Below are 53496 nucleotides of genomic sequence, written 5' to 3'. Positions count from 1 at the left end.
TTCTGCCCGCGGGCCGAGTCCTTTAACCGCGCCGCGGCCCCCTGTTCGGATAGATGACGCGGACCCAGGGCGACCTGGCGGCGCTGTCGCGGTTCGTCTTCCGCGCGCCGGACTGGTCGGCCAGCCTCTTCGTCTCGCTGCTCGTCGCCGCCGTCGCCGGCGTGGCCGCGTTCGACTCCCGGTTCGTCCTCGACGACGCCTACCAGGGGATGGTCTACGTCGGCCTGCCGACCGTGGTCGCCGCCTTCGCGACGCCGTGGCTCGACCGCGCCTTCGGCGGCCGGCTGACGTACAACCGCTCGGCGCTGCTCGCGCTGCTCTGTGAGGTCCTGCTCGTGGTCTTCCTCGTCGCGGCGGCCGCCGCCGCCGTCGTCGCGCCGCTCGGCCAGGACTTCGTCTTCGACGTCCTGATCGTCGGCCTCGCACTCGTCTTCGCGGTCCGGCTGCTCGTCCTCGTGGCCATCTCCGGGCAGTCGCTGCTCGTGGCCAGCGTCCCGGCGAGCCTCCAGACCGCCGTCGCCGCCGCGCTCGTGTTCGTCTACAGCGGCGCCGTCCTCCACCTCGGCGTCGGCGGCCCGCTGGTCGACGCCCTCCTGGCGCGCACCGACCCGGCTCCCGCGGCGCTGCAGGTCGTCCAGGCGACGGACTTCGCGCTCCTCGGCGGCCTCTGCGTCGTCTGGGCGCTCGCGGTCTGGCTCTTCCTCGCGACCATCGACCGCCCGTGGCGCAACAGCCTCGGCGTCTCCGTCCTCGACTTCGTCCGTGGCTTCGTCGGCCACATCGCCGAGGGTTCGAGCGAACTCGAGGAGTTCTTCGAGCAGCTCGGCGAGGAGGCGGTCGTCCCCGTCACGGTCCTCGCGGTCCGCCGGCCCGACGGCGCGGCGAAGGCCCGGTTCGTCCTGCCGATGGTCCACCCGGGGCCGATGGGCGAGATCGGCGGCGGCAACCTCCCCGAACGGATCGCCGCCGCCACCGAGGGGCTGGCGTTCCCGCCGCACGCCACCGCCGGCCACGACTTCAACCTCGTCACCGAGCGCGAGGTCGACGCGCTCGTCGACGCTGCCGACCGCGCCCACGAGCGCGTCGAGTACCGCGACGTCGCGAGCCGGAGCGCCCGCGAGCGGGAGGGCGACTCGAAGCTGCTCGGGCAGGCGTTCGGCGACGACGCGCTGGTGGTCACTACCCACGCCCCCGGGTTCGCCGACGACGTCGACTTCGCGGTCGGGCTCTCCACGATGGCCGAGGCGAGGGGCGGCGGCCTCGACGAGGTCATGCTCGTCGACGCGCACAACTCCAACGACGGCCTCGAGGGCGCCGGCGACGGCCTCGGCCACGTCGTCCCGGGCTCCCGGCGCTCGTTCGACATGATGACCGCCGCCGGCCGCCTCGGCGAGCGCCTGGCAGCCGCCGACCGCCACCCCCTCCGCGTCGGCGTCGCCTGGGACCCCACCGACTGGGAGCCCGAGGAGGGCATCGGCCCGCTGGGAGTGCGAGTGGCCGTGATGGAGGCGGGGGACCACCGCACGGCGTACGTCCTCGTCGACGGCAACAACATGGAGCCCGGCCTGCGCGAGACGCTGCTCGAGGCCGTCGACGCCGACGAGGCAGAGGTGATGACCACCGACACCCACGTCGTCAACACGCTGGAGGCCGACAACCAGGTCGGCGCCGCCATCGACGACGCCGAACTCGTCGCGGTGGTCGAGGAACTCGTCAGGGAGGCCACCGCGGACCTCGAACCCGTCGAGGCCGGCGTCGCCGTCGAGGAGGTCGAGGTCACCGTCTTCGGCAACGACCGCACCGAGACGCTCGCGTCGACGGCCAACGCGATGGTCCAGATGGGCGGGGCGCTGCTGCTGTTCGTCGTCGGCGCCGCGATGGCCGTCAGCCTGCTCGTGTTCCTGGCGGCCGGCTGACGGCGGAGAAAGGTACGGTCGAGAAGGGGTCGGCCGCTATCCGTCCGCGTCCTCGAACAGTTCGTCGACGGCCTCTTCGGCGGCCTCGATGGCCTCCTGGGCCACGACGGCCGGGTCGGGGTCGTCCGGCGCGTCGAGGTAGACGTCGACCTCGAGGGTGCCGTCCTCGAACGTCACCGTGACGTCGAGGTCGTCGACCTCGGACTGCTTGTAGCGGTCGAGGATCAGCCCCTCGGCGGCTTCCGAGGCGGCCTCGACGACCGCCTCGTCGGTCGGTTCCTGCGCCGCCCGGTCGCTCGGTTCGCCCGTCACGTCGGCTCTACGCGCCGCCCGCGCCCGGGCCGCCCGGTCCCATCGGGCCGCCGCCACCGGCGCCGCCCTGCAGCATCTGCTGGAGCTCCTCCTGGAGCTCCTCGAACTGCTCCTGGACGCGGTTCTCCTGCTTCTCGAGGGTCTGGGTGCGGACCTCGAGACTGTCGATCTTCTCCTCGAGGTCGTCGTAGGCCTCGTCGTACTCCGTCTCGATGAGGAGTTCGCCGACCTCGCGGTACATCTGGGTGTCGCCCTCGACATCGTCGAGGGTCTGCAGCGCCGTCTTCGACTCCTGGAGCTGGGTCTCGGCCTGCTGTTTCTGCTGTGCGACCTGCTGTGCGGTCTCCTGGAGGTCCTGGAGTTCCTCGATCTTCTCCTGGGCCTCCGGCGGAAGGTTACCCTGCATATCCTACGCGTCGTGTTGGCCACTGAAAAAGCCACGCTTTCGACGGTGGACGCCTCGGCCGACCGTCCGGAACAGAGCTACGCGCCGGCCTCGACCATCCGCTCTGCGACCTGGACCAGCGTACTCCAGGTGTTCAGGCCGGCCCGCAGGGCGACGAGGTCGTCGGCGTCTATGTCGACGCGGACCTCGCGGCCGTCCCGCTCGACGGTCGCGGTCGTCCGGTCGCCCTCGATCTCGTCGACCTCCTGGGAGATGGCGTCGACGATCAGCGCGGCTGCCCGGGCATCGTCGTAGGTGAAAACCAGGTCGGCAGCGTGCACACTATCCGACGGCTAGTCGACGTTGATCTCCTTGACGTCGCGGCTCCGCTCCTTCAGCAGGACGCGGTGGCCGCAGTACGGACAGCGGACGCCGCCGTACTCGTCCAGTTCGACGTCGCGCTTGCAGCGGGAGCACTTGTAGCTCATGAGCTATCGGTGGGGTTACTCCGCTTCCTCGGCTTCGTCGCCGAAGGCGCCCTCGTCGTCGCCATCGCTGAGCGCCGCGCGGATGGAGCGAGTGACGGTCTTGCCCGCGGGCGTCTGCGGACGGTAGGCGCCGCCGGTGAACTTCTCGCCGGTCTCCTCGTTGACCCAGATGCCCGTGCCGACGCGCTTGACGGCGTCGCCGTCGACGGTCGCGTCCTCGGTGTCGGCCTCGATCTCCGCGACGCGGCGGCGGGCGACGCGCCCGTACCGCGCGCCGAAGCGGCCGGCGCTCCCGGTCTTGCCCTTGTTGGCCATAGTATCCTATCTTCGACGCAGGGAACGGATAAACCCCACGTTTTGGCCCGGAACCACCCGCTCGGCGACAGCGCTTTGCCCCCGAAGCCACGACGTCGACGTATGGCATCGACCGACGCGGCGACCCGACTGGTGCTGTCCTACCCGGCGGACCTCAGCGAGTGGGGCCGCTCGCAGGTGGAGACCCCGTGGTTCCGGGCGTACCTCCGGAAGACCCGCGACCGCGCCGCCGAGGGCGACGTCTTCGAGGAGTTCGTCGGCGTCGGCTGCTGCGGCGACTCACTGGACGTCCCGCTCCGGGTCGAATCAGTCGACGGCGAGCGGATCGACCCGGACACCGAGATCGGCTACGAGGTCCGCGAGGCCTGCGGCGTCGAGGGCGGCTGGCGCGTCCAGAGCGCCGCCGGCCCGACAAGCTAGTCCAGCCGGGTCCTCCCGTCAGACCCGCCGGAGGCCGTCCTCGTCCTCGAGGAACAGCGGGTTCTGGGGGCCGAACGCCGTGCCGACGAGCGCGACCGTCCGGTCGCCGCCGTCGAGTCGGACCTCCCACCGGGGGACGAACCCGCCGTCCGCCAGCCGGACGTCCTCGACCGACTCGCCCCAGGTCAGCAACTGCCGCGCGACGGCCCGGCGGAGGTGGAACTGCCCCCAGAGCAGCCCGCCGCCGAGACCGACCCCCACGCCTCCGGCGGCCACGGGCGCCAGTGCGGGCGCCCCGACGAGCACCGCGCCGACGGCGGTCGCCATCGAGGAGGCGAAGAGGATCGCCAGCGCGTGGCCGTCGAGGCCCAGCGGGATCTCGCGGTCGTCCATCGCTCCCGGGGTACGCCGCTCCGCGCCTAAAAGCCGGGTTCGGTGTCAGTCCCTGAGTTCCGCCTCGGCGAGCGCGTCGTTGAGGTCGTCGCGGACGTGCTCGCCGAGTTCGCGGTCGCCGGCGGTGGTGACGACGCGGTTCTCCTGGACGCTGGAGCCGTCCCGGAGGAGGAGCCGGACGTTGCCGTGCTCGTCGGCGCGGGTCGCCTTCGCCCGGACGCCGGTCGGGGAGCTGGCGCCGCCGGCGTCGATGGGGCCGGGGATGATCTTCTTGACGTGGGGGTGGCCGGCGACGGTCTGCAGGGCCCGCCGCCCCGCCCGGTCGCCGATCACCGTCGAGTGGCTGCCGCCGAGCTTCTCCTCGACGGGCGCCTCGACGACCTCCAGGGCTGGGTCGCCGCGCTTGCGGACGACCGCCTCGACGGGGTCGTCGTCGGCCACGCGGTAGAAGGGGTAGTGGAGATCCGCCCGGATCGCCTGCAGGACGTCGCGGTGACCGGTGGCGTAGACCTCCTCGGGGCGCTTCCGGCGGACCTCGTCGGCGATGCGGCCCGCGAAGTTCCGGAGTTCGGCCGGCGCCCACCGCTCGTCGGTCTCCCGCTTCGTCGTGACCGTCCGCTCGGCGACGACCGTCTCCTCGAGCAGGCAGGTGACGGTCGCGCGCTCGCGCTCGCAGTCGATGACCGCGGTGTCGGTGTTGGCGCTGCGACAGACCAGGCAGTAGTCACCCGGCCGCTCCAGCGTCGTCGCACAGCACCGACACTCCATGTCCGGGGGCAGGCGACGCGGGCCGATAAGCGGGGCGGTTCGGGAGCGAGGCGCGACCCGCGGGAGCGCCTCGGAAGTCGAGCGGTGAACGAAGTGAGCCGCGAGACGAGCGCGGTTCGGAGCGACCCCAGGGAGCGAGAACCGCGACGAGCGAACGGGGAGCGGAGCGACCCGTGAGCTGCGCGCGTCGGAGCAAAGGTGAGACGCGAGTACAGCGAGCGTCTCGAGAACTCGAACGGTGAACGCAGTGAACCGTGAGCGACCCTCGGGAGCGAGAACCGCGACGAGCGAAGGCCGCCGCTAGGAGAGGGCGTCCGGGTCGGCCTTCAGGAACTCCCGGGCGACGACCGTCGCGTAGCTCCCCTTCGGCAGCGAGAAGCGCAGCGTCAGTGGCTCTTCCTCCAACTCCAGGTCGGTCGTAACCCTGATCGCCCGTCGCGTCCCCGTAGAATCGAACTCGCCAGGCAGCGAGAAGTCTGAGGGTTCGATGTCCAGGTCGTCGAGGACCTCCCTGGCGATTTCGGCGGGTTCGCCGTCGCCGAACTCGGTGTCAGTCCCGACCAGCGGCGCGGTGACGAACGCCCGCCCGCGCTCGCAGTGTCTCGCCACCGTCTCGACCCGGCCCGCATCGACCACCTGGGTTCTGTCGGGGTCCGGCAGGCCGTCGTCGTCAGCGAAGCAGACCACGTCGCCCTCGACCGGCCGACCGAACGGCAGCCCCCGTTCGAGCCGCTCGGAGAGCATCAGGTTGAACGCGTAGGACTGCGCGGCGTTGACGAACATGCGCTGGAGGTTCGTGGGCAGCCGCTCGAGGGCCTCGCGGTAGTCCGCCGGCTCCGCGGCGCCCTCCGCCAGCCGCGAGGCGATGGCGCGCTCGTAGCGCAGCCGGCCCGGCAGCAGGTCCAGCGCCGCCTGCCAGTCGCGCGTCTCCCCGACCTCCTCGCGGGCCTCCCGGGTCGCGTCGGGCTCGCGATCGCTGGACTCGCAGACGTACCGGACCGCGGCCGACTCCCAGTCGCCGCGGACGACGTCCAGCCCCACGCGGTGGGTGATCGGTCGCATCGACCCGAAGCGCTGCTGGCCGAAGAAGTTCGGGACGGCGACCCGACCCTCCGCGTCTTCGGAGTCGGCCCCGTCGGCGGCGAACGTCCGGAGTTCCGCGGCGATCCCGTCGGCGTTCGCCGGTCGCTCCGCGTCCCGGACGACGACCTCGAACTCGTTGCCAGCCAGGTCGCCGAACAGCACGGGGCGGCCGGCCCGCCCCAGCACCTCGACGTCGGCGTGGTCCAGCTCGGGCAGGTCGTTCGTCTCCAGCTTCACCGAGAACAGCTGCGTCGTGACGGCGTGCTTGTCCTTCGTGCCGGCCCACGAGACCCGCTCGCGGCTCACGCCCAGCGCGTCGGAGAGCGCCGACGCGAAGTCGTTCGTGTCCCACCCCCGGAGCGTCGCCCGGAAGACGAGGTGGGGGTACGACCCGGTGTCGGCGTCCTCCGGGTGGAGGTCAACGTCGAAGGACTCCCGTTCGCGGACCCGGAAGTCGGCCGGTCGGTCGCGCAGGCGGCCGCCGACGCCGTCGGTCCCGGAGACGTAGTAGTCGATCCCGACGGCCCGCTCGACCGGATGTGCCTCTCGCATCGGCCGGGGGTTGGTGGGCCCCGCTCAAGCGTCTTGCCTCTCCGGGCTGGGACGCCCCGCGATCTGGATTCCGCCGGGATGGCCCTATGAGACGGACGGCGAACCGAAATCCCTTAGCCGGGACCCACCCACGAACCGAGTCCATGTCCCTCCCAGAGAACGCCGAATCCGTCGCTGTCGCTGCCTGCCTGGCCGGCGGCCGCTACCTGGAGACGGTCTTCGAGGACGGCAGTTCCGAGGCCACCTTCCTCGCGACGGACGCGAAGTCCAGCGCGGACGTCGAGTCGGAGGCGCGGATGCTGGACGTCGTCCGGGCGGCGTTCCCCGACCACACGGTCGACGCCGAGGAGTCGGGCGTCCACGCCGGCGTCGACCGCTACCGCTGGGTCGTCGACCCGCTCGACGGGACGAACAACTTCGAGGCCGGGCTGCCGTCGTTCGCGACCGCGGTCACGCTCCTCGTCGACGGCCGGACCGAACTGGCGGTCGTCCACGCGCCCGTGCCGGACGACCTGTACGTCTGCCGGCGCGGCGAAGGACTCCGCTACGGCGGCGACCGGGTCGACGGAACGGAGTCGCCGGCGGTCGACCCGGAGGCCGCGACGGTGATGTCGGTCATCGGCCACGACGTGAAGCGGGACGCCGAGGCCAGCGCCGTCTCCGAGCGGATCGATCGCGGCGTCGAGTCGGCCTGCAAGCGGCGGCTGGAGAGCTGGAGTCCGTCGGTCCACTGGGGCCTGCTGGCGCGCGGCCGGCTCGACGGCGCGGTCGCCTACCGCCCCGACGACGAGGAGCAACTGCTCGGCGAACTGTTCGTCGAGGCGGTGGGCCACGAGACCGCGAGCGGCGAGGACTGGTTCGTCGCGGCGCGGACCGGCGCCCTCCGGGACGAACTCGTCGGCGTCGTCGAGGACGCCGTCTGAGCCGACCCCGCGAGTTTCAAGGTGTCCGCGGGGGTACACCGCGACAGTGGCAGTCTCGTTCGACCTCTTCGACACGCTCGTCGACGCCGACGTCCCCGACGACCCCGCGGCGGCCGTCGCCCGCGAACTCCGGGCGCGGGACGTCTCCGTCCCCGAGGACTTCGGCGCCGCCTACCGCGAGGTGCATATCGACGCCCCCGACGGCGCAGAGGTTCCCCTCCCCGCGCACGTCTCGGCGGCGCTGGCCTCCCGCGACGTCGACGCGCCGAACAACGCCGCCCGGCGGGCCGTCGTCGCCGCCTTCGACCCCGACGTCGAGCGGCGCGAGGGCGCGCTGGCGGCCGTCGAGGCGGCGCGGGAGCGCGGTCCCGTCGGCGTCTGCTCGAACTGCAGCGTCCCCGAACTCGCCCGGCGGACGCTCATCCGCGCGGACCTCCGGGACGCCTTCGACGCGGTCGTCACGAGCGTCGGCTGCGGCTGGCGGAAACCCGACCGGCGCGCCTTCGAGGCCGTCGCGCGGCAGCTGGACGCCGACGTCGCCGACCTGGTCCACGTCGGCGACGACCCCGAGACGGACGGCGGCGTCGAGGCCGCGGGCGGCCGGTTCGTCGACGTGGGAGAGACCCCGCTCGCGGAGCTCCCGGAGACCCTGGAGGTGATCGCGTGACCGCGACGCCGCTCGGCGTCACCGTCGCCGTCGCGGTCGCCGCCGTCCTCGATTGGGCGTTCCAGGAGCCGCCGGCCGAGCTCCACCCGGTGGCGTGGTTCGGCCGCCTCGTCGACGGGATCGCCCACCGCGAGTACCCCGCCCCGCGGCTCGTCGGCGCCCTCGTCGCCCTCGCGCTCCCGCTTGGCGCGGCCGCGCTCGTCTACGGCCTGCTGTGGCTCGCGACGCCGCTGCACGCCGTCGTCGTCTCGGTCCTCGCCGGACTCGCCCTCTGGACCACGACCAGTCTCCGGCTCCTCCTGGACGTCGGGGAGCGGGTCGTCGCCGACAGCGCAGACGACCTCCAGGCCGCCCGCGAGGCACTCCCGGCGCTGGTCGGCCGCGACGTCGCCGGCCTCTCCCCCGAACTCGTCCGGAGCGCCGCCGTCGAGAGCCTCGCCGAGAACCTCTCGGACGGCCTCGTCGCCCCACTGTTCGCCTTCGCCGTCCTGTCGTTCGTCTCGCTGCCGGCGGCCGCCGCGGGCGCGGCGTTCGTCAAGGCCGTCAACACGCTGGACTCGATGCTCGGCTACCCCGGCGCCTTCGGCTGGGGGAGCGCCCGTCTCGACGACCTCGTGATGTTCGTCCCCGCCCGGCTGACCGCTCTCCTCGTCGGCCTGGCTGCGGGCGACCCGGACGCCCCGTGGCGGGCGCGCCGCTACGCCCGCGCCACGCCGTCGCCGAACGCCGGCTGGCCGATGGGCGCCCTCGCCGCCGCGCTGAACGTCCGTCTCGAGAAGCCCGGCGGCTACGTCCTCAACGAGGTGGCCGACCACCCGACGGTCGCCGACGGCCGGGCCGCCGTCGCGGCCGTCCGGCGGGCGGGCGTCGCCGCCTACGGCACCGTCGCGCTCGCGGGGGTGGTCCGGTGGCTCTGAACGAGATCGCCAGCGGCCTCCGCGGCGGCGTCGCCTTCCTGACCCGCCTGCCGGTCGAGTCCCGCGAGCGCGACTGGCTCCGCTTCCAGGAGTTCCCCGCCGCGTTCCCGCTGGTGGGCTACCTCGTCGGCGCGCTCGCGGCGCTTCCGTTCCTCGTCCTGCCCGGCGCCGCCGCGGCGTTCGCCTACCTCCTGGCGCTCGTCGCGGTCACCGGCATCGCCCACCTCGACGGGGTCGCCGACCTCGGCGACGCCGCGGCGGTCCACGAGGACGACGGCCGCCGGGACGTCCTGAAGGACACCACCGTCGGCGTCGGCGCGGTCAGCGCCGTCGCCGTCGTCGTCGCGGGCCTCGCACTCGCAGGCCTCGCGCTCGCCGGCCTCCCCGAGATCCTCGCGCTCCTGCTCGTCATCGCCGCCGAGGTCGGCGCCAAGCTCGGGATGGCGACGGTCGCCTGCATCGGCACCGCCAGCCACGAGGGGATCGGCTCGCAGTTCACGCGGAACGCCGAGCCGGCGCTGCTGGCTGGGCCGGCGCTCGCGGCCGTCCCGGCGGCCCTGCTGACGTTCCCCTCGCCGGCCGCGCTCGTCGCCGTCCTCACTGGGCCGGTCGTCGCGGTCTCGCTCGTCGGCTGGGGCGAACGCCACGTCGGCGGCGTCAACGGCGACGTCTTCGGCGCCGTCAACGAACTCGGACGCGTCGCGGCGCTCCACGCGGGGGTGGTCACGTGGATGTACTTCTGATGTGCGGCGGCCGCGGAACCCGCCTCGACCGCGGCGAGAAGCCGCTGTTCGAGGTCGCCGGCGAGCCGATGGTCGACCGGGTCCTGGCAGCCCTCGAGACGAGCCGGGTCGAGGCAATCCACGCCGTCACCTCGCCGCTGGCCCCCGAGACGGCCGCCCACCTCGAGGGTCGCGTCCCCACCGTCGAGACCGACGGCGACGGCTACGTCGCGGACCTCGGGACCGCACTCGAGTCCGTAGAGCGGCCCGTCCTCACGGTCGTCTCGGACCTCCCGCTGCTGGCCGGCGACGTCGTGGATAGGGTCCTAGATGTATACGAGACCGAATGCCGGGCGGACGGCAGTTCGCTGACCGTCTGCGTCCCGACGGCGCTGAAGGAGGCGCTGGGCGTCAGCGCCGATTCGACGCGCGCTCACGGTGGTCACGAACTCTCGCCGACCGGGGTGAACATCGTAGGGGTGACCGACGACGAGACGGTCCACGTCAGCTACGACGCCCGGCTCGCGGTGAACGTCAACCGGCCCGACGACGCGGCCGTCGCGGAGGTGCTCGCCGATGGACCCTGACAGCGTCGCCGACGCCGGGCGCGTCCCCCACGGCTCCAGCGACGAGCCGGACGTCCTCGACCTGAGCGCGAACGTCAACCCTCGCGTCCCCGACGGCTCCCGGGCGGTCTACGAGGCGGCCTTCGACGACGCCCGGTCGTACCCCAACGACGGCTACCCCGAGTTCCGCGCGGCGGCCGCCGACTACGTCGGCTGCGACCCGGCGGCGGTCGTGCCCACCGCGGGCGGCCTCGCCGCCATCCGTCTGGCCGTCGGCGTCGCCGTCTCGCCCAGCGACACCGTCCTGGTGCCGTACCCCTCCTTCGGCGAGTACGCCCGCGAGGTCGAACTGGCCGGCGGCGAGGTCGTCCACGTCCCCCACGACGAACTCCTCGACCGCGACCCCGCGGACCACGCGATGGCGGTCGTCTGCACGCCCAACAACCCCACCGGCGACCTTCCCGACGGGTCGGCGCTCGCGGCCTTCGCCGACCGCTGTGCCGAGGCCGGAACGGTCCTGCTGGCCGACGAGGCGTTCCTCGGGTTCACGGAGCGGGACTCGCTCGCGGGGCGTCCGGGCGTCGTCGTCGCGCGCTCGCTGACGAAGCTGTTCGGGCTGCCGGGGCTCCGCGCCGGCTTCGCCGTCGCCGGGGGTGACCTCCTCCAGCGCCTCCGGACCGCCCGCCCCGCCTGGTCGCTCGGTGGCCCCGCCGCCGCGGTCGGCGCCCACGCGATGGGCGACGAGACGTTCGTCGCCGAGACCCGCGAGCGCGTCACCAGGGAGCGCGAGTACCTCCGAGAGGGGCTCGAATCCAGGGGCTTCGACGTCCACTCCTCGGCGGCGCCGTTCCTGCTCTGCGACGTCGGGGCGGACCCCGCGGACCTCCTGACGGCCTGCCGCAACCGCGGCGTCGTCCTCCGCGACGCGACCACGTTCCGCGGCCTGGACGCCCACGTCCGCATCGCCGTCCGGGACCGCGCGGCGACCGACCGCCTGCTGGCGGTCCTCGACGGGGTGCGCTGATGTTCGAGTACGACCGGACCGACGACCGCCTGACGCTCCGCAGCGAGGGGACGCGGTGGCTCTCGAACGGCTTCGACGGCGGGTACCGCGAGGCCGACGCGGCCCACAACCTCACCGTGCCCGAGGGGTTCGACCGCACCAACCTCGCCGCCTACGCCGACGAGCGCCTCGGCGACCGCGCCGCCGGCCCGACACTCCTCACGGGCGTCAGTCAGCGCCACGCGCGGTGCGCTCGGCTCGGTCCCGTCGAGGTCGTCGCCACCGCCGGGCTCTCGAACCCCGCCGCGCTGCCGATGGACGTCGATGCCCGGAGCGCCGAGAGAGGCGGCGCTCCACCCGAAGTGAAGGGCGACGAACAGGTCGAGGGGAAACCGGGGTTCCGCCCCGGGACGGTGAACGTCTTCGTGGGCACCACGCGAGCCCTCGACGACGGCGGCCTGGCCGGGTTGCTCGCGACCGCCGTCGAGGCCAAGGCAGCGACGCTGCTCCACGCCGCCGACGTCCCCGGGACGACCAGCGACGCGGTGGTCGTCGGAGCCGACCCCGGCGGCGGCTTCTCGCGGTTCGCCGGCAGCGCGACCGCGGTGGGCGGCGCCGCCCGCGCCTGCGTCCGGGACGCCGTCCTGGCGAGCCTGGCGTCGCGGTACGAGGGCGAGGCTGGACCGCCGGAGTTCGAGGCGGCCCGGTACGGCGTCGTGACCGACGAGTCCGCCCGCGTCTTCGAGCCGTAGCTTCGGGTCGGTTTCGGGTGGACGACACGACGTGGCGGGCACGTCGAGGCCGGCCGTCGGGTAGCCAGCCTATCTGATCGTGTTCGACTCCAGGTCCCGGGGGAAGTACGTGAGCCACTCGACGCCGTCCTCGGTGACCGCGATGGTATCGGAGTGCCGGTAGCCGGCGTCCTCGGTGTAGATCCCCGGTTCGATGGTGTAGACGTGTCCGGGCTCCATTACGGCGTCCGCGGCACCGTAGTTCGTCGCCTCGCTCTCGCAGTGGTCGCCCCACCCCGCGTCGATGTACGGCGGCTCGTGGGCCCCGAGGCCGATGTTGTGGCCGACGTGGTGCTGAGCGAGGTCGGCGACCCCCTGCTCCTCGAAGAACTCGCGGACCTCGCTGTCGACGTACGACAGTTCGACGCCCGGCCCGAGCGCCTCGATGGCGAGGGTCTGGGCCTCCAGCATCAGCTCGAAGTAGTGGACCTGCTCGTCGGTCGGCTCGCCGACGAACATGGTGCGCTCGAGCTCCGAGAAGTAGCCGTCGACGTTCGCGGTGGCGCCGGTGACGAGGACGTCGCCCTCGCGGAGCCGCTGGTTCGGCGTGTGGCCGTGCGGCAGGGCGGTCTCCTCGGCGCTGATGTAGCCGGCGTGGACGGGCCCGTCGCCGCGGACGCGCTCGACGTACCGGTCGCCGAGCGTGTCGAGCATCGCCCGGGAGGCCTCCAGCGACGCGCGCTGGCTCACCGTCGCCGGGTGGGCGCCGACCTCGGTGTGGTCTGCGAGGTAGCGGTGCCCGAGGTTGGCCCAGCGGGCCGACTCGCGGATCAGGTCGACCTCGGCGTCGCTCTTCGCCCAGCGCATCCGGTCGACCCAGGCCTGCGTCTCGACGTCGACGTGCTCGGAGAGCGGCGGCCCCTGGTAGCCCATCACGCCGGGGGCGCCGTCGGCGTCGGCGGCGACCGACTCGACGCCGAGGTCGGCGAGCAGCTCGGCGACGGTCTCGACGGGGTCGCCGCCCGGGTAGTCGAAGTAGTGGTCGACGCAGTCGACGTGGTCGACGGCCTCGGCGCGCTCGACCTCGAGACGGGGGACGACGAGCGCGACAGTGTCGCCGGTGACCGCCAGCGCGACCGGCCGCTCGGTCTGGATGTGCGCGAAGCCGGAGAGGTACTCGATGGCGGTGGCGCCGAACCAGACGCCCGCGTCGGCGCCCGCCTCGGCGATGCGGTCGCGGACAGCGGCGAGGCGGTCGTCGAACTCCGGGGACGGTAGCTCCGTTGTCATGGCTCGACCAGGGAGAGGCCGAGTAAAAGCCTGACCCCCCTCACGGGGCGCCGACCAGGCCGGCCATCAGCCGGGATTCGGCGCGGCGGAGCAACTCGGAGGCGGTCCCCTCGGCGACGTCAAGGGCGTCGGCCACGTCCGCCAGCGACGCCTCCCTGGGTGCGGCGTAGTAGCCGAGTTCGGTAGCGGTCTCGACGGCCTCGAACTGCCGGTCGGTGAGGTCGCCGGCGACCGTACCGTGCCGGCGGTCGAACGTCCCGACGGTGCGGACGTCGACCGAGACGCCGGCCCACTCGCGGAGCGCCTCGACCAGCGCCGTGAGGCTGCCCTCGCTGCCGACGACCGTCAGTTCCGGGTGGCCGTCGGAACCGTAGCGGATGGGCGGGACGACGACGAGCCGCAGCTCCGCGAACGCGCCGAAGAAGGTCTCGTCCGACCGCGTGTACGCCTGGGTGACGTAGACGTAGAAGCTCTCGTCGTCGACCGGCGTGAGTTCGACGTCCCTGACGGCGTCGACCGCCGCGATTCACTCGCGGTAGGCGTCGACGTCGCCCTCGACGTAGAACAGCAGCACCTGGACGTCGTCCCGGGAGAGGTTCCACCCCAGCAGCTCCTCGCGCCGCATCGACTCGGAGGTCGCCAGGAACTCCTGCATCGGGTGGCGCATCCACGGCGGCTGCTCCAGCCTCGCGGTGAGGTACCGCATCGGGCGGTGTACGGTCACCGGCTGCATAAGTGACCTAGGTATATCGGGACAACGGCCACCGCGTCGGGGCGCCTACGGCCGGATATGTCCGTTCCGAGCGGCGACGCGGCGGGGGAGCGCGACCGGACGAAGGAGGCGGCGGAGCCGGGAGCGGGTGACGACGGAGGGGAACTACCGACGGAGATTCCGCCGGGGCCCAGGGGGCTGCCGCTGGTGGGGAACGCCCACTCGCTGGTCCGCGATCCGGAGGCCTTCTTCGAGGAGATGTCGGGGTACGGCGACGTGGTCAGCTACAGCCTCCCGCGGCTGCAGTTCTGTACGGTGCTGCACCCGGACCTGATCGGGCGGGTGCTGCTGACCGACTTCGAGCAGTTCGGCAAGTACGGCTTCGAGGACCTGGGCGGCGAGTTCGCCAGCGAGGGGCTGCTGCTGACCGAAGGCGAGCAGTGGCGCCGCCAGCGCGAGGCCGTCCAGGGCGCGTTCACGATGGAACAGATCGGCAGCTACGCCGGCGCCATGACCCGGTACGCCGACGAACTGGTCGCCGACTGGGACGACGGCCAGGCGGTCGTCCTGAACGAGGCCTTCTCAGAGCTCACCCTCCAGGTGCTCGCCCACTCGCTGTTCGACATCGAACTGGGCGCGGAGGCCGCGCTGGTCACCGAATTCGCGGAGACGCTGAACGCCCGCGGCTCGCTGGACGGCGTCTCGACGTTCCTCCCGATGTGGCTGCCCACCCCGGAGAATCGCCGCTACAAACGGGTCCTCTCCGAGTTCCGTGAGTTCGTCGAGCGCCTCATCGAGGAACGCCGCGGCCGGGCCGACGAGTACGACGATGTGCTCTCGACGCTGCTGACCGCCGAGGACGAGGCGGGCCGGACGATGTCGGACGTCGAACTCCGCGACCAGATGGCGACGTTCCTCTTCGCCGGCCACGAAACCACCTCGCTCGCGCTGACCTACGCCGTCCTCCAGGTCGCCCAGCACGGGGACGTTCGCGACCGCCTCGACGCGGAGTACGCGGACGTCCTCGGCGGCGACCGGCCGACCGTCGCCGACGTCCGGGCCCTCGACTACACCGAGCGGGTCGTCAAGGAGACCCTCCGGCTGTACCCGCCGGCGTTCATCACCTTCCGAGAGGCCCGCGAGGACGTCGAACTCGGCGGTTACCGAATTCCGGCGGGGACGAAGCTCACGCTGCCGCAGTTCTTCGTCCACACCGACGACCGGTGGTACGACGACCCCGAGGCGTTCGACCCGGACCGCTGGACCGACGGCTTCGAGGAGTCGCTGCCCGACTTCGCGTACTTCCCGTTCGGCGGCGGCCCGCGGCACTGCATCGGGATGCGCTTCGCGATGCTCGAGCTGCAGACCGTCCTCCCGACCGTCCTCCAGCGGGTAGAGTTCGACCTCCTGTCGGACCCCGACCCCGAACTCGACATGGCCATCACCCTCCACACCGAGGAGCCGGTTCGGGCGCGCGTCCGGACGCGCTGACGGCCGCGCTCGACGGGTTCAGTCGCCGTCTAGCGCCGGGTCGTCGCGGAACTCGAAGCGGGCGCCGCCTTCGTCGCTCTCGGTGACGGCGATGCGCCAGCCGTGGGCCTCCGCGATGGTCTCGGCGATGGCGAGGCCGAACCCGGTGCCGTCGGCCCCGGAGTACCCCGACTGCAGGACCGTCTCCCGCTCGGCCTCCGGGATGCCCTCGCCGTCGTCGGCGACGTAGAAGCCGTCGCCGTTCGGGAGCGACCCGACGGTGACCGTCGAGGCGCCGTCGCCGCCGTGCTGGTCGGCGTTCCGGAAGACGTTCTCCAGCAGCTGGCGCAGGCGGTCGGGGTCGGCGTCGACCGTCGGTGGGTCGTCGAGCGAGAGGGCGAGGTCGCCCGTCTCGGCGGTGTCCCAGGCGGTCTCGGCGGCGTTCTCGACGTCGACCGGGATGGGGTCGTTCGCGAGTTCCCCCTGCCGGGCGAGCGCGAGCAGGCCGTTGATGAGCTCGTCCATCCGGTCGTGGGCGCGCTCGACGGCCTCGAAGTGCTCGGCCTCGCCGGTCATCTCCGCGAGGTCGAGGCGCCCCCGGGCGACCGACAGGGGGTTCCGGAGGTCGTGGCTGACGACGCTGGCGAACTGGTCGAGCCGCTCGTTCTGCCGCTCGAGCTTCCGCTCGCGCTGCTTCTGGTCGGTGATGTCGGTGTAGATGGCGTAGCCGCGCGTGGACGCCTCGCCGACGTCGTGGGGGACGACGTGGAGGATGAAGTCCCGGAGGCCGTCGTCGGCGAGGCGGCGGACCTCGTCGTGGAACCCGTCGCCGCCCTCGATGCGCTCGTTGTGCTCGCGGGCGACGTCGCGGTGCTCCTCGGGGACGATGAAGTCGTCGAGGTCCGCCCCGTGGATCTCCTCGTTCGAGTAGCCGAAGACGTCCTCGAAGGCGGGGTTGACCCGCTGGACGATGGGCCGGCCGCCGGCCATGAGCGTCTCGACGGTGGGGTCGGGGATGTTCTCGAAGAGGGCGGCGAGGTCGTCGCGCTCGCGGCGGAGCGCCGCCTCCTTGTGCGCCCGGTCGAGGGCGGCCTCGGCGTTGGCCGCCAGGACGGTCGCCAGCCGGATGTCGCCCTCGTCGAAGGCGTCGCGTTCCGTCGCGGCCGCGATGAAGACGCCGTGCTCGCCGAGCGGGAAGTACGCCGCAGAGCGCGCCGCGCCGGGGTCGATCGGTTTCTCGAGGGCGTGCAGGTCCGGTTCGACCCGGGGCTCGCCCGCCCGGAAGACCTCGCCGGCGACGCTGTCGTCGACGGGGAACGGGGGACGCTCGCCCATCGTGTCGACGGTCGGCTCGGTCACGGCGACCAGCTCCAAGGCGTCCTCCCGTGCGAACCGGACGGAGGCGACCGGGAGCTCGAGGATCTCCCGGGCGGCCTCGACGGTCAGCTCGGCGATCCGCTCCGGGTCGGTCTCGCCCATCAGCTTCCGGGTGGCGTCGTGGAGCCGGCGGAGCCGGTTGTCGGTGCGGTCAGTCCGGCTCCGGAGGACGCCGATGGTCCCGTGGAACTCGCCGTCGTGGGTGAGCAGCGCCACGTGGTTCTCCAGGTCGATCTCGTCGCCGTCGGCCGTCCGGACGGCGAGCTCGTAGGTCGCGGTCCCGTCGTCGCTGCCGAGCAGCTCGCGGATGACCGCCTCCCCGCGCTCGATGTCCTCCCGGGAGAGCAGCGTCGAGACGTGCTCGCCGAGGAGGTCGTCGGCGTCGTAGCCGGTCACCGCCTCCGCGCGCTCGTTGAACGTCGTGATGCGGCCCGCCGCGTCGGTCGTGTACACCGGGTCGCCCATCGCGTCGACCAGGCGGTCGTACTCGACGAGTTCGCGCTCGCGGCGCTTGCGGCCGGTCACGTCGGTGATGAACCCCTCGAGGGCGACCGGCTCGTCGGCGTCCTCGGCGGCGAAGACGCCCTGGCCCTGCTCGCGCAGCCACCGCGTCTCGCCGTCGGCGTCGGTGATCCGGTAGGTCACCTCGAAGGCCTCGCGGGCCTCGAGGGCGCGCTGGGTCGTCTCCCACATCTCCTCGCGGTCCTCCTCGACGATGAGCTCGCCCCACGAGACGTCGCCGTCGAGGAAGTCGTTCGCCTCGTAGCCGGTGACCTCCTCGACGTTGCCGCCGACGTACTCCATCGGCCAGCCGGGCTCGTTCCGGCAGCGGTAGACGACGCCCGGGAGGTTCGAGACGAGCGTCGAGAGCATCCGCTCGCTCTCCTCGAGGGCCTCCTCGGTCCGCCGCTCGGTCACCGCCCGCTCGATGCGGTTGGCCAGCAGCGCGAACTGGTCGCTGTTGGTCTCCTTCTGGAGGTAGTCGGTGACGCCGGCGCTGATGGCCTCGCTGGCGATCTCCTCGCTGCCCTTGCCGGTGAAGAGGACGAACGGGAGGTCGGGGTCCCGCTCCCGGACGGCCTCGAGCAACTCGAGGCCGTCGGCGCCGGGCATGTCGAAGTCCGAGACGACGCAGTCGACGTCGACCTCCTCGAGGGCGTCGAGGGCCGACGACGCGCCGCCGACCGTGGTGACGTCCAGCCCCTCCCGCTCCAGGTGGCGGGTCGCGAGGTCGCGGAAGAGGTCGTCGTCGTCCACGTGCAGTACCCGGATCCCCGTAGACACGAGGGACCCTGCGGTACGCCGCGGGTTAAGCGTATTGGCGCTTCGGAGCGCCGAAGCAGGCGGTCGTCGGGGCTCTGCGCCGCGACCGACGTGACTCGGCACGGGCGCCGAGACCGCCGCTGCGGCCCGGTCACTCGATGACGTACCGGGCGACGTCGCGGGCGCCGCAGGCCCGGCAGCGGTCGGTCTCCGAGTCGAGCGTCGTCCCGCACCGCCGACACTCCAGGAAGACGTCCCCGGATTCGTCCGCGGCGTCCCGGTCGCCCAGCAGCCGCCGGACGCGTTCGATGAGTGGCACGTTTGGATCGCTCCGTCCCCAGGGGTGGGTCGCGGACCGAGCGCCAGCGCCGCCGCTACGCGCCGGAACCGCTGTCCCTCCTCCCACGGGGGTACGACGACCCTTGGGATGCCCGGCATATAACGTGCCCAGACCTTTCAGGAGGGGCGGACCCGGCGACGGCGACGTTGGTAACGATTAATTGATACTTTCCGGCGGCGGGTGCGATGGGGGTCGTGCACTCGCCTCTACGACCGAGGCCCTCGTCCTCAGTTCCACGACGGCGTCCCGTCCGGGCGTAGTCTCACGTGACCGCGGGTAGACCGTTACTACGGACTGTTTCACGCCCCGCCGGACCGCGTGCGGTCCGACATCCGAAGGTTCCTGTGGCCCCTCCCCCTACGCGGGGACGATGAGCGACGAGCGACGCACGACCGCCGCGGCGCTGCCGGGCGAGCCGGCCGGCTGGCGAGCGACCGTCCGCGACCTGCTGCGGTACCTGCGGGCGGAGTCGCCCAGCCGCGAGGCGGCCGTCGAGTGGCTCCGCGAGGAGGCGGGCGCGGCCGACGCCGACGCCGCGGCCGAACAGCTGGCGTTCCTCGAGGCCGTCGGCGTCGTCGCCTGCGAGTCCGGGACCGCGACGCCGGGCCCCCGCGGCCGCGAGTTCCTCGACACCCACGACGAGGGCGCCCTCTACGGGGCCCTCACGACGTCGGTCGGCGGGTTCGAGACGCTGCTGGAGTCGCTGGCGGTGCGGCCGCTGACCGACGTGGAGTTCCGCGACCTCCTCGAACGCGAGTTCGACGCGGACCTCGAGTCGACGAAGGCGGCCCTCGCCCACCGGCGGTGGCTGCAGGCGCTCGGCTACGTCGAGCACGACGGCGGCGTCAACGACCTGACCCGGACGGGGCGGCGCCGCGTCGAGACCGACGACGACCTGACGCCGCCGCGAGCGAACCGACCGACGGGAGGGGGGACGACCCAGGCGGACTCGGCGCCTGGTGGAACAGCCGACCCTGCCGAGCGAGACGAACCGGCGGAAGAGACCGACCAGTCGGCGGCGAACGAGCAGCCCGGCTCCCAGCCGTCACGGTCGGCGGCCGACGACGAGTTCGACGACCTGAAGCGGCGCTACGACCACACCTGCATGGTCTGCGGCGACCGGCGACAGCGATCCTCCGACGAGGGCCTCGCCCGGGTCCACCACCCGATGCCGACCGACGAGGCACACGGCGGCCCGGCGGAGCCGGCCAACGCGGTCGTGGTCTGTCCGAACCACCTGGCCGACTTCGAGAACGGCCTGCTGACGGTCGACCCCCAGACCCTCACCATCGACCACGCCTACGAGTCGGCGGTCTCCGGTCGGACCCTCGCGACCGTCGACGGCCACGACGTGGGCGCACAGTACCTCGCCTACCACGACCAGGTCGTCGCGGACTTCTAGACGGTGGCCAGCCAGTCGAAGGTCTGGCACAGCAGCCGCGCCTCGGCGGCCTCGGAGAAGACGTGGCCCTCGCCGCGGTACTTCTGGAGGAGGACGTCGGTCTCCAGCGCCGCGGCGGCCTCGAGACTGTCGGTCAGGGGGACCGACGCGTCGTCGGTGCCGTGGAAGAGCGCGACCGGGACGTCGACGCCGGCGGCGACGTCGACGAAGTCGTAGCGGTCGAAGTCCTCGAAGAACCCCTCGTCGATCGCGTGGTCGTCGTCTATCTGGAGCGTCCCCGCCTCGGCGACGAGATCGCGGTACTCCTCGAACGCGCGGTTGTAGGTGAGGGGCGCCCGCCCGACGACGGCCCGGAGGCGGTCGTGACCGGAGGTGTTCGCTCCACTCGGACCCTCGCAGGCGGCGTGCAGCGCGACCTTCGCGCCGAAACTGGAGCCGAACAGCGCGTACGCCTCGGGGTCGAAGTAGTCGAGGACCGCCCGGAGGTCGGCGATGCGGCTGCTCAGCGTCGCGTCGACGAAGGCGCGGTCGGACTCGCCGCTGCCGCGGAAGTCGAACCGCACGGCCCGGTAGCCCTCCTCGACGGCCCGCTCGCAGCGGCGCTCGTAGCTCCCCGACTTGTCGCTGCGGAACCCGTGACAGAAGAACAGCCAGTCGTCGGACGCGGCGCTCGCGCCGTGGTGGACTGCGGCGACGGACTCCCCGCCCTCGACTTGGACGTCGTGTGACTCGGCCATCGTGCTAGAACCGTGGCACCGCCGGGTGGTAGTCCTTGAGGTGTCGACGTCGCCGACCCCGGCTACCTTTTAACCGCCTCGTATCCACGCCGCTACCGTTAGGCCGCAGTGCCACCCAGTTGTCGACGGGTGAAACACCCGAAATAACCGGCTCCCCGCGGCCCGCCGTGTCTCCGACGCTCGGCGACGCCGGCCTGACCAGCCGCGGCCGCCTGCGAGCTGGGTTCTGTCCTTTCGCGCCCGTCAGTGATATTCCGTCAGCGGCCGAACCGCCGGTGAGGATGGACGACGACGAGGACCGGGAGTTCGACCCGTAGACGCCGGTTCGAGAAACCCGCATCGGCCGGTCTCTACCGACTGGCAACAATACCTTTTGGCCGCGCGGCCGACGTTCCGAGTACATGTCAGCCAAAGAGGAGCTGTTCCGGAAGCTCTCGGAGGGCGGCGAGAACGCCGAACAGGTCTCGGTGGAGGCCGACGAGTCCGACGGGACGGTCCAGGTCGAACTCGAGGGGACCAGCGTCGAACTCGACCCCGACGAGGCCCGCTCGTTCTCCGCCGACCTCACGGAGGACGCGAAGGAGGACGGCTGGTACCACAGCGGCCAGACCAAGGACCTCGTCGAGGAGATCGCCGACTCGGCCGACCGCGTCGAATAGCTGCTCTTTCTACCGGTTCGAGACGGGGTTCGTCGGGCGACGCCGGCAGACGCTGGCGCGGCGAGCGGTGACGGAACCGTCGACACTGCACGGGGTGCGCCGCCCGTTTAATTAGTTCAGCGACACTACACTGCGCAACGGAGCGAATCCGAGGGATGACACCAGACACCAGCGACGCCGGAGCGGAGTTCGAGTCGGGAGAAGCCGGGGCCGGGACGGCCGGGTCGTCGGCGACGAGGCGGCGGTTCCTCCTGGCCGGCGGAGGCGCCCTCGGAACCGCGGCCGTCGGCGGCTGCGCCGGGTGGCAGGGCGGCCGGAGTGACTCCGGCCCGGAGGATGGAGCCGCCGAGGCGGCCGGAACGACCCGTGGTGGGCGAGAGGACTTCCTCTGGATTCCGTCGGGCGGCTCCGCGCAACTGCGCGACAACCTCCTGGCCATGGCGCGGCGACTCGACGCGTCCGTCGCGTTCAACCCGCCCGGGTCGACGGCGCCGGGCGTCGGCGAGACGGTCCGAACCGCCCTGGAAGCGGCCGCCTCCTTCGGCCTCGACGCCTGGTTCAACGCCGGCATGCTGTACGAGATAACGCCCGAGGCGTTCGTGAACGACGACGCCAAGCGCGAGCGACACCTGGAGGGGCTCCGCGAGATCGCCCGGGCCTACGACGACGTGGTCGGCGGCGGTCGAGTCTTCCTCTGGCAGGAGGCCCCGGTCATGGGCAACTGGGCCGAGGGCCAGGAGTGGGGCCAGGCGTCGGTCGACAACCTCCGGGAGTACGGTCCGCGCGTCTTCGAGGCCCAGAAGGCGGCCATCGAGGAGGTGAACCCCGACCTCGAGGTCGGTATCTTCGTCCACTTCCCCTACGTCGTGGACTCGAAGCGGCCGGAGGTGTTCGCCGAGCTCGTCGACGACCTTCGAGGGCGCGGAGCGATGCCCGACTTCGGGTTCGGCGACTACTACCGCGGCTGGTACGAGAAGGACGTCGGGCCGGACGCGGCGGACGACGCCGTCCGGAGCCTCGTCTCCAACCTCCGCGAGCACCTCGGGGGCCGCGACGTCTTCTACCTCGGCCAGGCCCACACGATCAACCCGGGGCACACCCCCAGCAAGCAGGTGATTCGGTCGAACCTCCGGGCTTCCCTGGAGGCGGGTGCGTCAGGAATCGGCTGGTACCCCTCGGGGCGCTACAAACCCACCGAGCAGGGGTTCGACCCGTTCGTCCCGAACGCCGGGGACGCCGAACTGGCCGACGGGCCGGAGATGACGTCGACGTTCGCGCGCGACCGCTACCAGTACGCGAACGTGGCGGCGCTCGGGACGCGACCGGACGTCTCCCTCGACGACCGGTTCGACCTGTGGCTCCACGGCGACGACTTAGAGTTCTACACCCGCCGCGTCGCCGCCAGGACTGTCGACGGCGACTGGGCGTTCCTCGGCGACGCCGACGGCTACCTCGACGGCGACTACGCGTACGCCGAAACTGGGACGACCGTCTTCCGGGCGCTGGAGCGCGACCGGTACGCGGCGGACGGGACGCTGGAACTCCGCGTGGAGACGGCCGATAGCGCCGACGATGCCACGCTGGAGACCGTCGTCGCGATGCCGTGCAACCCGGACGCCTACGTCACCGCCGCCGAGGCGACGACGCTTCTGGAGGGGGCGGCAGACGTCGAAGCGTCCGAACTGGGCCGGGCGACGCCGGGAGCGACGCTCTCGGCCGGCGGGTCGGAACGGGTGTCCGTGCCGGTGGGCGAGGGCGGGGCGATGACGTCCCTCGTCCATCCCGACTACGAGGCGGCGGTCCGTCGATTGGCGGACCTCGAGCGCCGCGAAGACCTCGATCACGCCGACCGGTTCGACCTCTGGGTCGCCGGCGCGGACGTGACCGGCGGCGACGCACCCGCGCTGCTGGAGGCCAGCGGGGACGCCGTCCAGCCCGGCGAGGCGGCGGCGGTGACCGTCTCGACGGCCGACGTCACCCTGTTCTACGGGCTGCGTCGGGAGCGCTTCCTGGAGGACGGCCTCGAGTTCGCGGAGTCCGGCGGCTCGGCTGCGGACGTCACCGCCGCGCTCGCGATGCCGTACGCCGGGACTGCGACGTTCCGGTCGCCGTCCCGCGCCGCCGCCCTGCTCGCCGAGCAGCCGGAGGAGGCGACGACGTTCAGCGTCGACTGGACGGACCTGTCGTGACGAACGTCGTCCGGCGAGACCGGACAGGAGAGATAGCCGCCGATCAGGGCCTCAATCGGAACTGTTTCCGGTACCGCCGTCGGTCAGTCCCGCTCGCCAGTGCCGGAACCGGTGTTCCAGCGGGAACGCCCCGGAGGCGAGCACCCCGAGGTGCAGCGTCACGGCGACGGCGAGGAGCACGCCGTTCAGCCACGGCGACGTGTAGTGGGCGACGGGGAACTCGATCGGGGCCTGGACGAGCGGCCACAGGGGTTCGATGGGCTCGTAACCGTCGCCGGCGACCATGTCACCCAGGAGGTGGCTCACGCCGCCGAGTATCAGCCCGCCGACGACGAACAGCTCGATGGTCCCCTTCTGGACGGTCTCCTCCTCGGTGAGTCGCCACCAGCGCTGTAGGGTGGGCTTCAGCACCGCCACCGCGACGACCCCCGCGACGACGGCGAGGACGACGATGAACGCGAGCGTGTGCGTCACGCCGTGGTGTTTGATCGGGAACCCCTGCCGCATCAGCACGATGTCGATGTCGGGGATGGTCGACATCGCCAGCACGAAGCCGACGAACGCGGCGCCGGTGCGGCCGTCCCAGAGGATCCACGCGGGCAACGCGAACAGGAGTGCCAGGGCAAGGTGACCGATGGGTTCCACGTCCTCGACGTCGGCGCCCAGATGGATGAGCGTCCTGACTAGTTGGTTAGGGACGGCGATGGACCACATTCTGTCGCGTCCGAATCAACACTTTTGCCGTGCGGAGACGTATCACACTGCATGCTCGTCTACCTGCACCAGTACAAGCACGAGGAGGTCGACTTCGACGACAACCGGACGACCGGCGAGTCCCAGACCGAGGACACCGTCGACAAGGAGCCCGAGGAGTACTTCGGCGGGGAGCTCGACCTCTCGGGGGCCACCTGGGAGACCGTCGAGTACCGCGGCGACCCCGTCCAGCGCCGCGAGGTCGAACTCGACGAGGTCACCGCAGTATCGATCCCCGACGAGTTCGAGGCGGACGACGACCTCCCGGGGCAGACGGTACAGATCCGCTACGGGGGCGGCGTCGAACACCTCGACAACGCCCGGCTCGTCGAAGCCGAGGACGCGAACCCCTGAGCGTCGGCGCAGCGAGTCCCTTCGGGCGAGTGCGCGTGGCGTCGCACGCGGGACGATAGCGCCGCACTACTCGCCGTCCGGATGTTCCAGGTCCGAGAAGACGTCGAGAAGCGCCGGGAGCGGCTCCGGCGGGTCGCGGTAGCGGACCACGCCGCTGCGGTCGTCGTACTCGATGCACGCCGCCTCGCGGAAGACGCCGACGTGTTCGTGGTGGAACTCGACGCGCAGGCGCCGCACCTCGTCGTCGGCGACCTCGTCCGGGGGGCTGTCGGCCTCCCACGCGGCGACGCGGCGAGCGAGCGCCTCGAGTTCGAGGATCTCCTCCTCGCGGAGGTGATAGAGGGCGTACCGACGGCGTCGGTTCGCCAGCGCGGTGAGTATCTCGTCGAGGTTGTTCGGTGGATCCATTCCGACCACGACCTCGGCTCCGGACGGCACCCCTATTATTAGCAGTCCCACAACCGTCAATAAATGGTCAACCGGTCTAGATTTCCGCCGGGGTTACGGGGAGGGCGTACAGTTCGCTTCGGAGGCTCGTTCGCAGCGCCAACCGGCGCCGAACTGCGGGGAGCGACGCGCAGCAAGTGTTTTCTCGGAACGAGCAGTCCCGATAGCGAGCCGTTAATCACCGACGAGTGACTGAATCCCCCGTCCGGTCGGCGGTCTGGCTCGCGTCTTACGGCTCGGCCCATCGGCGGGCGAATACGCTCACGGTGAATAGAGTCGACTGGGTTTCACGTTCAAATCTATCGACGAATATGGGCGTAAACGCGGAGAACCCGCCGTTGTCCGGTCAATCCGGTCCGAGTGTAAAACCAGTCCGCCCTCCCCGATTTGAACGGGGGACAAGTCGATCTACAGTCGACTGCTCTACCAGTCTGAGCTAAGGGCGGGCGTGTCTGAACGGAGACGACTCCGGGACTTAACGGTTTTGACCTCCGGCGGCGGTGCCGCGGCGTCACACGCGGGCGTCTGGCGGTCGACCGACGGCCGTCAGACACGCGGGAAGATTGAAATACCGTCGCCACGGAACGTCGGACGAATAATGAGCAAGATCACGTTCCGGGCGGACGACGACCTCATTCGCCAACTCGAGGAGTACGACGCCTCGAAGAGCGAGGTCATGCGCGAGGCGCTCCGGGCGTATCTGGGGGAGGACGGGGAAACGGGCGCAAACGGCCCCGAGAACGGCGTAAACGAGGGTGTCGACGCCCAGGAGTCCCTCGACGACCTCGTCGCCGAGCGGGTCGACGCCGTGCTCGCGGACCGCCTCGAGGGCGCGTTTACGCCGCAGCAGCCGCAGGACGTGAACGTAAACATCACGCTGGACGGGGACGGGGCGGCCGTCGGCGGGGGTGACGACGCCGGACGTAAGACAGGCGCGGACGAGCGCGAGCCTGCGGCCGAGGAGCCGTCCAACGCGTGTAAACAGTGCGGAGAGCAGCTGTCCGACTCGGACGTCTACTGCTCGAACTGCGGCGAGAAGGCCTCCCACAGGGTGTTCTGCGAGTGCGGCGACGAGCTCCGGTCCGACTGGGGGTTCTGCCCCAGCTGCGGGCGTCGGACGCCCGCTGCGGACGTGTTGCACGATTCGTAAACGCCGCAAGCGCGGGACAGCGGGCTGTAAACGCCCATATTACGCCCGTGTCTTACGACCACCCGAAGGTTTAAGTAGAACCCTTCTGTGATTACATCTGCGTAAGACGGCGCGTCTTACACGGGTGCGACCGAGGTGCGAACCCGGTCGTCGTCGCGCAGTTTCCCGGTGTAAACGCGTTGCGGCTCGCGTGTGCAACGCCGTCTTACTCAACAGACAAAGGGGAAGATAATACATGGAGCGTGTCACACTACGGATTCCGAAGCAGCAGATCGAAGAGGTCGAACGCATGGTCGATACGGGCGAGTTCCCGAATCGGAGCGAAGCGATTCGCTCGGCCGTGCGGGAGATGTTGAACGAACAGGACGGGGAACAGCGGGAGCAGAACCGCCCGTTCGCCAGGGTGTAGACGATGCAGGACATCGTCAACTCCGCCCTGGAGAACGCCGAGAAGGAAGAGCGGGAGATGGACACCGGCGACGACGCCAGTGACTTCGGCGACCCGCGCATCGTCATCATCGGCTGCGGTGGCGCCGGCAACAACACCGTCAACCGACTGTACAACATCGGCGTCGACGGCGCGGACACCATCGCCATCAACACCGACAAGCAGCACCTGCAGATGATCGAGGCCGACACCAAGATCCTCGTGGGCAAGTCGCTCACGCAGGGTCTCGGCGCCGGTGGCGACCCCTCGATGGGCGAGCGCGCCACGGAGATGGCGCAGGGCACCATCAAGGAGGTCCTCGGCGAGGCGGACCTCGTGTTCGTCACCGCCGGCATGGGTGGCGGCACCGGCACCGGTGCGGCCCCGGTCGTCTCCAAGATCGCCAAGGAGCAGGGCGCCATCGTCGTGGGCATGGTCTCGACGCCGTTCAACGTCGAGCGCGCCCGCACGGTGAAGGCCGAGGAGGGCCTGGAGAAGCTCCGCAACGAGGCGGACTCCATCATCGTCCTCGACAACAACCGCCTGCTCGACTACGTCCCGAACCTGCCGATCGGCAAGGCGTTCTCGGTGATGGACCAGATCATCGCCGAGACGGTGAAGGGCATCAGCGAGACCATCACCCAGCCGTCGCTCATCAACCTCGACTACGCCGACATGACCTCCATCATGAACCAGGGCGGCGTCGCGGTGATGCTCGTCGGCGAGACACAGGACAAGAACAAGACGAAGGAGGTCGTCAACGACGCGATGAACCACCCGCTGCTGGACGTCGACTACCGCGGCGCCTCCGGCGGACTGGTCCACATCACCGGCGGCCCCGACCTCACGCTGAAGGAGGCCGAGGGCATCGCCCAGAACATCACCGAGCGCCTCGAGGCCTCGGCGAACGTCATCTGGGGCGCCCGGATCCAGGACAACTACAAGGGCAAGGTGCGGGTCATGGCCATCATGACCGGCGTCCAGTCCGCACAGATCCTGGGCCCGACGACCCAGAAGCAGGCCGACGCCTCCCGGCAGGCCCTCGACGGCGTCGAGGGCGAGGACGACTTCGCCTCGACGCCCCCGGAGACGAACACCTCGGTCAACACCGGCGGCACCGGCGGCGCCTTCGGCGAGACCGACGGCGGGCGCTCCGAGGTCGAGAAGAACAACGGCCTCGACGTCATCCGGTAACCCGGCGACCGTCTACGTTTCTTTCGCGACGCCACGACACCCAGCAGTGGCAACTGTCATCGACCAGCCGAGATCGCGTTTACGTCTGTATCCATCCCGTATACAGTCACAACTATTCCGTAAACACCGTCGCAGTCCCGCGGTTCTCCCGTAAACGGCTCGTAGGACGCACAACTGCCGCGTAAACAGTATTACTCGACGGTCTCCGCCTGCTCGCCGCCGACCGCTTCGACTAGCTCGCACTTCCGGCAGACGTCGTTGTTCGTCGGCGCGCCGCAGCGCTCGCAGGACCCCTGGGCCTCGTCGTCGCTGCCGCGGTAGGCCTCCGCGGCCAGCTTCGCCAGCTCCTCGTACCCCGACATGATCGAGTGGCGGGTTCCGGGGTGGTCGTCCTCCAGGGCGTGGAGGTGCTCCTGGATCTCGCCGCGGTAGGCCTCGCTGGCGTGGGGACACTCCGCCATGTGCGTCGGGAGGTCCCGCAGGTGCGCGTAGAGGGCGACCTCCTTCTCGGGGAGGTCCCGCAGCGGCTTCGCGCGGGGGACGAACGGGTCGTCGTCGATCTCCCGCTCCTCGAAGCTGCCGAGCGAGGCGTCGAAGTGCTTGGCGACCTGCTGGATATCGCCCGACAGCAGGTTCATCATCGCGGTCTGGGCCTCGTCGTCGAGGTTGTGGCCCGTCAGGAGCTTGTCGGCACCATACTCCTCGGCGTACTGCGAGAGGGCGTCCCGCCGGAAGACCCCGCAGTACGCGCAGGGGGCCATGTTCAGCGGGTCGTCCTCGGCGACGTCGTCCATCTCGAGGCCGTACTCGTCGGCGTAGCTGACGACCTCGTGGTCGATCTCGAGGTCGTCGGTCAGCTCCAGGCAGGCGTCCAGCGAGGCGTCGCGGTACCCCTCGATGCCCTCGTGGATGGTGAGCGCGACGAGTTCGACGCGGGGGTCCCGCGCGAAGACGTCGTCGAGGACGTGCGTGAGGACGACGCTGTCCTTGCCGCCCGACAGGCCGATCAGCCAGGTCTCGGGGTCCTCGGGCGTGGCGTCCTCCGAGAGGAGGGCGTCCTCGCGGATGCGCTTGCGGACCCGGGAGTCGACGGAGCGACAGAAGTGTTCCTCGCAGAGGTGCAGCCCCGAGTAGGCGGCGTGCATGACCGCGCTCTCGCCGCACTTGTCGCACTCCATTGGCGGGCCGTAGCCGTGCGGGCGGGATACGGGTTTCGACTGCGACCCTCAGAACGGCTGCCAGGTCCGCGGCGTCCCGGGGTGGCCGACGGCCCGCACCTCGCGGCTGCCGTCGTCGGCCTCCCGGAGCTCGACGACGACGTCGAACAGCGCGGTGAGGGTGTTCGCCGCCGACGCGTCGTGGGTGGTCGGGTCGAACGTGGCGAGCCCGAGGTAGCCCGCGGCGGAGACCCGGCCGGTCACGGTGTGCAGGAAGTTGAACATCCGGTCGGCGTTGGCGTACCGCAGCAGCGTGGACAGCGACAGCACGGACAGCCGGAGGCCGTCGTCGACGCCCGCGCCGATGTCGCGGGTGCACTTGACGATGCCCATCCCGATGCCGGTGAGGTCGCTCGGCGAGCCGACGTACTTGATCGTCTCGGAGTCGTCCATCGACCCCTTGCCGGTCGCGCCCGTGCAGTCGACGATCCGGAGCCGGTCTGCGTCGCGACCGGTGGCGTTCTCGAACTGCCGCCGGAGCCGGTCGCCGTTGGTGTCCGGCGTGATCGCGAGGGCGTGCTCGTCGTCGGTGCCGGCCGCCAGCAGCTCGAGGACGAGCTGCTGTTTGCCCAGCATCGGTGGCCCGGAGACGAGGACGTTCGTCCCGGCGTCCAGCGACGACAGCCCCTCGACCGGGAGGGCGTCGCCGAGGTCGTAGGTGTTCGCCTCCGTCTGCCGGGACTGGAACCGACCGGAGCTCATCCGCTGTCCTCCGGACGGTCCCCCGCCCCGTCCTCGAAGTCGCGGATCGCGCCGACGAACTCCGAGTCGTCGAGCAGCCGGTCCTCCTGGTCGTCGAGTTCGGCCTCGACGGCCTCGATCTGCGACTGGAGGTCGGCGTAGGCGTCGCTCTCGGCGAGCTCCGCGTCGCCCTTCTCGGCCTCGAGGGCCGTCCGCTTCGCCAGCAGCGCCCGGTACTCCTGGACGGTGTCGACGTGGTTGCCGCGGGCCAGCAGGTCCTCGACGGTCCCCCGGAGGCTCTCCTGGGTCGGCGGCTTCGTGACGTAGTCGTCGAAGCCCATCTCCACGATGTCGAAGTCGGGGTCGACGGCCGTCACCATCGCGACCCGGACGTCGTAGCCCTGCTCGCGGATCTCGGCGAGCACCTCGTCGCCGGACATGCCGGGCATCATCCGGTCGAGCAGTACGACGTCGACGGCGTCGTCGACCAGTTCCAGGGCCTCGGTTCCCGACGCGGCCAGCCGGACGTCGTAGGTGCCGGCGAGCCACAGCTCGTAGGTCTCGGCCACGTCGGGTTCGTCCTCGACGACGAGGACGACCGGGCCGTCCGTCTCGCTCATACCGTCGCCGTTCGGGGTCATGCGGCATCCCTCTTTGGGGCCGCGGCGGTCGGCAGCTCCACGACGAAGACGGCGCCGTCGTCGCCCTCGACCCACACCTCGCCGCCGTAGGCCTCGACCATCGCGTCGACGAAGAAGAGGCCGAACCCCGAGCCCGTCGACTTCGCGTGTGACTCCCCGCGGCGGAAGATGGCCTCCCGCTGGTCGGGCGGGACGCCCGTGCCGTTGTCGGCGATGCGGATGGTCGTCCGGTCGCCGTCGACCGCCGCGGTGACGGCGATCCGGAGGCCCTCGGTGTCGTTGTGCTCGACGGCGTTGGTGACGATGTTGCCGACGACGTCCGCGAGCAGCTCGTCGGCCCTGACGTACACCGGACCGCGCAGGTCGTCCTCGAAGGTGACCTCGGGGTAGGTCTGCCGCAGCCGCTCGAGTTCGCCGTCGACGAGTTCCGCGGCGTCGATCCGCTCGAGGTCGACGACGTCGTCGCCGCCGAGGGTGTCCAGGACCGTCTGGACGCGCTCGACGAAGGCGACGATGTTGTCGCACCACCGGACGATGGTGTCGGCGAACTCGGCGTGGCGGCCCTCCAGGTCCTCTTGGAGGAACGCCGCCCGCGAGCGGATGACCGTCATCCCGTTGAGCACGTCGTGTCTGATGATGCTGTTGATGAAGTCCATCTGGGAGGTCCGGACCTCGAGTTCGCGGGTGCGCTCCCGCAGGAGCGCCTGCTGGTCGGCGCGGTCCAGCGCGGCCTGGGCGTTCAGCCCCAGGATGTCGGCGCGCCGGCGGGTCTCCTCCGAGACGGTCCGGACCTCGCGCTGGCCGACCTCGAGGAGGCCCTGCCCGCCGAGCGGGACGAGGATGACGGTCCCGAACGGGACGTCGAGCGCCCGGTTGGCGACCGTCCGGTAGACCTCGACGACGCGGAGTTCGCCCTCGCGGAACACCTCCATCCCGAGTTCGTCGGCGGTGATGGGGGCGAGTTCGTCGACCGCGTCGACGCCGAGGATCGCCTCGCTGGAGTCTGTCATCGCTACGTGCCGGAGGCAGTCGTCAGCGGGGTCGTACCGCCAGAGCGTCGACACGGGCATGTCGAAGACCTCCTCGGCGATGTCGACGGTGGTCTGGGCGACCTCCTCGGGGGTGGTGGCGTAGTTGAGGCGGCGGCTCGCCTCGTGGAGCTCCGCGAGCTCCTGCTCGCGCTCGTGTCTGTCCGTGACGTCCATCGCGGTGCCGATGACGCGGTCGACCTCGCCCGCGTCGTCGTAGACGGGGGTGAACCACGCCTCGAGGACGCGGTCGCCGAGGGTGGCGGTCTCGTGGACGTGCTCGCCGTCGAGCGCTCTCCGGGTGGCCGCCGCGACCGCCGGGACGTCGGCGTAGATGTCGAAGATCGAGGACCCGACGGCCTCACCCGGTTCGAAGCCCATCGAGGACAGCCCCTTCCCCTCCGAGAGGACGATCTCGCCGGTGTCGTCGACCGAGAAGAGGATGATGGGGACGTTCTCGATGATGCTCCGGAGGCGGCGCTTCTGCTCGCGGAGCTTCCGGTCCTGCTCGCGCCGGTCGCCGATGTCGCGGACGATGCAGACGTGGCCGCCGTCGTCCATCGGCGTCAGCGTCAGCTCCTGCGGGAAGGTCGTCCCGTCGGCGCGCTTGCCGGTGGCCTCGCCCCGCCACGGCTCGCCGGCCTCGACGCCCGGCATGATCTCCGTCTCGAGGCGCTTTCGCTCCGCGTCGTCGTAACATATCTGCCACGGCTCGCCGACCAGTTCCTCGGGGTCGTCGTAGCCGTACACCTCCGCGTGCGCGCGGTTCACCGTGACGTACTCGCCGTCCTCGTCGAGGATGGTGATGCCGTCCGTCGAGGTCTCGAGGGCCCGCTGGGTCCGCTTCGTCTGGCGGTACTGGCGGCGCCGCCGGGCGTCGGTGTAGCCCGCGACGACGCCGCCGCCGGCCCCGATGGGCGCGACGAAGGAGGTGACGTACAGGCCGACCGAGACCGGGTCGTCGGACAGCACCAGCGCCGCGAGGCCGACGACGAACCCGAGGCCGAGGGCGGTGACGGCCACCCAGCCGGCGATGATCGCGACGTCTGCCGGCGTGAACGCCGACCGCCGGAGGGCCCCGCCGACCACGGCGATGCCCAGCGCGACGAGCAGCGGCGGCACCGCCTCGGGCACCGTGAAGAACGCGTCCGCACCGGTGGTTCCGACGAGCGGCAGCGCGGTGAGGGCGACCCCGACGGCGGCGACCGACCACCCCTGGAGTCGCTCGCCGGCCGTCTCCGCGCCGGCGGCGCCCGCGCCGTCCCACTCGTGGCTCGTTGCTGACATGGGTGCAATCGAGCGGGGGGCCGGAAAAACGCTCGCCTCGGCTCCGTGATTGTTTTCTTCCGCGGCCGTCTACCCCTGGCAATGAGTTTCAGCCGCGAGGAGGCCGTCGCCCGACTCCGCGAGATCGTCGAGACGGTCGCCGCCGACCCCATGCCGGTGCCCGTCCGGGAGGTGTGGGTCTACGGCGACGTCGTCCTCGGGATGGACCCCGTCGAGCGCCTCGACGTCTACGTCACGAAGGACCTGCTGTTCAAGGACGCCCCCGACCGCGAGGACGAGTTCCGGGAGCGCCTCGGCGTCGACGGCGTCGGCAAGACCGTCTCCGCGGCGTGGGCCGACGACCACCCCGAGTACGTCCGCGCCAACGCCAACGGCCACGTCGCCCCCGAGAAGTGCCTCGCCGCCCACCTGCTGGCGGAGGACGAACCCGTCCACCTCGAGGTCTGCAACACCGGCTTCGAGAACAACGTCACCCAGCGGCTGAAGGGCGCCCGCGCCCGCGAGGACTACTCCCAGCTGCTCGACCCGCGGGCCGCCTGCCTGTGGGTGGACACGGAGGACGGCGGGCAGACGAGCGACGAAGCGTTCCGGAAGCTGGAGGACGGCGAGTTCGTCTTCCCGACGCTGTCCGCGGCCCTCGAGATGCTCGGGATGGAGGACGAGGAGGCCCGGACGGCCGCCGACGAGCTGAAGGCCTACCAGGACGCCCAGGAGGGCGTCACCGTCCGCGGCGACGTGGTCTGAGGGCCGCCCGTCTCCGAGAGCCGGTCTCGACTTCGTCCGTCGAACGGGAGAGAAAATCGGCTGCCGGAGTCGGGACTGTCCACCTGGAGAAGACGAAAACTGGAGAAGCGAACGACTCTAGCGGAGGTCCGGGACGAGCGGGGCGTCTACCTCGTCCGCGTCGAAGCGCTTGCGGAGGCCGCCGTCGGCGCGGATCGTCTCGGTAGTGTCGTCCTGGGGCATGACCGGAACCATCGGCTCGATTTCGTCGCGGGTCATCTACTTGGTTCGAGAACCCTCATAGTCTTAAATCTTAATGAACGATAATCCACTTTCCGGCGAATATTGTCACGGCCGAATCCCCAACCCTTATATTCGGTAGCGCGGGAGTCGAACGCAATGGTCGAGGCGTTCGCGGTCGCCTCCGGGAAGGGGGGCACGGGCAAGACGACGAGCACGCTCGCCCTCGGGATGGCCCTGGCGAAGGAGTACGACGTCACCGTCGTGGATGCCGACACGGGGATGGCGAACCTGCTGTTCCACGCCGGCCTCGCGGACGTCGAGACGACGCTGCACGACGTCCTCGTCGACGGCGGCGCGCCCGTCGCGGCGGCGACCTACGAGCGCTTCGGACTGTCAGTCGTCCCCTGCGGGACGTCGCTGGCCGCCTTCGAGGCCGCCGAGCCGGCGCGGCTGCGCGACGTCGTCGCCGAACTCGCCGCCGACACCGACGTCCTCCTCCTGGACTCGCCGGCGACGCTCGGCTCGAAGAGCGCCGTCCTCCCCATCGTCCTCGCCGACCGCGTGGTGGTCGTCCTCCAGCCGACCATCCCCGCCATCTCGGACGGGTTGAAGGTCCAGGAGTACGCGCTCTCGTACGACACCGGCGTGGCGGGGACGCTGTTCAACCGGGTCCAGGGCGACGTCGAGGACGTCGCCGCGAAGGCCGACCGCTACTTCGAGGGACCGCTGCTGGCGACGGTCCCCGAGAGCGACGCCGCCCGCGCCGCCCGGTCGGCCGGCGAACCGCTCCTCGAGCACGCCCCCGAGGCCCCGGCGGCGGCCGCCTACCGCGAGGCCGCCGCGGCCCTGGAACCCCGCGCAGGCGACGCCGACGACGTCGCCGAGCGGTTCCGCACCGCCGTCATCCCCGACCCGCCATGATCCCCGAGGGCGAGCTGCTCCGCTCGCGCGTCGTCACCGACCTCGCGCCCGCCCTCGAGGACGCACTGGACCGCCGGCTGGACGGCTACGCAGTGCTGGCGCCGCGGGACGTGCTGCTGGACGACGCCGACGACCGCGGCGTACTCACCTTCGAGGGCGGCGTCCCGGCGCTGGCCTACCACGCCGGCACCGACCGCGGCGGGCCGCCCGCCCTCGCCGACGTCGGCGCCGGGCCCTACCGGGTCGAGCTGTACGCCGTCGACGCCGCCGCGCTGGACGTCCCCCACGACGCCGACGCGCTCCGCGTGCCGGCGGGGATGCCCGCGGAGCGGCTCGCCGGCGACGCCGCGCTCGCGGAACGGACCCGGGCGGCCGCGAGCACCGACCGCGCCGGGAACGCCGACGACCGCGGCGCCCTGGAGGCGTTCCTCGAGGACGAAGCCGCGGTCGCCGAGATCCGGGAGTCCGCCCGCGAGGAGGCCGAGCGCCGCGCCGCGGAGTGGGACTTCGAGGACGCCATCGGGCGGGGGTAAACTACTAACCGGATGGCGGGCCACTGGAACCCATGGCAGACGCCGCCCTGGACATCGCGGGCATCGACCTCTCCGACGACCGCTACACGGTCGAGCAGAGCCTGATCCGGAACAAGTACGTCGCCTCCGACGCCGACGGCAACGTCGTCCTCCGCGGCAAGCAGAAGATGTTCCGGATGAAGGAGGAGTTCCCGTTCGTCGACGCCGACGGAGACGACGTCTTCACCGTGAAGGCCGCGGGCATCGTCGACGTCGCGGGCAACTACGTCCTCTCGGACGCCCGGACCGGCGAGGAACTCGTCGTCCTCGACAACGACTTCTCGGTGCTCCAGGACACCTGGACCGTCCGGGCGGCCGACTCGGGGTCGGTCCTCGCGCGGATCGACTCCCGCGGCGCGCTCGTGACGCTGGCGCGGCACTACCTCCCCTTCGGCGAACTCATCCCCCACAAGTACGAGATCACGGACGCCAGCGGCGGCCACGTCGGGACCGTCGACGGCCAGTTTTCGTTCCGCGACCGCTACGAGATCACCATCGACGACGCGAGCAACGTCCCGAAGGAGGCCGTCATCGCCGCCGCGATGGTCATCGACGCCATCCAGGGGAACTGAGGCGGGCGGGCGAATCCTCTGCCGACCGACCTGACGACGGTGAGCCTCGTCGGCCGGCCCGGCCGGCGACACGGACGCCAAGAACGTGCTCTGGCGACGGCGCCCGCCTGCAGGCCCGGGGCTACCTCGCCGCAGCGCTGCGGCCGATGCGTTGAACAGCGTCCCGCCCCTCTAGTCGGGTAGTGACAACCGATTCCGCCCCCGCGACGCTGCCCGACGAGACGCGCCTCGGACGGACGGCGCTGGGAGTCGGCGACCCCGAGCGACTGACGGAGTTCTACGGCCGAGTGGTCGGCCTCGAGGTGCTGGCGCGGGACGACGAGTCGACGACGCTGGGCGTCGGAGAGACGCCGCTGCTCGTCCTCGAGGCCGCGCCGGAGGCCCCCGAGCGCCCCCGGTCGGCGGCGGGGCTGTACCACAATGCCTTCCGGGTGCCCTCCCGGGCCGCGCTCGGCGACGCGCTGCGGCGGGTCCGCGAGCGCTGGCGCCTCGACGGCGCCTCCGACCACGGTGTCAGCGAGGCACTCTACCTCACCGACCCGGAGGGCAACGGCGTCGAGATCTACCGCGACTACCCGCGAGAGGAGTGGCCGGCCGGCGACGACACGGCGGTCCGGATGACGACCGACCCCCTCGACGTCGAGGGCGTCGCGGCGGCCGCGGGCGGCGGCGAGGGAGCGCCGCCGGGCACCGACCTCGGGCACGTCCACCTCGAGGTCACCTCGCTGGCGGCGTTCGAGGACGTCTTCGTCGACGGACTGGGCTTCGACGTGCAGGCGACGGTCCCCCGGGCGCGGTTCGTCGGCGCCGGCGGCTACCACCACCACGTCGGCGCGAACACCTGGCAGGGGCGGACCGACCCGGCGTCGGGACGCGGCCTGGCCTGGTTCGAGGTCGTCGTGCCCGAGCCCGAAGATCTCGAAACGGTACGGGAGCGCCTCTCCGGTCGCGACGTCTCGGTAGCGGAGACCGATGAGGGATTCGAGGTCACCGACACGGACGGCGTCCGGGTCCGCCTGCGGTCGGCCGACTGACCGGTCCGTTCACCGAACCACATCGGGCGAAGCTCTTTGCGCCGCGGCGCCCGAGAGGAACGTACTGATGGGGCTACTCGCGAACCTCGCGCTGGTGTTCGTCGCCGGGCTCGTCACGGCGCTGGCGACGGGCCTCGGCGCGCTGCCGTTCTTCTTCTTCGACGACATCGGCGACCGCTGGAACGTGGTGCTGTGGGGGCTGGCCTCCGGCATCATGCTCTCGGCGTCGCTGTTCGGGCTCGTCGAGGAGGGTCTCGCCGAGGGGACGCCCCTGGAGATCCTCGCTGGGATGGCCGTCGGGGTCGCGCTCGTCGTCGTCGCCCACCGGGTCATCAGCAACGCCGAGGTCGACCCCCGGGAGTACGAGGAGGCGGACTTCCGGAAGCTCCTGCTCGTCCTGGGGGTGCTGACGGTCCACAGCTTCCCGGAGGGCGTGGCGGTCGGCGTCTCCTTCGCCGATCTGAACCTCGGGACCGGCGCCACGGTCCTCGGCTTTACGGTGCCCGCGCTGGCGGTCTTCATGACCGTCGCCATCTCCATCCACAACGTCCCCGAGGGGACCGCCATCGCCATCCCGCTGCGGGCGATGGACGTCTCGGAGTGGAAGATGGTCTGGTGGGCCGTGTTCTCGAGCCTCCCCCAGCCCGTCGGCGCGGTGGTCGCCTTCGCGTTCGTCCGACTGGCCCGCGAGTTCCTGCCGTTCGGGTTCGGTTTCGCCGCCGGCGCGATGATCTACCTCGTGCTCACCGAGTTCGTCCCGGAGGCCCTCGAGACCGGCGTCGACCTGCCGAGCGGCGGCAAGCCCGAACTCGTCGGCGGCGTCCTCGCGGGCGTCCTGCTGATGGTCCCGCTGCTGTACGTGTGAGTGGCCGAGTCCGGCGCGGGGAGAGAGTACCGGTATCGGACAGATTCTCGCCGTCCGGGAATCACCGTCCGGGATTATATGTCGACGAGGCGAAGTGTAGCGCGTAGACCCATGATCGACACGAACGGCCGCCCCCAGACGGACCGCCTCGCCCCCGAACCCGCCCCGCCCGCCCTGGAGGTCTTCAGCAACGGCGCGAACGGCGACCGCGAGGAGTTCACCTTCGTCCCCGGCGACGCCGTCGGCGACGAACTCCTGACGACCTGGATCACCGCCGACAGCGAGGACGTCGTCGACCTCCTCGACTGCCGGTAGCGGTCCCCACCGTCTCCGTCCGGCGCACTCCCCCTCGTTCCTCCCGCGTCCCGCCGCGGGACCTCGGTTCTGATTGCCCCCGTGCATTAGGGGGCGCCTCATTATGTGATTTGCTAACAGCCGTTATATCCTTCCGGCAAGTATTGCGACACATGAGCTCCGCAGGGCCGCCCGGCCCCGGAACGCGCGACCTCGTCACGCTCATCCCGGGCGCCATCAGGAACGACCCGCTGGAATCCGCGACCACGCTCCAGGACCACTACGGCGACGTGGTGAAGTTCCCCTACCACCCCAGCATCGGCGGGAGCGGCTACCTCGTCTGCCACCCCGACGACATCCGCACCGTCCTCCAGACGGACCAGACGAAGTTCCGCGCCCACGACACCCGCGCCCGCGAGGACTTCAAGGTCGTCATGGGCGACGGCCTCGTCACCAGCGACGGCGACCACTGGCTCCGCCAGACCCGGATGATCACGCCGATGTTCCGCCGGCACAGCGTCGAGCGGTTCTGCCGGCTGTTCGTCGACGAGGCCCGCCGCGCCGTCGCCGAACTCGAGCCCGGCGACGAGTTCGAACTCCTCCGGGAGTGCAAGCGCATCGCGATGCGAATCATCGGCCAGGCGCTGTTCAGCACGGACCTCGAGGCCCGGGAGGCCGACGTCTACGAGGCGCTGACGACGCTCCGCGAGGGGTTCAAGCGCCGCAACTACGCGCCCGTCGCCGCGCCGCTGTGGATGCCCACCCCCGAGAACCGCCGCATCCACGACGCACGGGAGGTGCTGTCGACCGTCGCCGAGGAGCTGATCGCGGAGCGCCGCGACGACCCCGAGGCCGAGGACGACCTCCTGGCGCTGCTGCTCACCGCCGAGGACCGGGTCACCGGCGAGACGATGACCGACGAGGAGATCCGCGACGAGGTCGTGACGTTCATCGTCGCCGGCCACACCACCATCGCCGCCGCGCTGACGTGGGCGTGGTACCTGCTGGCCTCGAACCCCGCCGCCCACCGCCGGCTCCACGACTCGGTCCGCGACGTCGACCTCGACTCGCCCTCCCTGGAGACGATGGGCGAACTCGGCGAGGCCACCCGGGTCGTCGAGGAGACGATGCGGCTCTACCCCTCCGTGCCGCTCATCGGCCGCGAGACGAAGGAGCCCGTCGAGCTCGGCGGCTACACCGTCGCCGAGGGCTCGACGATCGTCATCTCGCCCTATCTCACCCACCGCGACGACCGGTTCTGGCACTGCCCAGGGGCCTTCGACCCCGACCGCTTCCGCGACGAGCGGGACCCCGACCGCCACGAGTTCGCCTACTTCCCGTTCTCCGCCGGCGCCCACATGTGCACCGGCCGGGAGTTCGCGATGCTCGAACTGCCGCTCGTGCTCTCGGCCGTCGTCGCCGAGCGCCGCTGGACCTTCGCCGACGACACCGTCCCCGACGTCGGCCCCGACTTCAGCGTCAACCTCGAGCCCGACACGGAGATCCGGATGCGGGTCGACGAGTGGACCTAGGCGGGTCCCGTCGGTGATTCCGCAGTCCACCGAGGCGGCTCCCACCTGCCGAGCCGGCACGAGCATTTTTGCGAGACGGCGCCGCACTACGTCCCTGTGAACGTCGTCCACGAGCCGGCCGACGGAGACGCCCGAACCATCGCCGCGAACGTCGACCTCGCGGACGGCATCGTCTCGCAGGGGCTCGGCTTGATGTTCCGGCGGTCGATCCCCGACGACTACGCGCTGGTGTTCCCGTTCGGACGCGCGAAGAACCGTGGCCTGCACATGCTCTGCGTACCCTTCGACATCGACGCGGTCTGGCTGGTCGACGGCGAGGTCGAGGCGGTGAAGCGGCTGTCGGCGTGGACGGGCCGCGGCCGGGCGACGGCGGACGTCGTCGTCGAGTTGCCCGCCGGTGCGGCCGACGGGGTCGAACCCGGCGACCGCGTCAGGATCGAGGGCCTCGAGGACTGATCACTCAGCGAGCATCTCGCGGCTGGTGAACTCGAAGCGCGCGCCGCCCGCTTCGCTCTCGATCACCCGGATCGACCAGTCGTGGGCGTCGGCGACGCGCTCGACGATGGTGAGGCCGAGGCCGGTGCCGTCGTCGCTGGTGGTGTGGCCGTGCTCGAAGACGGCCTCGCGTTCGTCCGCGGGGATGCCGGGGCCGTCGTCGGCGACGTAGAACCCCTCGGCGTCGGCCACCGCGCCGACGCTGACGGTGACCGGCGCCTCGGCGTGGGTGGCGGCGTTCTCGAAGAGGTTCTGGAGGATCGACACCAGCCCGCGCTCGCTGGCGAAGAGTTCGGCACCGGCGTCGACCTCCAGGGTCGCCCCCTCCGCGGTGAGGTTGTCCCACGCGCGGCGGCTCGCCGCCCCGAGGTCGACCCGCTCGGGGTCGTCGATCTCCCAGCCCTGTTCGGCCAGCGTCAGCGCGTCATCGACGAGCGTCTCGAGTTCGTCGAGCGTCCGCGTCGCCTCCGCGAGGTGCTCGCAGCCGCCCGCGGCCTCGCGGGCGAGTTCGAGCCGTCCCTTGGCGACGCCGAGCGGCGACTTGAGGTCGTGGCTGAGGACGCTCACGACGTCCTCGAGGGCGTCGTTCTGGCGGCGCAGCTCCCGTTCGTGCTGCCAGTTGGTGATCTCCTGGCCGACCCACTCCGAGACGAGCTCGACCATCGACGTGCCCATCTCGCCGATCGGACCGGCGTCGGCGTCCCGGTCGGCCAGACAGAGCGTCCCCCACACCGCGCCGTCGACGTACACCGGCGCGCCGACGTAGCACTCGAAGCCGAACGCCGCGTGCCCCGGGTCCTCGGCGTACCCGTCGGCCTCGACGTCGTCGACGGTGAGCACCTCGCCGCTGTCGACGACGTGCCGGCAGAACGTCCCCCTGAGGTCGTAGACCTCGCCGGCTCCAGCGCGGGCGCCCGGTCCGCCGGCGGTGACGATCTCGTAGCGGTCCTCCGTCGGCCGCGTCCGCGCGAGGAAGCCGCTGGCCAGCCCGAGCTCCGAGCAGAGCGTCTCGAGCAGTTCGCCGATGCGGTCCTCGAAAGCGAGGTCGCCGTCGGTCGCGACCGCGTAGAAGGCCTCCAGGAGGTTCTCGAGTCGCTTCCGCCCGGTGATGTCGCGGCTGATGCCGACGAGCCCCTGGAGGTGGCCGTTCTCGTCGTAGTGGGGGCGCTTGTCCGAGAGGAAGACGTACTCCTCGCCGTCGATGGCTTGGGTCACCTCGACCGTCCGCGGGGTCTCCGTCGACAGCACCGCCTCGTCGGTCGGCAGCAGCGCGCGGTCGTCCTCGAGGTCGAACAGCTCGCCGTCGAAGCAGCCGACGACCGCCTCCGGCGTCCGGTCGAAGTAGTCCGCGCCGGCCTCGTTGATGAACTCGTAGCGACCGTCGGTGTCCTTGATGTAGACGATCTCGCGGGTGTTCTCGGCGAACGCGCGGAACTGCCGGTCGCGCTTCTTCTCCTCGGTGACGTCCCGGACCAGACTGAGGACGCTCACCACCTCGCCGTCGTCGTCGGTCACGGGCCGGTTGTGCCACTCGCAGTGGATCGTCTCGCCGTCCTTCGTGACGTTCTCGTTGATGCGGTGGTCGGGCTCGCCGTCGGCGACGAGGTCGGCCCAGACGCCGTCGATGTCGTCGCGGACGCCCTCCGGGACGACGAAGGAGCCGTGCCGGTCGCGCGCCTCGCGTTCGGTGTAGCCGAAGATCTCCTCGGCGCGGTCGTTCCACCGGTCGACGCGGAAGTCCAGCGTCCACTCGACGACCGCCAGCGGCGACTGCTCGAAGAGGTGCGACAGCTGCCGGGTGGTCCGCGCGAGGTCGTGCTCGCGCTCCCGGCGGTCCTGGTTGAGCAGCGCCAGGTCGACCTGGTCGGCCAGCTCCGCGGCGAACCGGACCTCGTCGTCGGCCCACTCGCGGGCCTCGCCGACGGATTCACAGCAGACCACGCCGACGACCCCGCCGTCCGCGCGGACGGTCCCGTCCAGCAGCGAGCGGACGTCGTTGGCCTCGAAGTACGGGGTCAGCTCCGCGGTCCGCTCGTCCGTGTAGACGTCGTCGGCGTCGATAGCACGGAGGCGCTCTAAGGCCTCGAAGTACCGCGGGAACTCGTCGGCGTCCAGCGTCGCCCCCGACTCGTGGACGTCGGACGGTCGGCGGTAGAGGTCCGTACAGCGGAGGGTGTCGTCGTCGAACAGCCAGACGCTCGTCCGGTCGACGTCGAGGACGTCGGCCGCCCGCTCGGTGATGCGGCGGCAGGCGGCCCCGAAGTCGCCGTCGACGACCGCCGGGTCCGTCGAGAGGTCGACGAGCGCGCGCTGCTGGCGCCGCTGGCGGCGCCGCGTCTCGTAGCGCTCGCTGACGTCGCGGAAGACGAGCACGACGCCCTGTATCTCGCCGTCCGCCCGCTGGATGGGCGCGGCGCTGTCGCCGATGTACCGCTCGGTGCCGTCCCTGGCGACCAGGCGGGTGCCGTTCGCGAGCCCGACGGTCTCGCCGCTGGCCAGCACCTCCTCGACGGGGTTGCTCGCGGGCTCGCCGGTCTCCTGGTCGTAGATCTCGAAGACCTCCGACAGCGGCCGGCCGGCCGCGTTCGCCCGGTCCCAGCCGGTCAGCCGCTCGGCGACGCCGTTCATCCGCTCGACGCGGCCCTCGGCGTCGGTCGCGACGACCGCGTCGCCGATTGACTCCAGGGTGATGCGGAGGTGCTCCTCGCGCTCGCGGAGCCGGCGGTCGGTCCGGTGGTGGTCGACCTCCTGTTCGATGGCCCTGGCGAGGACGCCGTACTGGGAGGTCGGATCGCCGCCCTTCTGGAGGTAGCGGTCGGCCCCCAGGTTCAGCGCCTCCATCGCCACCGCTTCGCGACCCTGCCCGGTGAAGATGACGAACGGGACGTCGTCGCCCCGCTCCTCGCGAACTGTCCGCAGGAACTCCAGGCCGTCCATCCCGGGCATCTGGTAGTCCGAGACGACGGCGTCGAACGAGCGGGCCTCGAGCATCGCCAGCCCCTGCTCGGCGTCCATCGCCGTCTCGATGACGAACCGGTCGTACTGGCTCTCCACGTAGTCCTGGGTGAGCGAGAGCAGCGCCTCGTCGTCGTCGACGTACAGACAGGTGATCGTCCCCCCGTCGTCCCCGCCGCTGCCGTGCCCGCCCCTGCCGTCCATACCCGGCGCAGGGTGGTCCCGCAGTAAAACCTGCGTGTCGGGTAACGGCTCGATACGGAGGGTCATCGCGGCCGCCGACGCGGGCGGGACGGGCAGAGTCCTTTACCATTCCTGCGGCGACCAGCAGGTTAATCAACGGGCACGTCAAAGAGGCGGGTAGCCATGCCGAACTCCCACACGGCAGAGGATAGAGTAAGTCGCCGCGAGGCGGCTGGTCGAGAAATTCGACCGCTCGCCCACAACTGAGGATTCTACCGTGACAGACCTGTTCGGGGACCACCCAGCGACTGCTCCCCTCGACGACCGCGACGTACAGTTCCTCGACACCACCCTACGCGACGGCGAGCAGGCCCCCGGCATCTCGCTGTCGCCCGACGAGAAGGCCGAGATCGCACGCGCGCTCGACGCCGCGAACGTCTCGGTCATCGAGGCGGGCAGCGCCTGCACCGGCCCCGGCGAACGGGAGACCATCTCCCGGGTCACTGACCTCGGGCTGGACGCCCGGGTGACGAGCTTCGCCCGCGGCGTCCAGAAGGACGTCGACCTCGCGCTCGACTGCGACGTCGACGGCGTCAACCTGGTCGTGCCGGCCAGCGACCGCCACGTCGAGCAGAAGCTGGACACGACCCGCGAGCAGGTCGTCGCCGACACCGTCGAGCTCGTCGAGTACGCCACCGACCACGGCCTCTGGGTCGAGGTGCTCGGCGAGGACGGCTCCCGCGCCGACATCGCGTTCCTCGAAGAGCTGATGGGCGCGGCCGTCGACGCCGGCGCCGACCGCATCTGCGCGCCCGACACCGTCGGCCACGCCACGCCCGACCGGATGATCGAGATCTACAGCCGCCTCTCGGAGCTCGGCCCGACGTCGACGCACACCCACGACGACCTCGGGCTGGCGGTGACGAACGCCCTCGCCGGCGTCGCCGCGGGCGCCGACCTCGTCCACGGCACGATCAACGGCATCGGCGAGCGCGCCGGCAACGTCGCCATCGAAGAGGTCGCCATCGCGCTCGACCACGGCTACGGCGTCGAGACCCTCGAGACCGAGCGGCTCTACGACCTCGGCCAGCTGGTCTCCGCGAAGACCGGCGTCCCGCTGGCGCCGAACAAGGCCGTCGTCGGCGAGAACGCCTTCACCCACGAGTCCGGCATCCACACCGACGGCACCCTGAAGGACGACGCCATGTACGAGCCGTACCCGCCGGAGAAGGTGGGCCGGGAGCGCCGGCTCGTCCTCGGGAAGCACGCCGGCCGCGCGGGCGTCGAGGCCGCCCTCGCCGAGCACGGCATCGAGGTCGACCGCGACAGCCTCGGCGAGGTCGTCGCCCGGGTCAAGGAGCTCGGCGACCGCGGCAAGCGCGTCACCGACGCCGACCTCCTCACCATCGCCGAGGAGGTCGAGGGGCAGGAGCGCGAGCGCCGCGTCGAACTCGTCGACCTCACCGCCGCCTCCGGCAGCGGCACGCCGACCGCCTCGGTCCGCCTGGAGGTCGACGGCGAGGAGCGCGTCGCCTCCGGCACCGGCAGCGGTCCGGTCGACGCCGCCATCGCGGCCGTCCGGTCGGCGCTCGGCGCCACCGCCAACGCACAACTGGAGTCCTACCACGTCGACGCCATCACCGGCGGCACCGACGCCGTCGTCACCGTCGAGGTGGAGATGTCCCGCGGCGACCGCTCGGTCACCGTCGCCGCCTCCGACTCCGACATCACCACCGCGTCGGTCCGCGCGATGGTCGACGCGCTCGACCGCCTGCTGGTCGACGCCGAGACGCCCGTGCTGGCCGACGACTGACCCCGGACCGCAAGCTGTTTCACCCGGTGGTACCACCGTTCGATATGGTCGAGGAGGTCACCCTCTACCGCGCGCCGACCACCGAGGCCGACGCCGACGCGCTCGCCGACTGGCTAGCCGACCGCGTCGACGCCGCGGTGACGGTCGACGACCGGCTGCTGAGCCAGCTCAGGGACGACGCCCTCGCCGAACAGTTCGCCGAGGCGCGGGTCACCTCGCCGTACGAGCGCGAGACCGGCAACACGATGCTCGGCATCGTCCGGTACGAGGAGCGGACCCTCGCGGACCCCGAGCGCGGCGGCGGCGTCATCTACGACGGCCTCGCGGTGCAAGACCGCCTCCGCGAGCGCCTGGCGGCGCCGCTCGACCACGTGCACGTCCCGCTGGTCGACCGCGCGCTCGGCACCTGGGGCGACCACGACGGCCGCTGGCACAAGCGGGTGGCCGTCCTGGGCCAGCCGGCGCTCGTCTCGGTGCCGGGCCTCTACGAGGCGCCCGCCAAGCCCGAGGCCTACTACAAGGCCAAGCAGTCCCACGCCCTGCTGGCCGGCGACGCGCCGCCGCGGGAGGTCCTCGAGCGGGAGGTCGACGGCGAGTTCCTCGTCGCCGACGACCCCCGGACCACCGACGCGCTGAAGGGGTACGTCCTCGCCGCCTACCACTACCTCGAGACCGGCGAGGCGTTCTGCGGGACCGAGGGCTGCCGGCTCTACGACGCCCACCGCCAGCCAGACCTCATCGAGGCGCAGCTGCGGGCCCCCGAGTTCTGCGAGGACCACGCCGACCGGTACGGGTGACCTGCCCCGGAGTCCCGCCGCCGTGCCGGAACGTTCACGGCCGCCCGCGACCAGACTCCTCCTAACGGATGTTCGACCCCGACGACCTCGCCGGGATCGTCGACCTCTTCGGCGCGCTCACCCGCGAGGAACTGGACGAGGCCCTCTCCGAGCTGGCCTACCGCCGGGACGAGGACGTCCCCGACGACGCCGTCGACGAGGCCCTGGAGGCGTTCGCGCTCGTCGCGTTCGAGGACGTCGAGGCCGTCGGGCCGACCGACGACGGCGAGGGTGCGGCGCTGCTGGCGGCCGGGCCGGCGGCGTTCCCCACGCTCCCGGAGGGCGCCGAGGACCTGCCGCACATCCTCGACGTCGAGCCGCGGGACGTCGACCGCGAGGCCGTCGGGCGGGCCGCCGAGGAGCGGCTCCGCGCGGAGGCGGCACGGGCCGTCTCGTCGGGCGACGCCGACCGGGCCGCCGAACTGCTCGACGTCAGCTACGACCTCGAGGCGTGGGCGCCGGTGACGCTGGACGCCGTCCGGGAGCGCCTCGACGCGGCGAGAGACGTAACCAACTAAGACCGACCAACGAGAATGACGGACATGGACTGGGAGCGGGTGGCGGCACACGAGCCGGCCGGGATCAGCGGCGCGGAACGGGAGGCCGCCGTGCTGGCCCCGGTCGTCACCCGCGAGGACGGCGACTACCTCCTCTTCACGAAGCGGGCCGACCACCTCGGCGAGCACCCCGGCCAGATGAGCTTCCCCGGCGGCGGCCGCGAGACCGAGGACGCCGACCTGGAGGCGACGGCCAAGCGGGAGGCCCACGAGGAGATCGGCCTCGAACCCCAGGAGGTCGCCGTCCGCGGCCGCCTCGACGACATCCCGACGGTCTCGAACTACGCGGTGCGGCCGTTCGTGGCGTCGATCCCCGACCGCGAGTACACCCCCGACGAGCGCGAGGTCGCCGAGATCGCCGTCCTCTCGCTGTCCGACCTCACCGACCTCGAGAACTACGAGTCCGAGCGCCGCGACCACCCCTACTACGGCGACATCCGCATCCACTACTTCCACGTCGACGGCTACACCGTCTGGGGAGCGACCGGCCGGATGCTCGTGCAGTTCCTCGAACTCGCGACCGACTGGGAGGAACCCGAGGAGGTCGACCGCGTCGTCGACCCCGACGCCGACTACCCCGTCTAGCCATCCGCCAACCAGGCGGGTAGAACCCCTTTCGGCCCGGCGGGAGCGCGTTGTGACATGTCGGACTCCGACTCGCTGGTGATACCGCCGAACACCGTGTGGGAACGTGCCGACGAGAGTCCGCTCCGCGTGCGGTTCCTCATCTCGCTGAACCGCTGGATCGTCGTCGCGCTGTTCTCGATGCTGGGCTACCTGATGCTCGTCGCCCTCGCCGCCGCCGGCCCCAGCACCATCGACCCCATGGTCTCCGGGGACGCCCTCGGGTCGGTCTTCAGCTCCATCATCATCGCGGTCGTCACCAGCGTCACGCTGGTCCTCACGGTCGCCCAGCTCGTCCTCTCCGAGCAGATCGAGGAGCTGAAGGACCAGGAGGAGAACCTGCGCGGCGAGATCGACTTCCGCGAGGAGGTCGAGGAGCTCCGCGGCATCGGCGTCAGCCCCGTCAAACCCAACGAGTTCTTCCGGCTCCTGCTCGCGATGGTCGAGGACCGGGCCCAGCGGCTCGCCGACGCCGTCGAGGAGGACGGTCGCACCGAGGAGTTCCGCGAGGTCGTCACGTACGCCGAGGCGGTCGTCGACGACAGCCAGTCGTCCAGCGACGACCTCCGGGACGCCGAGTTCGGCTCCTTCGACGTCCTCCTGCCGATGCTGCACTACAACTACGCCTGGAAGATCCACGCCGCCCGCTCGCTGGCGCACAACTACGAGGGCGAGATCCCCGCGGCGGCCGCCGACGCGCTCGAAGAGATCATCGACGTCCTGCGGCGGTTCGCGCCCACCCGCGAGTACTTCAAGAGCCACTACTTCCAGTGGCAGATCATCAACACCGCCCGGAGCACCCTCCACGGCGCGATGCCGGCGCTGGCGGTGGCGGCCTACATGATCCTGGCCTTCGACCCGGGAGCGATGCGCGGACAGTTGTTCGGCATCTCACGGCTCTACCTCTTCGTCGCCGCCACCTACATCGTCGTCCTGCTGCCGTTCACGGTGCTGCTGGCGTACCTGCTCCGCATCCTGACGGTCGTCAAGCGGACCCTCGACATCGGGCCGTTCATCCTCCGCGAGACGGAGGCCGACAAGGTGACCGACAGCGTGGAGTGAGCGGGCCGCTCAGTCGGGGAGCGGGTCGCCGCAGAATCGTCCGGAGGCGGGCCGTCAGCCCGGCGCCGCGACCTGCTGCTGGAGGTTGTACGGGTGCTCGTCGGCCACCCAGCGGAAGACGTACTCCAGGGCCGTCTGGCTCCGCCGGACGCCGTCGTGGTCGTCCTCGATGACGACGTTCGTCGCCCCCTCCAGCGCGGGGCTGTCCCGGCAGCGCCAGAACAGGGGGTCCTCGGTGCCCCGGAGCGTGTAGTAGTCGACGTCGCCGGGGGTCTCCTCCTCGTTGAGGCCGGCCAGGGGGTGGTCCCGGCGGGCGTCGTAGTCGCCGCGGAGGAACTCGCTGACCTGGTAGGCGCCGCGGTTCATCCCCGCGTCCGCACACCAGGTGTTGAGGACCGTCCCGTGGTTGGCGCCGGCGAGACCGACGACCGTCTCCACCCAGTCGTAGCGGTCGTGGGTGGCCAGCCAGTAGCGGACGCCGGTGACGCCGAGGCTGTGACCGACCACCGCGACCTCCTCGGCGCCGGTGTGGTCGCGGACCCGCCCGACGAAGTCGTCGAGCTGGGCGGCCATCGACCCGTGGGTCGGCGTCCCCTCGCGGAACGTGATGGCCCACAGGTCGTCGCCGTCGTAGCCGCGCCGCAGGAAGAACCGCGCGTGGTCCGACCAGTCGCAGGCGTCGCGCTGGTTGCCGTGGACGAAGACGACGGGGGTGTTCTCGTCGCCGGGGCCGGGCGACCGGGGGCCGCCGTCGGTGCCGTGGTAGGCGTCGCCGCCCCAGCCGCCGTAGGCGCCGTCGGTCGTCCACGGGAGCCGGCTGTCGTCGGCGCGGTCGAACTCGCAGCCGTCCGCGCAGCCGCCACGACGGCGAGCGCGGTGGAGCTCCCGGACGTTCCGGAGCAGCTGCCGCGGGAGCGGCCAATCGCGTGTCGGAATGCCGAGGAGCACGTTACCTCTTACCACCCCCGCATCGGGCATAAACCCTTGGCCCTCTACGAGTTCTGAGCCGGACGGAGGGCGCTCGAACTGGACGTCCGTCGGATTACAGGTCCCGGAGCCTCACCCCTCGAGCAGCACGCCCTCCGCGCGCTCCTCGACGGTCACGTCGTAGCCGAACGCCGCGACGACCTCGCGGTTCGTCTCGACGTGGTCGGTCGCCGCCGGCGCGAGCACGCGGCCGCCGGCCAGCGCCAGGTGGACCTGCAGCTGGTCGGCGAGGTGGCGGTCGACCGCCGCGCTCCCGTCCCGGAACCCCTGGAACGCCTCGACCGCCTCGCTGCCCACCTGCTCGGAGGGCTTGCCGGCCTCCCCGAGCGCCGAGAAGCCCGCCCGGCCGCCCTCGTAGACGGCCGCGAGCACGACCGCCGACCCCGGCGAGTCGGCGTCGTCGTAGGTCGACAGCGTCGCCACCGAGACGTCGACGTCGAGGCCCTCCGCCACCGCGGCCGCCTGCCGCTCGGCGACCTCGGCGTCGCGCAGCTCCTCGTCGGCCGTCGAGTACACCTCCACGCGGCGGAGAGCCCCGCGCTCGTCGAGCGCCAGCGGCGAGAGCGCCGAGGGGCGCAGCGTCAGCGTCGCCTCCCCGCCGCCGAGCGGGTAGAACCCCCGCGACTCGACCGACAGGTCCGCGTCGAGCCCGTACTCCGACAGCAACGGGAGCTTCAGCCGCCGGAGGTAGTCGATCGGCGGCGCCCAGAGGACGTCGGTGCCGCCGGTGACCGTCACCTCGGCGGGTTCGTCGAGGCCCGCGGCCAGCGGCAGGACTGTGTCGAAGACGAGGGCGACGCTGCCCGCCGTCCCCACCGCCACCGAGACGTCCTTCGCCTCCAGCTCGCCCGGCTCGAAGACCAGCGCCTCCGCGCCCTGCTCGAGGCCCTCGACCGAGGCGTCGCAGAGGGACGCCGCCGCCTCGACGGCCGCGACGTGCTGGGCGCGGAGCCCCGGCTCGTCGCGGTCGCCGCGGACGTCCTCGATCCGGACCGCCTCGCCCGACAGCGCCGACAGCGAGACGGCCGTCCGGACGATCTGACCGCCGCCGTCCGCTCCGTCGATCTCCAGCATTCGTCCGTGACTGGGGGCGCCGACCGTTACAAGGCTTCCGACGTGGGCGCCCGCCCCACCGACGGCGACTTATCCACCGACGCCCAACCGGACGTCGAGAAGACCGATGCGCGAAGTGGAGTTCGTCGTCGCCCACGAGCCCGGAGCGAACCCGGTCGCCGACCTGCTGGCCGACCACCCGGAGGCGCGGCTCCGGTCGCTGGCCTGCCACGTCACCGAGACGAGCCTCTGGCGGGTCGACCGCGCCACCGGACCGAGCGAGGCCCTCGACGGCCTGGCCGACATGGCGGGGGCCCGCTACTTCACGGACTGTCTGGTCCGGGACGGCTGCGACGGCGACTGGGAGACGACGGTGCTGGACCGCTCGGAGGGGTCGCTGCTGCTGTACTCCTACTGGGAGCGGGACGCCGACTGCGACTCGGTGCCGCACCTCGCGCGGGAGCACTTCGGCGACGGCGTCGTCCTCGACGAGACCTGGCGGGAGCGCAGCCAGCGGTGGCGGGTGCTGGCCCCGGACGGCCCGGTCGGCGACTTCGTCGCGGACGTCCGGTCGGTCGCGGAGGCCGACGTCCGGTTCGAGCGCGTCTCCGACCCGGAGCGGGAGGCCGACGACGAACTGCCGCCGAAGCAGGCGGACGCCCTGGAGGCGGCCGTCGAGGCGGGCTACTACGAGACGCCGCGGGAGGTCGAGGCCTACGAACTGGCCGACGAACTCGGCATCCCCGGGTCGACGCTGACCTACCGGCTGCGGCGCGCGGAGTCGTGGCTGGCGAAGCAGTACGTGGAGTGAGCGACCCCGGCGCCCGTCGGCTCCGCAATCGAAAGAAGGCCAGTCTATTAGTCACCGCGGAGAGTCCTCGGAGTAACGGGGTGCCGTCGCGCGTTCCGGCACCCGAAGATCCCCATGCCCGAGACGACGACCGTCCTCGTCCCCGTCCGCTACCCGCTCACCGACGCGAGCGTACGGACGCTGGAGGAGGCGGCACGAATCGCCGCAGACGAGCCGGACGCCCAGCTGCTGGTGTTGCACGTCGACCCCCTGCAGGGCAACATCAGGACGCGGGCCAGCGACATGTACCACGCGATCGCCGCGCACGTCGGCGAGGTGGAGACGGAGGTGCTCACGCGGCGCGGGTTCTTCGTCGAGGAGGTGATCCTCGAGGAGGCCGAGGCCAACCGCGCCGACGTCGTCGTGGTCGGTGCCGACCGGACGGCGACGTGGCGGCGGCTCCTCGGTCGGTTGCTGCGGAACGACCCGGCCGTCGGCTCGTACCTGCGGGCCGAGACGGACGAGCGGACGGAGATCGTCGAGGTGGAGGCGTCGGCCGGCGGGGCGTCGGCGGACGCGGCGGACGCCCGGAGCGGGTGAGCGGCGCTACTCGGGGACGGAGACGCCGAGCATGTTCTCGACGAGCGTATTGTGGCCGCGGCGGAGCCGCTCGGAGAGCGCCTGGTGGGAGATGTCGAGCTCCTCGGCGAGCTCCTCGATGCCCGTCTCCCGGGGCACGTCGAAGTAGCCGGCCTCCCAGGCCCGCTTGAGCGACTCGTACTGCTCGTTGGTCAGGCCGTAGCGGCTGGCGGGCTCGCTGTCCATGTCGCGGACCCGGCGGACCTCGAAGGGGAGGTCGTGCTCCTCGCAGAACTCGTTGGTCTGGGAGAGCTCCTCGCGGTCGGGGTAGAAGATCCGGAGCCGCCAGCGCTCGCTGTTGCCGTAGGCGTCGAGGACGCTGCCGTTGGAGTTGAGCATCATCTGCAGGACGAGTTCGACCTGGCGGACCCACTCCATCCGGTAGAGCACCTCGCCGTCGAGTTCGGCGAGCTTCGACACCTCGCCGACGCTGGAGTCGTTCTCCAGGGCGACGTCGAGTTCGTCGGGGTCGCCCGCCCGCGCCCACAGCATGGGCATCACCACGTCGTTTCCGTTCTGGACGACCTGCTCGGACTCGAAGACCGCGTCCGGCACCGCGTCGAAGGTCTCCTGCAACGCGAACTCGCTGGTAGGGAGGTCGCCCCAGACGATGGTCGGCATGTGGACGACACTACCGCGGGCCGACCGGTAAGCATATTGACACAGTAGTATGCAAGTACTTTCGATTGGCGAGGGGCGACCCTCGCCGCCTCGTCGGCGCCCGCCGTCGGCGGCCCACGGCGGGCGACGACCCGATTACGACTCCAGGAGGTCGCGACCGCAATCGACGCAGACGAGGTCTCCGTCGACCGTTTTCGTCGCCGGCGCGTTGCACGCGAGGCACTTGATCTGCGCGTCCCGCGCCGCCCGCGGATAGCTTCCCATACACGAGAAAACGGGGGGAACGGTCATACGGGCGCTGCCTGCAGTGGCAAGCCCGCGGATAGCTACGCGTCAGCGGAACCGTCGGCGTCGGCGCCGTCGACGGGGCCGTGACCGTCGGCCAGCCACTCCAGGAACGCCCGGACGCCGTCGACGTCGTGGACGCGGAACTCGGCGGCCGAGGGTCGGTCCCCGACCAGGATGCCGACGCCGCCGCCCGGCAGGTCCTCGAGGGCCTCGAAGGCGTCCTCGTCGGTCGTGTCGTCGCCGACGTAGATCCCGAGGGCGCGGTCGTCGACGAGTTCGCGGACGGCCTCGCCCTTGTCCCACTCGACGCTCGGCCGTATCTCGACGATCTGCCGGCCGTCGGTGGCCTCGAAGCCGGAGACGTCGTCGACCGCCGACTGGACGAGCGGCCGGACCTCCTCGCGGCCGACGTCCGCACGCCGGAAGTGGACCGTCGCGGTGAGGCGCTTGTCCTCGACGTGGCAGCCGTCGATGGACTCGACGCGCTCGGCGACGGTCTCGCGGACGCGGTCGAGCGCCTCGGGGTCGACCTCGGGGTGGGTCCAGCGGTCGCCGCCGCGGTCGATCTCGAGGCCGTGGTTGCCGGCGAGCACGCAGTCGTCGACAGCGACGCGCTCGCGGAGGTCCTCCAGGCCGCGGCCGCTGACGACCGCGAGGTCGACGCCCGGGTGGCCGGCCAGTTCCTCGAGGGCCGCCGCCGTGCGCTCCGGCATCGCCGCCGCGTCGGGGTCCTCGACGATGGGCGCGAGCGTGCCGTCGAAGTCCAGACACAGCGCGAGGCGCTCGGCGCCGGACAGCCGGTCCTCCAGCAGCGACAGCCAGTTGCCGAGCAGCGGCAGTTCGTCCTCGTCCCCGCCGCTCCTGCGGTCGTCGGAATCGTCCGTGACGCTCGTCACGCCGACGACCTCCGTTCCTCGGCGACCGCCGCCGCGGTCTCGAAGACGGAGTCGATCCACTCGGTGACGCCGCCGTCGTCGACGGCCTGGCGCATCTGCAGGGTGCGGTCGCTCCGCTCGTCGCCGTCCATCTCGAAGGCCCTCGCGATGGCGTCGGCGGTG

61 protein-coding genes and 1 tRNA gene (1 of these 62 running past the window's edge) are annotated in these 53496 nt (G+C 71.4%); 33 read left to right on the top strand and 29 right to left on the bottom strand.

What is annotated here, in order from left to right; translation table 11 throughout:
- Positions 1-53 precede the first annotated feature (53 nt).
- On the top strand, positions 54-1916 hold the full coding sequence (locus tag HWV07_RS14535) for a DUF2070 family protein (protein WP_178335001.1): 1863 nt from the start codon (positions 54-56) through the stop codon (positions 1914-1916).
- Between the two features lie 36 nt (positions 1917-1952).
- Here HWV07_RS14535 and HWV07_RS14530 read toward each other — a convergent pair whose 3' ends face one another.
- From HWV07_RS14530 to HWV07_RS14510, 5 genes are all read right to left on the bottom strand, one after another.
- A complete protein-coding gene (locus HWV07_RS14530; protein WP_178335000.1) occupies positions 1953-2228 on the bottom strand; it encodes a DUF3194 domain-containing protein in 276 nt (91 codons plus the stop codon).
- 7 nt (positions 2229-2235) lie between these two features.
- The gene (locus tag HWV07_RS14525) at positions 2236-2634 is read right to left on the bottom strand and encodes a prefoldin subunit beta (protein ID WP_178334999.1); all 399 of its coding nucleotides are present in this window, start codon (positions 2632-2634) and stop codon (positions 2236-2238) included.
- Between the two features lie 77 nt (positions 2635-2711).
- Positions 2712-2954 (bottom strand): KEOPS complex subunit Pcc1, encoded by a 243-nt coding sequence (locus HWV07_RS14520; protein WP_178334998.1) that lies wholly within the window; start codon positions 2952-2954, stop codon positions 2712-2714.
- Between the two features lie 12 nt (positions 2955-2966).
- Positions 2967-3101, bottom strand: coding sequence for a DNA-directed RNA polymerase subunit P (locus HWV07_RS14515; protein WP_178334997.1), 135 nt, complete (start codon positions 3099-3101; stop codon positions 2967-2969).
- Between the two features lie 15 nt (positions 3102-3116).
- Positions 3117-3416 carry an eL43 family ribosomal protein gene (locus HWV07_RS14510; protein ID WP_178334996.1) on the bottom strand — a complete coding sequence of 100 codons (300 nt, stop codon included), beginning with the start codon at positions 3414-3416 and terminating at the stop codon, positions 3117-3119.
- Positions 3417-3518: 102 nt separating this feature from the next.
- Here HWV07_RS14510 and HWV07_RS14505 point away from each other — a divergent pair, with 102 nt between their 5' ends.
- Complete coding sequence (locus HWV07_RS14505) at positions 3519-3836, top strand: DUF7968 family protein (protein WP_178334995.1); 318 nt, start codon at positions 3519-3521, stop codon at positions 3834-3836.
- Between the two features lie 18 nt (positions 3837-3854).
- Here HWV07_RS14505 and HWV07_RS14500 read toward each other — a convergent pair whose 3' ends face one another.
- The 3 genes from HWV07_RS14500 to truD form a co-directional block, all read right to left on the bottom strand.
- Positions 3855-4229 (bottom strand): hypothetical protein, encoded by a 375-nt coding sequence (locus HWV07_RS14500; protein WP_178334994.1) that lies wholly within the window; start codon positions 4227-4229, stop codon positions 3855-3857.
- A 45-nt stretch (positions 4230-4274) separates the two neighbouring features.
- Positions 4275-4997: a DUF2103 domain-containing protein gene (locus HWV07_RS14495; protein WP_178334993.1), complete on the bottom strand. Its 723-nt coding sequence runs from the start codon at positions 4995-4997 to the stop codon at positions 4275-4277.
- Between the two features lie 300 nt (positions 4998-5297).
- The gene (gene truD / locus HWV07_RS14490; RefSeq protein ID WP_178334992.1) at positions 5298-6632 is read right to left on the bottom strand and encodes a tRNA pseudouridine(13) synthase TruD; all 1335 of its coding nucleotides are present in this window, start codon (positions 6630-6632) and stop codon (positions 5298-5300) included.
- Between the two features lie 143 nt (positions 6633-6775).
- Here truD and HWV07_RS14485 point away from each other — a divergent pair, with 143 nt between their 5' ends.
- The 7 genes from HWV07_RS14485 to HWV07_RS14455 are packed head-to-tail and all read left to right on the top strand — an operon-like array spanning position 6776 to position 12182.
- Positions 6776-7555 (top strand): inositol monophosphatase family protein, encoded by a 780-nt coding sequence (locus tag HWV07_RS14485; protein ID WP_178334991.1) that lies wholly within the window; start codon positions 6776-6778, stop codon positions 7553-7555.
- Between the two features lie 46 nt (positions 7556-7601).
- Positions 7602-8222 carry an HAD family hydrolase gene (locus tag HWV07_RS14480; protein WP_178334990.1) on the top strand — a complete coding sequence of 207 codons (621 nt, stop codon included), beginning with the start codon at positions 7602-7604 and terminating at the stop codon, positions 8220-8222.
- Positions 8219-9139, top strand: a complete 921-nt coding sequence (gene cbiB, locus HWV07_RS14475) for an adenosylcobinamide-phosphate synthase CbiB (RefSeq protein ID WP_178334989.1) — start codon at positions 8219-8221, stop codon at positions 9137-9139. Before HWV07_RS14480 ends, cbiB begins: the two co-directional genes overlap by 4 nt.
- Positions 9130-9882: an adenosylcobinamide-GDP ribazoletransferase gene (gene cobS / locus HWV07_RS14470; protein ID WP_178334988.1), complete on the top strand. Its 753-nt coding sequence runs from the start codon at positions 9130-9132 to the stop codon at positions 9880-9882. The genes cbiB and cobS overlap by 10 nt, the downstream gene beginning before the upstream one ends.
- Positions 9882-10448: an NTP transferase domain-containing protein gene (locus HWV07_RS14465; protein WP_178336077.1), complete on the top strand. Its 567-nt coding sequence runs from the start codon at positions 9882-9884 to the stop codon at positions 10446-10448. Before cobS ends, HWV07_RS14465 begins: the two co-directional genes overlap by 1 nt.
- Positions 10438-11451 (top strand): threonine-phosphate decarboxylase CobD, encoded by a 1014-nt coding sequence (cobD, locus tag HWV07_RS14460; protein ID WP_178334987.1) that lies wholly within the window; start codon positions 10438-10440, stop codon positions 11449-11451. Before HWV07_RS14465 ends, cobD begins: the two co-directional genes overlap by 11 nt.
- The gene (locus tag HWV07_RS14455) at positions 11451-12182 is read left to right on the top strand and encodes an adenosylcobinamide amidohydrolase (protein WP_178334986.1); all 732 of its coding nucleotides are present in this window, start codon (positions 11451-11453) and stop codon (positions 12180-12182) included. Before cobD ends, HWV07_RS14455 begins: the two co-directional genes overlap by 1 nt.
- A gap of 69 nt (positions 12183-12251) precedes the next feature.
- On the opposite strand, the gene HWV07_RS14450 is transcribed toward HWV07_RS14455, so the two are convergent.
- Genes HWV07_RS14450 through HWV07_RS19665 form a run of 3 tightly spaced genes read right to left on the bottom strand, consistent with a single transcriptional unit; the run spans position 12252 to position 14157 of the window.
- Positions 12252-13451 (bottom strand): M24 family metallopeptidase, encoded by a 1200-nt coding sequence (locus HWV07_RS14450; protein ID WP_178334985.1) that lies wholly within the window; start codon positions 13449-13451, stop codon positions 12252-12254.
- A gap of 40 nt (positions 13452-13491) precedes the next feature.
- On the bottom strand, positions 13492-13977 hold the full coding sequence (locus HWV07_RS20140; protein WP_211694350.1) for a helix-turn-helix domain-containing protein: 486 nt from the start codon (positions 13975-13977) through the stop codon (positions 13492-13494).
- Positions 13978-14157 carry a hypothetical protein gene (locus HWV07_RS19665; RefSeq protein ID WP_211694144.1) on the bottom strand — a complete coding sequence of 60 codons (180 nt, stop codon included), beginning with the start codon at positions 14155-14157 and terminating at the stop codon, positions 13978-13980.
- A gap of 84 nt (positions 14158-14241) precedes the next feature.
- Between HWV07_RS19665 and HWV07_RS14440 the strand changes: the two genes are divergently transcribed.
- Complete coding sequence (locus HWV07_RS14440) at positions 14242-15654, top strand: cytochrome P450 (protein ID WP_178334984.1); 1413 nt, start codon at positions 14242-14244, stop codon at positions 15652-15654.
- An 18-nt stretch (positions 15655-15672) separates the two neighbouring features.
- Here HWV07_RS14440 and HWV07_RS14435 read toward each other — a convergent pair whose 3' ends face one another.
- On the bottom strand, positions 15673-18294 hold the full coding sequence (locus HWV07_RS14435; RefSeq protein WP_178334983.1) for a PAS domain S-box protein: 2622 nt from the start codon (positions 18292-18294) through the stop codon (positions 15673-15675).
- Positions 18295-18424: 130 nt separating this feature from the next.
- Positions 18425-18592: a hypothetical protein gene (locus HWV07_RS14430; protein WP_178332316.1), complete on the bottom strand. Its 168-nt coding sequence runs from the start codon at positions 18590-18592 to the stop codon at positions 18425-18427.
- Positions 18593-18983: 391 nt separating this feature from the next.
- Here HWV07_RS14430 and HWV07_RS14425 point away from each other — a divergent pair, with 391 nt between their 5' ends.
- Complete coding sequence (locus HWV07_RS14425) at positions 18984-20015, top strand: hypothetical protein (RefSeq protein ID WP_178334982.1); 1032 nt, start codon at positions 18984-18986, stop codon at positions 20013-20015.
- On the opposite strand, the gene HWV07_RS14420 is transcribed toward HWV07_RS14425, so the two are convergent.
- Positions 20012-20752: an alpha/beta hydrolase family protein gene (locus tag HWV07_RS14420; RefSeq protein ID WP_178334981.1), complete on the bottom strand. Its 741-nt coding sequence runs from the start codon at positions 20750-20752 to the stop codon at positions 20012-20014. The genes HWV07_RS14425 and HWV07_RS14420 overlap by 4 nt on opposite strands.
- 401 nt (positions 20753-21153) lie before the next feature.
- Between HWV07_RS14420 and HWV07_RS14415 the strand changes: the two genes are divergently transcribed.
- Both HWV07_RS14415 and HWV07_RS14410 read left to right on the top strand, forming a co-directional pair.
- The gene (locus HWV07_RS14415; protein WP_178334980.1) at positions 21154-21411 is read left to right on the top strand and encodes a hypothetical protein; all 258 of its coding nucleotides are present in this window, start codon (positions 21154-21156) and stop codon (positions 21409-21411) included.
- A gap of 155 nt (positions 21412-21566) precedes the next feature.
- Positions 21567-23600, top strand: coding sequence for a hypothetical protein (locus HWV07_RS14410; RefSeq protein WP_178334979.1), 2034 nt, complete (start codon positions 21567-21569; stop codon positions 23598-23600).
- Positions 23601-23651: 51 nt separating this feature from the next.
- Here HWV07_RS14410 and HWV07_RS14405 read toward each other — a convergent pair whose 3' ends face one another.
- A complete protein-coding gene (locus HWV07_RS14405; RefSeq protein WP_178334978.1) occupies positions 23652-24314 on the bottom strand; it encodes a metal-dependent hydrolase in 663 nt (220 codons plus the stop codon).
- 51 nt (positions 24315-24365) lie between these two features.
- On the opposite strand from HWV07_RS14405, the gene HWV07_RS14400 reads away from it, so the two are divergent.
- Positions 24366-24707 carry a hypothetical protein gene (locus HWV07_RS14400; protein WP_178334977.1) on the top strand — a complete coding sequence of 114 codons (342 nt, stop codon included), beginning with the start codon at positions 24366-24368 and terminating at the stop codon, positions 24705-24707.
- Between the two features lie 66 nt (positions 24708-24773).
- Here HWV07_RS14400 and HWV07_RS14395 read toward each other — a convergent pair whose 3' ends face one another.
- Both HWV07_RS14395 and HWV07_RS14390 read right to left on the bottom strand, forming a co-directional pair.
- The gene (locus HWV07_RS14395) at positions 24774-25115 is read right to left on the bottom strand and encodes a DUF7344 domain-containing protein (protein WP_178334976.1); all 342 of its coding nucleotides are present in this window, start codon (positions 25113-25115) and stop codon (positions 24774-24776) included.
- Between the two features lie 411 nt (positions 25116-25526).
- Positions 25527-25600, bottom strand: a tRNA-Tyr gene (locus tag HWV07_RS14390).
- Positions 25601-25752: 152 nt separating this feature from the next.
- Between HWV07_RS14390 and HWV07_RS14385 the strand changes: the two genes are divergently transcribed.
- The 3 genes from HWV07_RS14385 to ftsZ all read left to right on the top strand — a co-directional run bounded on the left by HWV07_RS14385 (position 25753) and on the right by ftsZ (position 27925).
- Positions 25753-26304, top strand: a complete 552-nt coding sequence (locus tag HWV07_RS14385; RefSeq protein WP_178334975.1) for a double zinc ribbon domain-containing protein — start codon at positions 25753-25755, stop codon at positions 26302-26304.
- A gap of 235 nt (positions 26305-26539) precedes the next feature.
- Positions 26540-26713, top strand: coding sequence for a ribbon-helix-helix domain-containing protein (locus HWV07_RS14380; protein ID WP_178334974.1), 174 nt, complete (start codon positions 26540-26542; stop codon positions 26711-26713).
- 3 nt (positions 26714-26716) lie between these two features.
- Positions 26717-27925, top strand: a complete 1209-nt coding sequence (gene ftsZ, locus HWV07_RS14375; protein WP_178334973.1) for a cell division protein FtsZ — start codon at positions 26717-26719, stop codon at positions 27923-27925.
- Between the two features lie 191 nt (positions 27926-28116).
- Here the strand turns inward: ftsZ and ncsA are convergent, their stop codons facing one another.
- From ncsA to HWV07_RS14355, 4 genes are read right to left on the bottom strand one after another with little or no spacing between them, the layout of a single operon-like run.
- On the bottom strand, positions 28117-29103 hold the full coding sequence (gene ncsA / locus HWV07_RS14370; RefSeq protein WP_178334972.1) for a tRNA 2-thiolation protein NcsA: 987 nt from the start codon (positions 29101-29103) through the stop codon (positions 28117-28119).
- A gap of 48 nt (positions 29104-29151) precedes the next feature.
- Positions 29152-29844 carry a DUF7504 family protein gene (locus tag HWV07_RS14365; RefSeq protein WP_178334971.1) on the bottom strand — a complete coding sequence of 231 codons (693 nt, stop codon included), beginning with the start codon at positions 29842-29844 and terminating at the stop codon, positions 29152-29154.
- Complete coding sequence (locus HWV07_RS14360; protein ID WP_178334970.1) at positions 29841-30443, bottom strand: response regulator; 603 nt, start codon at positions 30441-30443, stop codon at positions 29841-29843. Before HWV07_RS14360 ends, HWV07_RS14365 begins: the two co-directional genes overlap by 4 nt.
- Positions 30444-30460: 17 nt before the next feature.
- Positions 30461-32779 carry a PAS domain S-box protein gene (locus HWV07_RS14355; RefSeq protein WP_178334969.1) on the bottom strand — a complete coding sequence of 773 codons (2319 nt, stop codon included), beginning with the start codon at positions 32777-32779 and terminating at the stop codon, positions 30461-30463.
- Positions 32780-32860: 81 nt separating this feature from the next.
- Here HWV07_RS14355 and HWV07_RS14350 point away from each other — a divergent pair, with 81 nt between their 5' ends.
- On the top strand, positions 32861-33523 hold the full coding sequence (locus tag HWV07_RS14350) for a DUF7095 family protein (RefSeq protein ID WP_178334968.1): 663 nt from the start codon (positions 32861-32863) through the stop codon (positions 33521-33523).
- A 117-nt stretch (positions 33524-33640) separates the two neighbouring features.
- Here the strand turns inward: HWV07_RS14350 and HWV07_RS14345 are convergent, their stop codons facing one another.
- Positions 33641-33781 carry a hypothetical protein gene (locus HWV07_RS14345; protein WP_178334967.1) on the bottom strand — a complete coding sequence of 47 codons (141 nt, stop codon included), beginning with the start codon at positions 33779-33781 and terminating at the stop codon, positions 33641-33643.
- A 120-nt stretch (positions 33782-33901) separates the two neighbouring features.
- On the opposite strand from HWV07_RS14345, the gene HWV07_RS14340 reads away from it, so the two are divergent.
- From HWV07_RS14340 to HWV07_RS14305, 8 genes are all read left to right on the top strand, one after another.
- A complete protein-coding gene (locus tag HWV07_RS14340) occupies positions 33902-34666 on the top strand; it encodes a nucleotide-binding protein (RefSeq protein WP_178334966.1) in 765 nt (254 codons plus the stop codon).
- The gene (locus HWV07_RS14335) at positions 34663-35199 is read left to right on the top strand and encodes a DUF8054 family protein (RefSeq protein ID WP_178334965.1); all 537 of its coding nucleotides are present in this window, start codon (positions 34663-34665) and stop codon (positions 35197-35199) included. Before HWV07_RS14340 ends, HWV07_RS14335 begins: the two co-directional genes overlap by 4 nt.
- A 32-nt stretch (positions 35200-35231) precedes the next feature.
- Positions 35232-35810, top strand: coding sequence for an LURP-one-related/scramblase family protein (locus HWV07_RS14330; protein WP_178334964.1), 579 nt, complete (start codon positions 35232-35234; stop codon positions 35808-35810).
- A 182-nt stretch (positions 35811-35992) separates the two neighbouring features.
- Complete coding sequence (locus tag HWV07_RS14325) at positions 35993-36844, top strand: VOC family protein (protein WP_178334963.1); 852 nt, start codon at positions 35993-35995, stop codon at positions 36842-36844.
- A gap of 67 nt (positions 36845-36911) precedes the next feature.
- Positions 36912-37709 carry a ZIP family metal transporter gene (locus tag HWV07_RS14320; protein ID WP_178334962.1) on the top strand — a complete coding sequence of 266 codons (798 nt, stop codon included), beginning with the start codon at positions 36912-36914 and terminating at the stop codon, positions 37707-37709.
- A gap of 111 nt (positions 37710-37820) precedes the next feature.
- Positions 37821-38024, top strand: coding sequence for a DUF7511 domain-containing protein (locus HWV07_RS14315; protein WP_178334961.1), 204 nt, complete (start codon positions 37821-37823; stop codon positions 38022-38024).
- A 152-nt stretch (positions 38025-38176) separates the two neighbouring features.
- Positions 38177-39535: a cytochrome P450 gene (locus HWV07_RS14310; protein WP_178334960.1), complete on the top strand. Its 1359-nt coding sequence runs from the start codon at positions 38177-38179 to the stop codon at positions 39533-39535.
- A gap of 96 nt (positions 39536-39631) precedes the next feature.
- The gene (locus tag HWV07_RS14305; protein ID WP_178334959.1) at positions 39632-39991 is read left to right on the top strand and encodes a DUF192 domain-containing protein; all 360 of its coding nucleotides are present in this window, start codon (positions 39632-39634) and stop codon (positions 39989-39991) included.
- Here the strand turns inward: HWV07_RS14305 and HWV07_RS14300 are convergent, their stop codons facing one another.
- On the bottom strand, positions 39992-43189 hold the full coding sequence (locus HWV07_RS14300) for a PAS domain-containing protein (RefSeq protein WP_178334958.1): 3198 nt from the start codon (positions 43187-43189) through the stop codon (positions 39992-39994).
- A 256-nt stretch (positions 43190-43445) separates the two neighbouring features.
- Here HWV07_RS14300 and HWV07_RS14295 point away from each other — a divergent pair, with 256 nt between their 5' ends.
- The 5 genes from HWV07_RS14295 (at position 43446) to HWV07_RS14275 (ending at position 48060) form a co-directional block, all read left to right on the top strand.
- Positions 43446-44981, top strand: coding sequence for a (R)-citramalate synthase (locus HWV07_RS14295; RefSeq protein ID WP_178334957.1), 1536 nt, complete (start codon positions 43446-43448; stop codon positions 44979-44981).
- A gap of 44 nt (positions 44982-45025) precedes the next feature.
- The gene (locus tag HWV07_RS14290; protein WP_178334956.1) at positions 45026-45778 is read left to right on the top strand and encodes a DUF7001 family protein; all 753 of its coding nucleotides are present in this window, start codon (positions 45026-45028) and stop codon (positions 45776-45778) included.
- 68 nt (positions 45779-45846) lie between these two features.
- Positions 45847-46335, top strand: coding sequence for a DUF7109 family protein (locus HWV07_RS14285; protein ID WP_178334955.1), 489 nt, complete (start codon positions 45847-45849; stop codon positions 46333-46335).
- Positions 46336-46359: 24 nt separating this feature from the next.
- Positions 46360-46959 carry an NUDIX hydrolase gene (locus HWV07_RS14280; RefSeq protein ID WP_178336076.1) on the top strand — a complete coding sequence of 200 codons (600 nt, stop codon included), beginning with the start codon at positions 46360-46362 and terminating at the stop codon, positions 46957-46959.
- Between the two features lie 57 nt (positions 46960-47016).
- Positions 47017-48060, top strand: coding sequence for a DUF7972 family membrane protein (locus HWV07_RS14275; RefSeq protein ID WP_178334954.1), 1044 nt, complete (start codon positions 47017-47019; stop codon positions 48058-48060).
- 54 nt (positions 48061-48114) lie between these two features.
- On the opposite strand, the gene HWV07_RS14270 is transcribed toward HWV07_RS14275, so the two are convergent.
- Together HWV07_RS14270 and rtcA are read right to left on the bottom strand one after the other, a co-directional pair.
- The gene (locus tag HWV07_RS14270; protein ID WP_178334953.1) at positions 48115-49008 is read right to left on the bottom strand and encodes an esterase/lipase family protein; all 894 of its coding nucleotides are present in this window, start codon (positions 49006-49008) and stop codon (positions 48115-48117) included.
- 111 nt (positions 49009-49119) lie between these two features.
- A complete protein-coding gene (gene rtcA, locus HWV07_RS14265; protein WP_178334952.1) occupies positions 49120-50121 on the bottom strand; it encodes an RNA 3'-terminal phosphate cyclase in 1002 nt (333 codons plus the stop codon).
- Positions 50122-50227: 106 nt separating this feature from the next.
- Between rtcA and HWV07_RS14260 the strand changes: the two genes are divergently transcribed.
- Positions 50228-50911: a helix-turn-helix domain-containing protein gene (locus HWV07_RS14260; RefSeq protein WP_178334951.1), complete on the top strand. Its 684-nt coding sequence runs from the start codon at positions 50228-50230 to the stop codon at positions 50909-50911.
- Between the two features lie 114 nt (positions 50912-51025).
- The gene (locus tag HWV07_RS14255; protein ID WP_178334950.1) at positions 51026-51490 is read left to right on the top strand and encodes a universal stress protein; all 465 of its coding nucleotides are present in this window, start codon (positions 51026-51028) and stop codon (positions 51488-51490) included.
- 6 nt (positions 51491-51496) lie between these two features.
- On the opposite strand, the gene HWV07_RS14250 is transcribed toward HWV07_RS14255, so the two are convergent.
- The 4 genes from HWV07_RS14250 to HWV07_RS14240 all read right to left on the bottom strand — a co-directional run.
- Positions 51497-52150: a helix-turn-helix domain-containing protein gene (locus HWV07_RS14250; RefSeq protein ID WP_178334949.1), complete on the bottom strand. Its 654-nt coding sequence runs from the start codon at positions 52148-52150 to the stop codon at positions 51497-51499.
- 135 nt (positions 52151-52285) lie between these two features.
- The gene (locus HWV07_RS19955; RefSeq protein ID WP_281362304.1) at positions 52286-52414 is read right to left on the bottom strand and encodes a hypothetical protein; all 129 of its coding nucleotides are present in this window, start codon (positions 52412-52414) and stop codon (positions 52286-52288) included.
- 62 nt (positions 52415-52476) lie between these two features.
- Positions 52477-53334 (bottom strand): trehalose-phosphatase, encoded by an 858-nt coding sequence (gene otsB, locus HWV07_RS14245; RefSeq protein WP_246279772.1) that lies wholly within the window; start codon positions 53332-53334, stop codon positions 52477-52479.
- Positions 53331-53496, bottom strand: the 3' end of a protein-coding gene (locus tag HWV07_RS14240) for an alpha,alpha-trehalose-phosphate synthase (UDP-forming) (RefSeq protein ID WP_178334948.1). Its footprint extends 1319 nt past the window's final position; only the last 166 of its 1485 coding nucleotides appear in the window; its start codon lies off the right edge, out of view; it ends in the stop codon at positions 53331-53333. Before HWV07_RS14240 ends, otsB begins: the two co-directional genes overlap by 4 nt.

This window comes from Natronomonas salina, from assembly GCF_013391105.1.
Lineage (GTDB): Archaea > Halobacteriota > Halobacteria > Halobacteriales > Haloarculaceae > Natronomonas > Natronomonas salina.
The sequence above is the reverse complement of the archived record's forward strand: the minus strand, read 5'-3'. Positions and strand labels throughout refer to the sequence as shown.

What these genes read in the sequence shown, in the direction of transcription:
- ftsZ (WP_178334973.1), top strand. Translation starts at nt 26,717, where the DNA reads ATGCAGGACATCGTCAACTCCGCCCTGGAGAACGCCGAGAAGGAAGAG.
- HWV07_RS14455 (WP_178334986.1), top strand. Translation starts at nt 11,451, where the DNA reads ATGTTCGAGTACGACCGGACCGACGACCGCCTGACGCTCCGCAGCGAG.
- cobD (WP_178334987.1), top strand. Translation starts at nt 10,438, where the DNA reads ATGGACCCTGACAGCGTCGCCGACGCCGGGCGCGTCCCCCACGGCTCC.
- HWV07_RS14250 (WP_178334949.1), bottom strand. Translation starts at nt 52,150, where the DNA reads ATGCCGACCATCGTCTGGGGCGACCTCCCTACCAGCGAGTTCGCGTTG.
- HWV07_RS14440 (WP_178334984.1), top strand. Translation starts at nt 14,242, where the DNA reads ATGTCCGTTCCGAGCGGCGACGCGGCGGGGGAGCGCGACCGGACGAAG.
- HWV07_RS14510 (WP_178334996.1), bottom strand. Translation starts at nt 3,416, where the DNA reads ATGGCCAACAAGGGCAAGACCGGGAGCGCCGGCCGCTTCGGCGCGCGG.
- HWV07_RS14410 (WP_178334979.1), top strand. Translation starts at nt 21,567, where the DNA reads ATGACACCAGACACCAGCGACGCCGGAGCGGAGTTCGAGTCGGGAGAA.
- HWV07_RS14350 (WP_178334968.1), top strand. Translation starts at nt 32,861, where the DNA reads ATGAGTTTCAGCCGCGAGGAGGCCGTCGCCCGACTCCGCGAGATCGTC.
- HWV07_RS14275 (WP_178334954.1), top strand. Translation starts at nt 47,017, where the DNA reads ATGTCGGACTCCGACTCGCTGGTGATACCGCCGAACACCGTGTGGGAA.
- HWV07_RS14425 (WP_178334982.1), top strand. Translation starts at nt 18,984, where the DNA reads ATGAGCGACGAGCGACGCACGACCGCCGCGGCGCTGCCGGGCGAGCCG.
- HWV07_RS14415 (WP_178334980.1), top strand. Translation starts at nt 21,154, where the DNA reads ATGTCAGCCAAAGAGGAGCTGTTCCGGAAGCTCTCGGAGGGCGGCGAG.
- HWV07_RS14315 (WP_178334961.1), top strand. Translation starts at nt 37,821, where the DNA reads ATGATCGACACGAACGGCCGCCCCCAGACGGACCGCCTCGCCCCCGAA.
- HWV07_RS14330 (WP_178334964.1), top strand. Translation starts at nt 35,232, where the DNA reads ATGGCAGACGCCGCCCTGGACATCGCGGGCATCGACCTCTCCGACGAC.
- HWV07_RS14340 (WP_178334966.1), top strand. Translation starts at nt 33,902, where the DNA reads ATGGTCGAGGCGTTCGCGGTCGCCTCCGGGAAGGGGGGCACGGGCAAG.
- HWV07_RS14485 (WP_178334991.1), top strand. Translation starts at nt 6,776, where the DNA reads ATGTCCCTCCCAGAGAACGCCGAATCCGTCGCTGTCGCTGCCTGCCTG.
- HWV07_RS14420 (WP_178334981.1), bottom strand. Translation starts at nt 20,752, where the DNA reads ATGGCCGAGTCACACGACGTCCAAGTCGAGGGCGGGGAGTCCGTCGCC.
- HWV07_RS14525 (WP_178334999.1), bottom strand. Translation starts at nt 2,634, where the DNA reads ATGCAGGGTAACCTTCCGCCGGAGGCCCAGGAGAAGATCGAGGAACTC.
- HWV07_RS14335 (WP_178334965.1), top strand. Translation starts at nt 34,663, where the DNA reads ATGATCCCCGAGGGCGAGCTGCTCCGCTCGCGCGTCGTCACCGACCTC.
- HWV07_RS14495 (WP_178334993.1), bottom strand. Translation starts at nt 4,997, where the DNA reads ATGGAGTGTCGGTGCTGTGCGACGACGCTGGAGCGGCCGGGTGACTAC.
- HWV07_RS14355 (WP_178334969.1), bottom strand. Translation starts at nt 32,779, where the DNA reads ATGTCAGCAACGAGCCACGAGTGGGACGGCGCGGGCGCCGCCGGCGCG.
- HWV07_RS14290 (WP_178334956.1), top strand. Translation starts at nt 45,026, where the DNA reads ATGGTCGAGGAGGTCACCCTCTACCGCGCGCCGACCACCGAGGCCGAC.
- HWV07_RS14395 (WP_178334976.1), bottom strand. Translation starts at nt 25,115, where the DNA reads ATGGATCCACCGAACAACCTCGACGAGATACTCACCGCGCTGGCGAAC.
- HWV07_RS14400 (WP_178334977.1), top strand. Translation starts at nt 24,366, where the DNA reads ATGCTCGTCTACCTGCACCAGTACAAGCACGAGGAGGTCGACTTCGAC.
- HWV07_RS14515 (WP_178334997.1), bottom strand. Translation starts at nt 3,101, where the DNA reads ATGAGCTACAAGTGCTCCCGCTGCAAGCGCGACGTCGAACTGGACGAG.
- HWV07_RS14535 (WP_178335001.1), top strand. Translation starts at nt 54, where the DNA reads ATGACGCGGACCCAGGGCGACCTGGCGGCGCTGTCGCGGTTCGTCTTC.
- HWV07_RS14310 (WP_178334960.1), top strand. Translation starts at nt 38,177, where the DNA reads ATGAGCTCCGCAGGGCCGCCCGGCCCCGGAACGCGCGACCTCGTCACG.
- HWV07_RS14345 (WP_178334967.1), bottom strand. Translation starts at nt 33,781, where the DNA reads ATGACCCGCGACGAAATCGAGCCGATGGTTCCGGTCATGCCCCAGGAC.
- HWV07_RS14385 (WP_178334975.1), top strand. Translation starts at nt 25,753, where the DNA reads ATGAGCAAGATCACGTTCCGGGCGGACGACGACCTCATTCGCCAACTC.
- HWV07_RS14360 (WP_178334970.1), bottom strand. Translation starts at nt 30,443, where the DNA reads ATGAGCGAGACGGACGGCCCGGTCGTCCTCGTCGTCGAGGACGAACCC.
- HWV07_RS14280 (WP_178336076.1), top strand. Translation starts at nt 46,360, where the DNA reads ATGGACTGGGAGCGGGTGGCGGCACACGAGCCGGCCGGGATCAGCGGC.
- HWV07_RS14255 (WP_178334950.1), top strand. Translation starts at nt 51,026, where the DNA reads ATGCCCGAGACGACGACCGTCCTCGTCCCCGTCCGCTACCCGCTCACC.
- HWV07_RS19955 (WP_281362304.1), bottom strand. Translation starts at nt 52,414, where the DNA reads ATGGGAAGCTATCCGCGGGCGGCGCGGGACGCGCAGATCAAGTGCCTC.
- HWV07_RS14465 (WP_178336077.1), top strand. Translation starts at nt 9,882, where the DNA reads ATGTGCGGCGGCCGCGGAACCCGCCTCGACCGCGGCGAGAAGCCGCTG.
- rtcA (WP_178334952.1), bottom strand. Translation starts at nt 50,121, where the DNA reads ATGCTGGAGATCGACGGAGCGGACGGCGGCGGTCAGATCGTCCGGACG.
- truD (WP_178334992.1), bottom strand. Translation starts at nt 6,632, where the DNA reads ATGCGAGAGGCACATCCGGTCGAGCGGGCCGTCGGGATCGACTACTAC.
- HWV07_RS14365 (WP_178334971.1), bottom strand. Translation starts at nt 29,844, where the DNA reads ATGAGCTCCGGTCGGTTCCAGTCCCGGCAGACGGAGGCGAACACCTAC.
- HWV07_RS14300 (WP_178334958.1), bottom strand. Translation starts at nt 43,189, where the DNA reads ATGGACGGCAGGGGCGGGCACGGCAGCGGCGGGGACGACGGGGGGACG.
- HWV07_RS14505 (WP_178334995.1), top strand. Translation starts at nt 3,519, where the DNA reads ATGGCATCGACCGACGCGGCGACCCGACTGGTGCTGTCCTACCCGGCG.
- HWV07_RS14285 (WP_178334955.1), top strand. Translation starts at nt 45,847, where the DNA reads ATGTTCGACCCCGACGACCTCGCCGGGATCGTCGACCTCTTCGGCGCG.
- HWV07_RS19665 (WP_211694144.1), bottom strand. Translation starts at nt 14,157, where the DNA reads ATGCGGTACCTCACCGCGAGGCTGGAGCAGCCGCCGTGGATGCGCCAC.
- ncsA (WP_178334972.1), bottom strand. Translation starts at nt 29,103, where the DNA reads ATGGAGTGCGACAAGTGCGGCGAGAGCGCGGTCATGCACGCCGCCTAC.
- HWV07_RS14450 (WP_178334985.1), bottom strand. Translation starts at nt 13,451, where the DNA reads ATGACAACGGAGCTACCGTCCCCGGAGTTCGACGACCGCCTCGCCGCT.
- HWV07_RS14320 (WP_178334962.1), top strand. Translation starts at nt 36,912, where the DNA reads ATGGGGCTACTCGCGAACCTCGCGCTGGTGTTCGTCGCCGGGCTCGTC.
- HWV07_RS14405 (WP_178334978.1), bottom strand. Translation starts at nt 24,314, where the DNA reads ATGTGGTCCATCGCCGTCCCTAACCAACTAGTCAGGACGCTCATCCAT.
- HWV07_RS14380 (WP_178334974.1), top strand. Translation starts at nt 26,540, where the DNA reads ATGGAGCGTGTCACACTACGGATTCCGAAGCAGCAGATCGAAGAGGTC.
- HWV07_RS14260 (WP_178334951.1), top strand. Translation starts at nt 50,228, where the DNA reads ATGCGCGAAGTGGAGTTCGTCGTCGCCCACGAGCCCGGAGCGAACCCG.
- HWV07_RS14500 (WP_178334994.1), bottom strand. Translation starts at nt 4,229, where the DNA reads ATGGACGACCGCGAGATCCCGCTGGGCCTCGACGGCCACGCGCTGGCG.